The 57,671-nt window shown below is 65.1% G+C and carries 46 protein-coding genes and 1 pseudogene (1 of these 47 running past the window's edge); 27 read left to right on the top strand and 20 right to left on the bottom strand.

Features of this window, described 5'->3' with window-relative positions:
• The 15 genes from DVS29_RS00235 to DVS29_RS00165 all read left to right on the top strand — a co-directional run.
• Positions 1-216: the 3' end of a tripartite tricarboxylate transporter permease gene (locus tag DVS29_RS00235; RefSeq protein WP_118178423.1), read on the top strand. The gene continues 1,827 nt to the left of window position 1, outside the view; the window shows 216 of its 2,043 coding nt (coding positions 1,828-2,043); the start codon falls outside the window, past its left edge; it ends in the stop codon at positions 214-216.
• A gap of 43 nt (positions 217-259) precedes the next feature.
• Positions 260-790: a carboxymuconolactone decarboxylase family protein gene (locus DVS29_RS00230; protein WP_118178422.1), complete on the top strand. Its 531-nt coding sequence runs from the start codon at positions 260-262 to the stop codon at positions 788-790.
• A 62-nt stretch (positions 791-852) separates the two neighbouring features.
• Positions 853-1,860, top strand: a complete 1,008-nt coding sequence (locus tag DVS29_RS00225) for a LysR substrate-binding domain-containing protein (protein ID WP_118178421.1) — start codon at positions 853-855, stop codon at positions 1,858-1,860.
• Between the two features lie 290 nt (positions 1,861-2,150).
• On the top strand, positions 2,151-3,122 hold the full coding sequence (locus DVS29_RS00220) for an ABC transporter substrate-binding protein (RefSeq protein ID WP_118178420.1): 972 nt from the start codon (positions 2,151-2,153) through the stop codon (positions 3,120-3,122).
• Positions 3,123-3,179: 57 nt separating this feature from the next.
• Positions 3,180-4,205 (top strand): amidohydrolase family protein, encoded by a 1,026-nt coding sequence (locus tag DVS29_RS00215; RefSeq protein ID WP_118178419.1) that lies wholly within the window; start codon positions 3,180-3,182, stop codon positions 4,203-4,205.
• Positions 4,206-4,231: 26 nt separating this feature from the next.
• The gene (locus DVS29_RS00210; protein WP_118178418.1) at positions 4,232-5,080 is read left to right on the top strand and encodes an amidohydrolase family protein; all 849 of its coding nucleotides are present in this window, start codon (positions 4,232-4,234) and stop codon (positions 5,078-5,080) included.
• Positions 5,081-5,147: 67 nt separating this feature from the next.
• On the top strand, positions 5,148-6,005 hold the full coding sequence (locus DVS29_RS00205) for an HpcH/HpaI aldolase family protein (RefSeq protein WP_118178417.1): 858 nt from the start codon (positions 5,148-5,150) through the stop codon (positions 6,003-6,005).
• Positions 6,005-7,555 (top strand): acetolactate synthase large subunit, encoded by a 1,551-nt coding sequence (locus DVS29_RS00200; RefSeq protein ID WP_118178416.1) that lies wholly within the window; start codon positions 6,005-6,007, stop codon positions 7,553-7,555. The genes DVS29_RS00205 and DVS29_RS00200 overlap by 1 nt, the downstream gene beginning before the upstream one ends.
• A gap of 66 nt (positions 7,556-7,621) precedes the next feature.
• The gene (locus DVS29_RS00195) at positions 7,622-8,515 is read left to right on the top strand and encodes a type 2 periplasmic-binding domain-containing protein (RefSeq protein ID WP_118178415.1); all 894 of its coding nucleotides are present in this window, start codon (positions 7,622-7,624) and stop codon (positions 8,513-8,515) included.
• Between the two features lie 67 nt (positions 8,516-8,582).
• A complete protein-coding gene (locus tag DVS29_RS00190; RefSeq protein WP_240655401.1) occupies positions 8,583-9,938 on the top strand; it encodes an MFS transporter in 1,356 nt (451 codons plus the stop codon).
• Positions 9,939-10,033: 95 nt separating this feature from the next.
• Positions 10,034-11,320, top strand: coding sequence for an MFS transporter (locus DVS29_RS00185; protein ID WP_118178414.1), 1,287 nt, complete (start codon positions 10,034-10,036; stop codon positions 11,318-11,320).
• 125 nt (positions 11,321-11,445) lie between these two features.
• Positions 11,446-11,682 (top strand): hypothetical protein, encoded by a 237-nt coding sequence (locus DVS29_RS00180; protein WP_118178413.1) that lies wholly within the window; start codon positions 11,446-11,448, stop codon positions 11,680-11,682.
• Between the two features lie 70 nt (positions 11,683-11,752).
• The gene (locus DVS29_RS00175) at positions 11,753-13,366 is read left to right on the top strand and encodes an aldehyde dehydrogenase (NADP(+)) (RefSeq protein ID WP_118178412.1); all 1,614 of its coding nucleotides are present in this window, start codon (positions 11,753-11,755) and stop codon (positions 13,364-13,366) included.
• Positions 13,366-14,577 (top strand): DegT/DnrJ/EryC1/StrS family aminotransferase, encoded by a 1,212-nt coding sequence (locus DVS29_RS00170; protein WP_118178708.1) that lies wholly within the window; start codon positions 13,366-13,368, stop codon positions 14,575-14,577. Before DVS29_RS00175 ends, DVS29_RS00170 begins: the two co-directional genes overlap by 1 nt.
• A 20-nt stretch (positions 14,578-14,597) precedes the next feature.
• On the top strand, positions 14,598-14,981 hold the full coding sequence (locus tag DVS29_RS00165) for a nuclear transport factor 2 family protein (protein ID WP_118178411.1): 384 nt from the start codon (positions 14,598-14,600) through the stop codon (positions 14,979-14,981).
• A gap of 34 nt (positions 14,982-15,015) precedes the next feature.
• Here the strand turns inward: DVS29_RS00165 and DVS29_RS00160 are convergent, their stop codons facing one another.
• A complete protein-coding gene (locus DVS29_RS00160; protein ID WP_164707803.1) occupies positions 15,016-16,518 on the bottom strand; it encodes a glycosyltransferase family 39 protein in 1,503 nt (500 codons plus the stop codon).
• 645 nt (positions 16,519-17,163) lie between these two features.
• Here DVS29_RS00160 and DVS29_RS00155 point away from each other — a divergent pair.
• From DVS29_RS00155 to DVS29_RS00145, 3 genes are all read left to right on the top strand, one after another.
• The gene (locus DVS29_RS00155; RefSeq protein WP_164707802.1) at positions 17,164-18,450 is read left to right on the top strand and encodes an acyltransferase family protein; all 1,287 of its coding nucleotides are present in this window, start codon (positions 17,164-17,166) and stop codon (positions 18,448-18,450) included.
• Positions 18,451-18,469: 19 nt separating this feature from the next.
• Positions 18,470-18,703: a hypothetical protein gene (locus tag DVS29_RS00150; protein ID WP_118178408.1), complete on the top strand. Its 234-nt coding sequence runs from the start codon at positions 18,470-18,472 to the stop codon at positions 18,701-18,703.
• Between the two features lie 163 nt (positions 18,704-18,866).
• Positions 18,867-19,364 carry a Fur family transcriptional regulator gene (locus DVS29_RS00145; RefSeq protein WP_118178407.1) on the top strand — a complete coding sequence of 166 codons (498 nt, stop codon included), beginning with the start codon at positions 18,867-18,869 and terminating at the stop codon, positions 19,362-19,364.
• A gap of 45 nt (positions 19,365-19,409) precedes the next feature.
• Here the strand turns inward: DVS29_RS00145 and DVS29_RS00140 are convergent, their stop codons facing one another.
• From DVS29_RS00140 to DVS29_RS00130, 3 genes are read right to left on the bottom strand one after another with little or no spacing between them, the layout of a single operon-like run.
• A complete protein-coding gene (locus DVS29_RS00140) occupies positions 19,410-20,147 on the bottom strand; it encodes a PepSY-associated TM helix domain-containing protein (RefSeq protein ID WP_240655414.1) in 738 nt (245 codons plus the stop codon).
• Positions 20,148-20,149: 2 nt separating this feature from the next.
• A complete protein-coding gene (locus DVS29_RS00135; protein ID WP_118178406.1) occupies positions 20,150-20,833 on the bottom strand; it encodes a Fe2+-dependent dioxygenase in 684 nt (227 codons plus the stop codon).
• A 25-nt stretch (positions 20,834-20,858) separates the two neighbouring features.
• Complete coding sequence (locus tag DVS29_RS00130; protein WP_118178405.1) at positions 20,859-23,078, bottom strand: TonB-dependent receptor; 2,220 nt, start codon at positions 23,076-23,078, stop codon at positions 20,859-20,861.
• A gap of 322 nt (positions 23,079-23,400) precedes the next feature.
• Between DVS29_RS00130 and DVS29_RS00125 the strand changes: the two genes are divergently transcribed.
• Positions 23,401-23,847, top strand: a complete 447-nt coding sequence (locus DVS29_RS00125) for a PRC-barrel domain-containing protein (protein WP_420816051.1) — start codon at positions 23,401-23,403, stop codon at positions 23,845-23,847.
• 45 nt (positions 23,848-23,892) lie between these two features.
• Here DVS29_RS00125 and DVS29_RS00120 read toward each other — a convergent pair whose 3' ends face one another.
• On the bottom strand, positions 23,893-26,508 hold the full coding sequence (locus tag DVS29_RS00120) for a hybrid sensor histidine kinase/response regulator (protein ID WP_118178404.1): 2,616 nt from the start codon (positions 26,506-26,508) through the stop codon (positions 23,893-23,895).
• 353 nt (positions 26,509-26,861) lie between these two features.
• Here DVS29_RS00120 and DVS29_RS00115 point away from each other — a divergent pair, with 353 nt between their 5' ends.
• The 3 genes from DVS29_RS00115 (at position 26,862) to DVS29_RS00105 (ending at position 30,040) form a co-directional block, all read left to right on the top strand.
• Complete coding sequence (locus DVS29_RS00115) at positions 26,862-28,517, top strand: tetratricopeptide repeat protein (RefSeq protein ID WP_118178403.1); 1,656 nt, start codon at positions 26,862-26,864, stop codon at positions 28,515-28,517.
• Positions 28,518-28,608: 91 nt separating this feature from the next.
• The gene (locus DVS29_RS00110) at positions 28,609-28,959 is read left to right on the top strand and encodes a DOPA 4,5-dioxygenase family protein (protein WP_118178402.1); all 351 of its coding nucleotides are present in this window, start codon (positions 28,609-28,611) and stop codon (positions 28,957-28,959) included.
• A 259-nt stretch (positions 28,960-29,218) separates the two neighbouring features.
• The gene (locus DVS29_RS00105) at positions 29,219-30,040 is read left to right on the top strand and encodes a COG4705 family protein (protein WP_118178401.1); all 822 of its coding nucleotides are present in this window, start codon (positions 29,219-29,221) and stop codon (positions 30,038-30,040) included.
• A gap of 27 nt (positions 30,041-30,067) precedes the next feature.
• Here the strand turns inward: DVS29_RS00105 and DVS29_RS00100 are convergent, their stop codons facing one another.
• The 7 genes from DVS29_RS00100 to bcsD all read right to left on the bottom strand — a co-directional run bounded on the left by DVS29_RS00100 (position 30,068) and on the right by bcsD (position 42,471).
• A complete protein-coding gene (locus DVS29_RS00100) occupies positions 30,068-34,450 on the bottom strand; it encodes a cellulose synthase subunit BcsC-related outer membrane protein (RefSeq protein WP_118178400.1) in 4,383 nt (1,460 codons plus the stop codon).
• Entirely contained in the window at positions 34,441-35,631 is a 1,191-nt protein-coding gene (bcsZ, locus tag DVS29_RS00095) for a cellulose synthase complex periplasmic endoglucanase BcsZ (protein WP_118178705.1), read from the bottom strand. Before bcsZ ends, DVS29_RS00100 begins: the two co-directional genes overlap by 10 nt.
• 52 nt (positions 35,632-35,683) lie before the next feature.
• Positions 35,684-38,224, bottom strand: a complete 2,541-nt coding sequence (gene bcsB, locus DVS29_RS00090) for a cellulose biosynthesis cyclic di-GMP-binding regulatory protein BcsB (protein ID WP_118178399.1) — start codon at positions 38,222-38,224, stop codon at positions 35,684-35,686.
• Positions 38,225-38,250: 26 nt separating this feature from the next.
• Positions 38,251-40,440 carry a UDP-forming cellulose synthase catalytic subunit gene (gene bcsA / locus DVS29_RS00085; protein ID WP_118178398.1) on the bottom strand — a complete coding sequence of 730 codons (2,190 nt, stop codon included), beginning with the start codon at positions 40,438-40,440 and terminating at the stop codon, positions 38,251-38,253.
• On the bottom strand, positions 40,437-41,234 hold the full coding sequence (gene bcsQ / locus DVS29_RS00080; protein WP_118178397.1) for a cellulose biosynthesis protein BcsQ: 798 nt from the start codon (positions 41,232-41,234) through the stop codon (positions 40,437-40,439). Before bcsQ ends, bcsA begins: the two co-directional genes overlap by 4 nt.
• Positions 41,231-41,926 (bottom strand): cellulose biosynthesis protein BcsP, encoded by a 696-nt coding sequence (gene bcsP / locus DVS29_RS00075; RefSeq protein WP_124800571.1) that lies wholly within the window; start codon positions 41,924-41,926, stop codon positions 41,231-41,233. The genes bcsQ and bcsP overlap by 4 nt, the downstream gene beginning before the upstream one ends.
• A 77-nt stretch (positions 41,927-42,003) precedes the next feature.
• Positions 42,004-42,471 carry a cellulose biosynthesis protein BcsD gene (bcsD, locus tag DVS29_RS00070; RefSeq protein WP_118178395.1) on the bottom strand — a complete coding sequence of 156 codons (468 nt, stop codon included), beginning with the start codon at positions 42,469-42,471 and terminating at the stop codon, positions 42,004-42,006.
• 535 nt (positions 42,472-43,006) lie between these two features.
• Between bcsD and DVS29_RS00065 the strand changes: the two genes are divergently transcribed.
• Complete coding sequence (locus DVS29_RS00065; protein ID WP_118178394.1) at positions 43,007-43,477, top strand: DUF2844 domain-containing protein; 471 nt, start codon at positions 43,007-43,009, stop codon at positions 43,475-43,477.
• A 30-nt stretch (positions 43,478-43,507) separates the two neighbouring features.
• On the opposite strand, the gene DVS29_RS00060 is transcribed toward DVS29_RS00065, so the two are convergent.
• Positions 43,508-43,708 carry a hypothetical protein gene (locus DVS29_RS00060; protein ID WP_118178393.1) on the bottom strand — a complete coding sequence of 67 codons (201 nt, stop codon included), beginning with the start codon at positions 43,706-43,708 and terminating at the stop codon, positions 43,508-43,510.
• 295 nt (positions 43,709-44,003) lie between these two features.
• On the opposite strand from DVS29_RS00060, the gene DVS29_RS00055 reads away from it, so the two are divergent.
• Complete coding sequence (locus tag DVS29_RS00055) at positions 44,004-45,398, top strand: hypothetical protein (RefSeq protein ID WP_118178392.1); 1,395 nt, start codon at positions 44,004-44,006, stop codon at positions 45,396-45,398.
• Between the two features lie 183 nt (positions 45,399-45,581).
• Here DVS29_RS00055 and DVS29_RS00050 read toward each other — a convergent pair whose 3' ends face one another.
• Positions 45,582-46,763 carry a flagellin gene (locus tag DVS29_RS00050; protein ID WP_118178391.1) on the bottom strand — a complete coding sequence of 394 codons (1,182 nt, stop codon included), beginning with the start codon at positions 46,761-46,763 and terminating at the stop codon, positions 45,582-45,584.
• 558 nt (positions 46,764-47,321) lie between these two features.
• Between DVS29_RS00050 and DVS29_RS00045 the strand changes: the two genes are divergently transcribed.
• On the top strand, positions 47,322-48,845 hold the full coding sequence (locus DVS29_RS00045; RefSeq protein ID WP_164707801.1) for a methyl-accepting chemotaxis protein: 1,524 nt from the start codon (positions 47,322-47,324) through the stop codon (positions 48,843-48,845).
• Between the two features lie 92 nt (positions 48,846-48,937).
• Here the strand turns inward: DVS29_RS00045 and DVS29_RS00040 are convergent, their stop codons facing one another.
• The 6 genes from DVS29_RS00040 to DVS29_RS00015 all read right to left on the bottom strand — a co-directional run bounded on the left by DVS29_RS00040 (position 48,938) and on the right by DVS29_RS00015 (position 54,711).
• Entirely contained in the window at positions 48,938-49,645 is a 708-nt protein-coding gene (locus tag DVS29_RS00040; RefSeq protein WP_118178389.1) for a substrate-binding domain-containing protein, read from the bottom strand.
• A 43-nt stretch (positions 49,646-49,688) separates the two neighbouring features.
• Complete coding sequence (gene ligK, locus DVS29_RS00035; protein WP_118178388.1) at positions 49,689-50,372, bottom strand: 4-carboxy-4-hydroxy-2-oxoadipate aldolase/oxaloacetate decarboxylase; 684 nt, start codon at positions 50,370-50,372, stop codon at positions 49,689-49,691.
• Between the two features lie 2 nt (positions 50,373-50,374).
• Positions 50,375-51,400 carry an amidohydrolase family protein gene (locus DVS29_RS00030; RefSeq protein WP_118178387.1) on the bottom strand — a complete coding sequence of 342 codons (1,026 nt, stop codon included), beginning with the start codon at positions 51,398-51,400 and terminating at the stop codon, positions 50,375-50,377.
• 96 nt (positions 51,401-51,496) lie between these two features.
• On the bottom strand, positions 51,497-52,846 hold the full coding sequence (locus tag DVS29_RS00025) for an MFS transporter (protein WP_118178386.1): 1,350 nt from the start codon (positions 52,844-52,846) through the stop codon (positions 51,497-51,499).
• 143 nt (positions 52,847-52,989) lie between these two features.
• Positions 52,990-54,111 carry a porin gene (locus DVS29_RS00020; RefSeq protein ID WP_164707800.1) on the bottom strand — a complete coding sequence of 374 codons (1,122 nt, stop codon included), beginning with the start codon at positions 54,109-54,111 and terminating at the stop codon, positions 52,990-52,992.
• 54 nt (positions 54,112-54,165) lie between these two features.
• Positions 54,166-54,711 carry a hypothetical protein gene (locus tag DVS29_RS00015; RefSeq protein WP_118178384.1) on the bottom strand — a complete coding sequence of 182 codons (546 nt, stop codon included), beginning with the start codon at positions 54,709-54,711 and terminating at the stop codon, positions 54,166-54,168.
• Positions 54,712-55,702: 991 nt separating this feature from the next.
• Between DVS29_RS00015 and DVS29_RS00010 the strand changes: the two are divergent.
• Together DVS29_RS00010 and DVS29_RS00005 are read left to right on the top strand one after the other, a co-directional pair.
• Positions 55,703-57,057, top strand: a pseudogene (locus tag DVS29_RS00010) (S10 family serine carboxypeptidase-like protein).
• A 104-nt stretch (positions 57,058-57,161) separates the two neighbouring features.
• Positions 57,162-57,566 (top strand): 2-oxoglutarate dehydrogenase, encoded by a 405-nt coding sequence (locus DVS29_RS00005; RefSeq protein ID WP_118178383.1) that lies wholly within the window; start codon positions 57,162-57,164, stop codon positions 57,564-57,566.
• Positions 57,567-57,671 lie beyond the last annotated feature (105 nt).

Here is a 57,671-nt window from a genome sequence, read left to right as displayed (position 1 = left end):
GTTTCGATGGGCGTGATCGGCATGATCCCGACCGTGCCGCTCATCATCGTCGCGTTCATGCGGGTTGAGGGGCGCGAGTCCTGGCGGCTCAGCCTGATCCTCGCGTTCTGCGTGACGGCGTTCATCTTCGTGGTCTTCAATCAGATCATCCACATTCCCTGGCCGAGCAGCCTGATGGACCAATGGTTCCCCGCGCTCGCAGCGGCAGGCGCGTAGCGATCGCGCTGCTTCAGCCTCTTTTTTACTGGAAGGACAGAACATGAAGGACAACCGACTCGCGAAGATCGACCCGGACCAGGCCAGCGAAGCGCAGCAAAAAGTGATCGCGCAGCTGGGCGAAGGGCGCGGACGCATCCCCACGCCGTTCAACATCTGGCTGCACAACCCGCAGCTGGCTGCAGGGATGGAGATCATCGGCACGCACGTCGACCACTCGCCGGTGCTGAGCGAAGCGGAAAGCGAAGTGGCGATTCTGTCGACCGCGGTGTTCTGGAACGCGCCGTACGTGATCGCGAATCATCGCCGGCATGCGTTGAAGTCCGGCGTACCCGAGGCCGTCGTGACCGCGATTCTGGAGAAGCGCCGGCCGGAAGCGGGCGACGATCGCTTCGGTCTGGTGTGCGATGCGGTGAACGACATTCTCGCGGGCGGCGCGATCGACGACGCGCGTTTCGCGCGTTACGACGCCGGTCTCGGCCGCGCGGTAATTGCCGAACTGCTCGTCACGGTGGGCTATTTCACGTCGATTTCGCTTGGCATGACGCTGCACGCGATGCAGCCGAAGGACTGACGCGCTTGCCGCCACGCGGCGACATTCCTTAACGAGACGGTGAATCGAAAGAAGGACAGGACATGTCAGCGCTCGACTGGTACCTGCAGATCAACCTGAAGGCGCGCCACCTGCGCCTGCTCGTCACGATCGATACGTACCGCAATCTGACCCAGGTCGCCGACGTCACGCACGTGACGGTGCCTGCCGTGTCCAAGTCGCTCGCCGAACTCGAGCGGGGGATCGGCCTTACGCTGTTTTCGCGCACGGCGCAGGGCCTCGTGCCCACGCAATACGGCGATTGCCTGATCCGACACGCGCGGTCGATGCTGACCATCCTGCATCAGGCGCGCGACGAACTGAAGGCGCTGAGTTCGGGCACCGAGGGCAAGGTTCGCATCGGCATGCTGCCGGCGTCCGCCTCGGTGCTGCTGCCGCAGGCGCTGAGCCTCCTGAAGCAGCGCTCGCCGGGCACCAACGCGGTGGTGGTCGAGGGCACCACGTCTTCGCTGCTGCCGGAGCTGTGGCAGGGCCATCTCGACCTCGTGGTGGGCCGTCTGCCGCCGCCGGATACGCTCGGCAGCTTCGAGGAAAAGGAACTGCTCGAAGAGCCGGTGACGCTCGTCACCGGCCGTCATCATCCGCTTGCGCGCAGGAAGACGCTTGCGTGGTCGGATCTGCGCCCGTTTCCGTGGATCCTGCCGCCGCCCGGCTCGATCCTGCGCGATCCGCTCGAGCGTGTGCTCGAAGCGCACGAAGTCCCGCTCACCAACAATTACATCGAGACGCTGTCGGTGCACGTTGCGCGCGCGCAGCTGCAGATTTCCGATTTCATCGCGGTGATGTCCGGCACGCCGGCGCACGACGCCGCGCAGCCGCTGCACATCCTGTCGCTGAGCCTGCCTCGCCTGCTCCGTCCTGCCGGTGTGCTGTGGAACCGCAACCGCGGCCTGACGCCGAGCGCGCAGCTGATGGTGTCGTGTCTCGAAGAAGCCGCTCAGCGTCTGTTGACGGAGATCGGCATGACATCGCGCCCGGTGTCGTCGGTCAGCCGGGCCGCCAGAGCCGCTTCGTCCGCCGACGGACGCTAGGTCGCAGTCCCCCTTAACCATTTCGGGTTAAACGCCACCGCCGGAAGCCCGCCATAGCGGGCCGTGGCGGGCTGTGAAGGCTTGTGGAAAGCACACCGACAGCCCTTTGCCTGCCTGGGGCTTTACCGTTTCGTTAAGGCATCCGCTGCTTATTTCAATAGACGTGAACGGAGCGCGGAAACATCATGTCATCAACGAAATCGCCTGAGCGGCTCTGCAATTCGCGGTAACCGGGCTTCAAACCGACCACGGACGCAGGCCGATCAGATTGTCCAGTCAAGGAGACTAAGTTGACCAAGAAAGTTCATCTCACGCTCGCCATTGCCGAGCATCCGCATACCTCCGCAATCCGCGACGGCTCCATTCCGATCGAAGGCGTGGACGCCGAGTTCATCACCGTGCAGCCGCAGATCGGCGCATTTCGCCGCATGGTTCGCGACGTCGAATTCGACGTGTGCGAACTGGCGCCGACCACCTACATCATCGCCCGTGCATATGGCGCGCCGTTCGTTGCGCTGCCGATCTTCGTCGTGCGTCGTTTCCACCATTCGGGTCTGCTGGTGCGTCCGGATGCAGGCATCAAGACGCCGAAAGATCTGGAAGGCAAGAAGGTCGGCGTGCGTGCGTATTCGGTGACGACGGGCGCATGGACGCGTCAGGTGCTGATGGACGAGTTCGGTCTCGATCCGTCGAAGGTGACGTGGGTCGTAGATGACGAAGAGCACGTCACGCAACTGAAGCTGCCGCCGAACGTGGTGCACGTGGCCGAAGGCACGTCGCTCGCGGAGATGATGGAGAAGGGCGAGCTGGTGGCGGGCATGCACGGCAACGCGGGCATCGGCCGCACGGGCAGCCCGACGGGCGGCTGGAAGGAAGTGGAAGCCGACTATCCGGACCTGTTCCCGAACGCAGCGGAACTCGAAGCCGAGTACTACGCGCGCACCGGCGTGTATCCGATGCACGGCACGATCGTCGTGAAGGACTCGGTGCTGGCCGAGCATCCTTGGGTCGCGAAGTCGATCTACGACGCGTTCGACAAGGCGAAGCAGGACTGGCTCGCGAAGCTCAACGCAGGTGAACTGAACGACAAGAAGAACAGGAAGTACGTCGAGCTGCAGAAGATCGTGGGTAACGACCCGCTGCCGTATGGCATCGAGGAAAACCGCAAGACCATCGAAGCGCTCGAAGCCACGGCGTTCAAACAGGGCCTCACGCCGCGCCGCATGTCGATGGACGAGCTGTTCGTCGATCCCCGCGCCTGAAACCGCGCTGAAACCGAGTCTGAACCCCGCGTTCGCAACTGTACGGAAGCAAAGAACATGATCATCGATTGCCACGGTCACTTCACGACCGTCCCTGCATCGTTTCGCGACTGGCGCGCTAAACAGATCGCGGCCGCCAACGATCCGGCCAACGCACCGGCGCTCTCCGGCGCGCACGTGTCCGACGACGAGATCCGCGAGGGTGTCGGTAACGGTCAGCTGCGTCTGCAACAGGAACGCGGCGGCGACCTCACGCTCTTCTCGCCGATCGCCGGCCTGATGAGCCACCATCTCGGCAACGAGCGCACGAGCCTCGAGTGGGCCGAGGTGTCGAACGATCTCGTGCGCCGTGTGTGCGACATCTACCCGGACAACTTCGTGCCGGTGTGCCAGCTGCCGCAATCGCCTCTCGCGCCGCCGAAGAACTCCGTTGCCGAACTGCGCCGCTGCGTCGAGCAGATGGGCTTCGTCGGCTGCAACCTGAATCCGGACCCGAGCGGCGGCTACTGGACCGGCAAGCCGATCACCGACCGCGAGTGGTATCCGCTGTACGAAGCGCTGGTCGATCTGGACGTGCCGGCGATGATTCACGTCGCGGCATCGTGCAACCCGTGCCACCACGGCACCGGCGCGCACTACCTGAACGCCGATACGTCGGTGTTCATGCAGCTGCTGCAAAGCGACGTGTTCAAGGACTTCCCGACGCTGCGCCTCGTGATTCCGCACGGCGGCGGCGCGGTGCCGTATCACTGGGGCCGTTATCGCGGCATGTCGCTGGAAATCGCGAAGCGTCCGCTCGAAGGTCTCCTGAACAACATCTTCTTCGACACCTGCGTGTATCACCATCCGGGCGTCGAACTGCTGACGAAGGTCGTGCCGACGAGCAACGTGCTGTTCGGCTCGGAGATGATCGGCGCCGTGCGCGGTCGCGATCCGGATACCGGCGAGTACTTCGACGACACGAAGCGCTACATCGATGCGTGCGAGGCGCTGTCCGACGCCGACCGTCACGCGATCTTCGAAGGCAACGCGCGGCGCGTGTATCCGCGTCTGGACCGCCTGCTGAAGGAAAAAGGACTGTAACGGAGACGTCTGCCGGAGGGACATATATGAAGAACATCATCGACATTCATCCGCACATCATCTCGGACGACGAGAAGCGCTATCCGCCCGCGCCGCTGTTCGGCAAGCGTTCGGACTGGTCGCAGGAACGGCCGAACACCGTCGAGGCGCTGATCGCCGCGATGGACGAAGCCGGCGTGGCCAAAGCCGCCGTCGTGCATTCGTCGACCACCTACGGTTTCGACAACAGCTACGTCGTGGATAGCTGCAACCGCTACAAGGACCGGCTCGTCGCCGTCGGCTCGGTGGACATGCTGGCCGACGACGTGCCCGCCGTGATCAAGACGTGGGCCGACAAGGGGCTGGCCGGTCTGCGCATCTTCACCGGCGGCTCGACGAAGGACTTCGACCCGAGCGAGCTCGACAACCCGAAGTCGTTCAAGGCCTGGGAAATGCTCGTCGAGCTGAAGCTGCCGATGTGCATCCAGACCGGTCCGATCGGCTTGCCGCAGGTGCGCATGCTGGCCGAGCAATACCCGGGCGTGAACATCATTCTCGACCACCTCGGCCGGCCGGACGTGCTGGATGGGCCGCCGTACGCGAATGCCGCGAGCCTCTTCGCGCTCGCCGATCTGTCGAACGTGTACATGAAACTCACGCCGCGCATTTTCGGCGACGTGAAGAAAGAGAAGGCCAGCGCCGACACGTTCTTCCCGCGCGTGGTGGAAGCGTTTGGCGCGCAGCGCCTGGCATGGGGCTCGAATTTCCCGACCTCGACCGGCACGCTGACGGACATCCTCGCGACGGCTGAGAAGGGCCTGGCCTGCCTCAGCGACGAAGACCGCGCGTGGATCTTCGGCAGGACCGCGCAGCAGCTGTACCCGACCCTGAGCTGACGCGCGAAGCGCGTCGATCATGCGCGCCGCGAGCCAGCGGCGCACAGCGAGATTGAGAGAGACCCTTATGTCTAGCACCCGCCTGAACAGCGTCATCCGCGCTTTCGAATCGGGCAAGGCCGCGCACGCTGCCTTCGCCAAGCTCGACAAGCAGACCGCGATCGAAATGAGCGACTCGCCGTACGACGGCCTCGTGTTCGAGATGGAACACAACCCGTACGACGTGAGCGCGCTCGGCGATGCGCTGCAATACATGCTGAGCCGCAAGCAGATCGTCGAATCCGGCTCGATCGCGCCCAAGGTGACGCCGATCGCGCGCATCCCGGCCAACGGTGTCGAGATGAACCAGAGCTTCGCGAAGCAGGTGCTGGATCGCGGCGCGTATGGCGTGATCTGGCCGCACGTCGCGACTGTCGAGCAGGCGTACAACGCCGTTGCATCGTGCCGTTACGCGCGTCCGAAAAACGCGCCGCTGTACGAGCCCAAGGGCGTGCGCGGCGATGGTCCCGCGAATGCGGCGCGCTACTGGGGCCTCTCGATGGCCGAGTACTACACGAAGGCCGACGTGTGGCCGCTCGCGCCGGAAGGCGAAATTCTGGTGGGCTTGATGTGCGAGAGCACCCAGGCGATCGAGAACCTCGACGATATGCTCGCGAACGTGCCGGGCATCGGCTTCATCCTGATCGGCGAAGGCGACCTGAGCCAGGAACTGGGCTTCCCGCGTCAGTACGAGCATCCGGAAGTGCTCGACGCGATGCGCCAGATCGTCGAGACGTGCAAGAAGCACAACGTCGTGGTCGGTCATCCGCACGTCACGGCAAAGAACCATCGCCGTCTGCAGGACGAGGGCTATCGCTTCCTGATGTCCGCGCCGCAGCGCACCTACGGCGTGGTCGGTCTCGCGCGCGACATGGCTGGTTACTGATGAACGGCGCCGATAGTCTCGTCGCGACCCTGGTCGATCAGGGCGTCGACATCTGCTTCGCGAACCCCGGCACGTCGGAGATGCACTTTCTCGCGGCGCTCGGCAACAATGCGCGGATGCGCAGCGTGCTGTGCCTGTTCGAAGGCGTGGCGACCGGCGCGGCCGACGGCTGGTACCGGATGAAGGACACGCCGGCCTCGACGCTGCTGCACCTCGGGCCGGGTCTTGCCAACGGTCTCGCGAACATCCACAACGCGAAGCGCGCGTCGTCGGGGATGGTCAACGTGGTCGGCGAGCATTCGGTGTCGCATCTCAAGTACGATCCGCCGCTGACCTCCGATATCGAAGGTCTCGCGCGGCCGCTCAGCCACTGGGTGCGGCGCGCGGAATCGGCGGACACCATCGCGTGGGATACCGCGCAGGCCGTCGCGAAAGCGAGCGAGCATCCGGGGCAGATCGCGACGCTGATCCTGCCTGGCGATACGTCGTGGCAGCAGGCCGGAGAAACGCCGACGCTGCCGCCGCCGGCCGCCGCGACGCTCAAGACGCCGAGTGCCGCGCGCATCGAACACATCGCACGCGTGCTGCGTTCGGGCGAACCGACGCTGATCATCCTCGCGAACAAGTCGACGCGCGGCGCGGCGCTCGTGAAGGCAGGCCGTGTCGCTGCGGCCACGGGCGCAAAACTGGGCTCGCAGTTCTTCACCGCGCGCATCGAACGCGGCGCGGGGCGCGTGCCGATCGCGCGCATTCCGTACGCGGTCGCGCAGGCTACGGCATTCCTCAAGGACTTCAAGCACATCGTGACGGTGGAAACGCGGGAGCCGGTGGCCTTCTTCGCGTATCCGGACAAGCCGAGTCTGCTGAAGGCGGAAGGTACGCTGGTGCATACGCTCGTCGAGCCCGATGAAGACAGCGAACTCGCGTTCGAGATGCTGCTGGAAGCGCTCGGCGATACCCGCACCGCGCCGCTCCTGCAGCCGCGTATCGAAACACCGGTGCCGACGGGCCCACTGAACCCGACGAGCGTCGCGCATGCGCTTGCCGCGGCGTTGCCCGAGCACTGCATCGTCGTGGACGAATCGCTGACGACGGGTCGCGAATCGATGAGCCTGACGATGGGCGCGGCGCCGCACGATCTCATCAACAACATGGGCGGCTCGATCGGTTACGCGACGCCTGTCGCGACCGGCGCGGCGCTGGCGTGCCCCGACCGGCGCGTGTTCTGCATGGTCGGCGACGGCAGCGCGATGTACACGATCCAGTCGCTGTGGACCCAGGCACGCGAAGGCCTGAACGTCACGACGATCATCTTCGCGAACAACAGCTACGCGATTCTCAAGGCCGAGTACGCGAACATGGGCGCGGGCACGCCGGGCGAGCGCGCGTTGTCGATGATCGACATCGACAAGCCGCGCATCGACTGGCTGGCGATGGCGAAGAGCATGGGCGTGCCTGCCGTCGCAGTCGACACGGCGGAGAGCTTCCACAAGGCGATGGTCGATTCGACGCGCGAGCCGGGACCGTGCCTGATCGAGGTCAGGCTGTAATCCTGCTCAAACGTGATTCAAGCGATTCATACGATTCAAACGATACAAGCACAAGGAGTGAGATCCATGACAACGACGCTGACGGGCGTGCCGACGCTGCGCGTCAACCTGGCCGAGTACGCAGTGACGAAGGCGATGCGCGACGGTCGCGTGAAGACGGACCTCGCGACGCTCGATTTCTGCGGACCGACGCCGGCGCACAACGGCTTCAAGGCGATGGTGCGCGAGAACAAGTTCGATGCGGGCGAACTGGCCATCGTCACGTTCCTGCAGGCAAAGGCGTACGGCAAGCCGTACGTGCTGCTGCCGGCGCCGATCTCCGGCCGCTTCCAGCATCACTGCGCGGGCTACAACGTCGACTTCGGGCATCTCGATCCGAAGGACATCGAAGGCAAGAAGGTTGGCGTTCGCACCTACACGCAGACCACCGCGCTGTGGATTCGCGGCATCCTGCGCCACGAATATGGCGTCGATCTCGACAAGGTGACGTGGATGACGCTCGGCGACGGCCACCTCGCCGAATACAGCGATCCGCAGAACTGCCAGCGTCTGCCGGCCGGTTCGTCGATTCCGCAGATGATGCTCGACGGCGAACTCGCGGCGGCGCTGCTCGGCGAAGACATGCCGAAGGACGACCGTGTTCGCACGCTGGTGCCCGATGCGCAGAATGCGGCGAAGGGCTGGTTCGAGCGTACGGGCGTGGTGCCGATCAATCACATGTTCGTCGTGCATGAAGCGCTGTCGAAGCAGCGGCCGGATATCGTGCGCGACCTGTACCGTATGATTGTGGAAAGCCGCGCGAGCGCCGACAAAGTGCCGGCCGTGTTCCCGCCGCTTGGTCTCGAAGCGAACCGCGCGGGCCTGCAACTGGCCGTCGACTGGGCGCTCGACCAGAAGATCATTCCCCGTCGTCTGTCGGTGGATGAACTGTTCGACGACGTGACGGGCAATCTGGGCTGAGCAGTCTGAAGCAGTAACGCGGCGGTGACGTAGCAGTAGCGCGGGGCAAAAAAACATCGGAGACGAAGTGACAGCGACCACGCTACCGAACGCGCGGCGACCCGAGAATCGTTGGGGCATTCTCGGGCTGCTCGCACTCGGTCTGATGATTTCCTTCGTGGACCGCACGAGCATGTCGGCGGCGCTCGCCGACCATCACTTCGTGCGGGTATTCACGCTGACGCACGTCGAGCGCGGCTGGCTCGGCTCCGCGATGTTCTGGTCCTACGGACTGCTGCAGATGCCGATGGGCTGGCTGGTGGACCGCTATGGCGTGAAGTGGCCGTACGCGGTCTGCTTTCTGGCGTGGTGTCTCGCCGCGGCGGCCACGGGCATCGTCACCACATTGGCCGGCCTGATTCTCGTGCGCCTGTTGATCGGCGTCGCTGAATCCGTGGTGGTGCCCGCCACCTATCGTTATCTCGCGAACAATTTCGACGAAACCCGCAAGGGCACCGCGCTCGGCATCTACTCGATCGGCGGCAAGATGGGGCCGGCGCTGGGCGCGCCGCTCGCCGCGTGGCTGATCGTGATGAGTTCGTGGAAGGCGATGTTCGTCGTCACCGGTCTTGTGGGGCTGATCTGGCTGGTGCCCTGGCTGCTGATGCTCGACAACGATTTTCCGTCGAAGGCCCAACTCGCGGTGGCGAAGCGCCGCGCCGCTTCGGTGCCATTGCGCAATCTGCTGGCGAGCCCCGTGGTGTGGGGCGGCCTGATCACCAACTTCTGCTACAGCTATTTCGCGTTCTACTGCATGACGTGGATGCCCGCGTATCTGGTGGAGCAGCGCGGCCTCTCGCTCGAGCAGTCGGGGCTTTATACGTTCTTCAGTTTTGCCGGCATCGCGATCGTCGCGGCGTTGGCCGGCTGGGCCGCGGACCGTCTGATCGCGGCGGGCCGCGATGCCGTCGCGGTGCGCAAATCGTTCATCGTGGCAGGCTTCATCGGCGGTACGACGGTGCTGCTGGGTGCGTATGCGCACTCGCCGCAGATGGCGCTGTTCTGGAATGTGGTGTCGCTTTCGCTGCTGGGCCTGGTTACAGCGAACAACCTGGCGCTCGTCAAGCTCACGCTGATTCCAAAGCAGGCGGTGGGTCTGAATACCGGCTTGCAGCAGGTGGCGACGAGTCTCGCGGGCGGCGTCTCGGCGAGCCTGTCGGGCTGGCTGCTGCATGTGTCGGGCAGCTACACGCTGCCGATGCTGGCGATCTTCGTGTTCCTGATGCTGGGGGCCGCAAGCACCGTGGTGTTGCTGCGCTGGGAGTGGGCGCCGAAAGTCATCGAGTCCACGCTCGACGAGCAGCAGGATGACCACCGCGCCGCGGACCTGTCGCTCGACGCGGCGAGCGCGCGAAGCCCGGAAGCCCCGTCGCGTCATGCCTAACCTGACGGTTAAGCCCCCCGCGTTTTAATTCAATCGACGGCGCGCGCGAACATGGCGATGATCGCGCTTTGGACCGGTTCTTGATGCGTGCTGAGATGAGCGTCGACAATACAGAAAGTGGGTGGCGCTCGCCGCACAACGTGAATGACGCGGCAACGCCCCCGCTCGAAACGGGCGCAGGCATCGTGTCGCTGCTTCGTCATCCGGCGCTCACGCGCTTCCTGACCGCGCGCGTCGCGTCCATCACCGCGCAGCAGATGCTGATGCTGGCAATCAGCTGGCACATGTACGACCTGACGTCGAGCGCGTGGTATCTCGGTCTCGTCGGGCTCTGCCAGTTTCTCCCCGGATTGGCGACGACCTTCGTCGCCGGTCATTGCGCCGACCGTATGCATCGCGGTCGGATCGTCGCGGTGTGTCTCGCGGCGCAGGCGGCCGTGGCCGCGTTGCTCGCGGCCTCCATCATCGCTCACGTCGTGACGCGCGATCTGCTGCTCGGGCTCTCGCTCGTGCTCGGCGCGATCCGGCCGTTCCAGATGGCGGGGCAGCAGGCGCTGTTGCCGATGCTCGTGCCGCAGCGGCTGCTCGCGCGGTCGATGGCGCTCAGCACGTCGGTGCAGCAGGTGTGCGTGATCGCGGGGCCGGCGCTGGGCGGCCTGCTGTTCGCGATCGGCGTAAAGGCGCTTTACTGCACCTGTGCCGTGCTGTTCTGCGTGGGCGCGGCGTTGTATGCGCTGATCCGCTACGACTACGTGCCGCGGCCGCGCGAGCCCGTCACGGTCGAAACGCTGCTCGCGGGATTGCGCTTCGTGTGGAGCAACCCGCTGCTGCTCGGCGGCATCTCGCTCGATCTGTTCGCGGTGCTGTTCGGCGGCGCGACGGCATTGCTGCCGGTGTACGCGAAACACATCCTGCACGTGGGCCCGGAAGGGCTCGGCCTGCTGCGTTCCGCGCCGGCCGTGGGCGCGTTGTGCGTGGGCCTGATGCTGTCGCGGCACGCGATCGTCAGCGGCGTCGGCAAGAAGCTGCTGATCGCCGTGGCCATCTATGGCATCTCGATCGTCGCGTTCGGGCTGTCGCGATGGTTCCCGCTCTCGCTGTTGCTGCTCGCCGTCTCCGGTGCCGCCGACACGATCAGCGTGGTCGTGCGGCAAACGCTGATCCAGCTCGAAACGCCGGACCATATGCGCGGACGCGTCGCCGCGGTGAATACGCTCTTCATCGGCGCAAGCAATCAGCTGGGCGAATTCGAATCCGGCGCAACGGCGTCGATGTTCGGCGTCGTAGGGTCCGTCGTGGCGGGCGGATGCGCGACGATCCTCGTGAGCATTGCATGGAGCCGGATGTTCAAGCCGCTCGCGAGACGCGATGCGTTGCACTGACGGTTAAGCCTTAACGTTTCGGTTAAGGCTGCCGCTTCTAAGTTCAATAGACCGCGATCACGAACGACGCGATCATGGTGTCGCCGCCTCAACCAGCCAATTCGGTTAGAGGCACGGAGACGCGCATGAGCAGCCACTGTAGATCGCTTCGGGTCCTCGTCAACGAGTGGCTCGGCAACGCACAACATTTCAGGGTCACCCGGCCCGACCGGTCGAAAACGATGCCGTGGCGCGCCGTGCGCGTCGAAGTGAGCCGCTCGTCCGGACCGCTTGCGCTGGTCTTCTTCCGGCATCGCGACGGCTCGTGGTGCCTCTATCCGCCAGCGGCCGTGCAACCGGCCATGAACCTGCTTCGAAACTAACCTGCCAGGCTCGCCCCATTGCACGAACGGGGCGCAGCTTCCTGCATGGCACTCTCTCCAGGAAATCCACATGACCCTTACCGGCGAAATGCTGATCGGCTTCTCCGCGGTGCGCGGCACCGAGGGCGAGCAGCGCGCATTCTGCCCCGCGTACAACGCGGAAATCGGCGAGCCGACATTCGGACTGGGCGGCCGCGCGGAAGTCGATCGCGCGGCCCAGCTGGCGTCCGCTGCATTCGATACGTACCGTAACGTGCCGCTCGCTCAACGCGCGGCGCTGCTCGACGCGATCGCGGATCGCATCCTGGATATCGGCAGCGAACTCATCGTGCGCGCGCATGCGGAAACTGGCTTGCCCGTGGCGCGGCTGGAAGGCGAGCGCGCACGCACCGTTGGTCAGCTGCGCCTGTTTGCGCGCGTGGTACGCGACGGACATTTCCTCGGCGCAACGATCGATCGCGCGCAGCCCGAGCGCAAACCGATGCCTCGCGCGGACCTGCGTCTCGCGAAGGTGCCGCTCGGGCCGGTCGCGGTATTCGGTGCGAGCAATTTCCCGCTGGCATTCTCGGTAGCGGGTGGCGATACGGCGTCGGCGCTTGCCGCGGGCGCGCCGGTGATCGTGAAGGCGCATAGCGCGCATCTCGGCACGGCGGAACTCGTCGGTCGTGCCATTCAGCAGGCGGTCAAGGATCAGGGCTTGCCGGAAGGTGTGTTCTCGCTGCTGTTCGGTTCCGGCCGCACGCTCGGCGAAGCGCTGGTCGCGCATCCGCTGATCAAGGCGGTCGGCTTCACCGGCTCGCGTCAGGGCGGCATTGCGCTGATGCGCATCGCGAACGCTCGCCCCGAACCGATTCCCGTCTACGCGGAGATGAGCAGCATCAATCCGGTGTTCGTGCTGCCTCACGCGCTCGCGAATCGCGCCGAAATGATCGGCAAGGCGTTCGCCGATTCGCTGACGATGGGCGCGGGTCAGTTCTGCACGAACCCGGGTCTCGTGATTGCGGTGGACGGCCCGGACCTCGATCGCTTCGTGAAGGCCACCTCGGATGCGCTGGCCGTCAAGCCGGCGCAAACGATGCTGACGCCGGGCATTTTCGACGCGTATCGTGAGGGCACGAAAAACGTCGAGGCCGTGGCGGGCGTGACGAAGGTCGCGCAGGGCGAGCCGGCAGGTGAGGATGCGAACGCTGCGCAGGCCGCGCTTTACGTGACGGATGCGCAGCGTCTGCTGGCGTCGCCCGAACTCGAAGCGGAGATGTTCGGCCCGGCGTCGGTGGTGATTCGTGCGCGCGATGTCGACGAAATGCTGAAGGTGGCGGAGCACGTGGAAGGGCAGTTGACCGTGACGTTGCAGATCGATGCGCACGATCATGCCGACGCGCGGCGCCTGTTGCCCGTGCTCGAACGCAAGGCCGGCCGCATTCTCGTGAACGGCTTTCCGACCGGCGTGGAGGTGTGCCATGCGATGGTTCACGGCGGGCCGTATCCGTCCACCTCGAATGCGATGTTCACGTCCGTGGGCGCGACGGCGATCGACCGCTTCCTGCGTCCGGTCTGCTATCAGGATCTGCCGGATGCGTTGCTGCCGGATGCGCTGAAGGAAGCGAATCCGTTGGGGCTGTGGCGCCTCGTCGACGGTGAGCAGAGCGCACCCGATCGTCACGCCGCGACGACATCGGAATGATGAATCCGCTTTCGCTACCGTTCTTGCCGCTGGTACGCCCGGAGATCGACGAAGCGACGATCGCGGGCGTCGCCGATGTGCTGCGCTCAGGCTGGATCACGACGGGACCGCAGAACCAGGCGTTCGAAGCGGCGCTTTCATCGTTTTGCGGCGGCCGTCCGGTGCGCACTTTCAACTCCGGCACCGCGACGCTCGAAATCGGTTTGCGTATCGCGGGCGTCGGTCCTGGCGATGAAGTGATCACCACGCCCGCCACGTGGGTCGCGACGAGTCACGTGATTCTCGAAGCCGGCGCGACGCCGGTGTTCGCCGACATCGATCCCATCACGCGCAACATCGACCTCGATCTGCTCGAGAAGGCCATCACGCCGCGCACGAAAGCGCTGATGCCGGTGTTTCTGGCGGGGGCGCCGGTCGATATGGATCGTCTGTACGCGATTGCAAAGGCGCACCATCTGCGGGTAATCGAAGATGCCGCGCAGGCTTTTGGCGCGACGTGGCACGGCAAACGGATCGGCGCGATCGGCGACCTCGTGTCGTTCAGCTTCCATCCGAACAAGAACGTGACGTCGATCGAAGGCGGCGCGCTCGTGCTCAACAACGAAGACGAAGCGAAGCTCGCGCAGAAGTACCGGTTGCTCGGCGTGACGCGTAGCGGCCACGACGGCATGGACTGCGATCTGCAAGGCGGCAAGTTCAACCTGACCGATGTTGCGGCGCGCGTCGGGCTAGGCCAGCTGCCGCATCTCGATCGCTTCACGCAGCAACGCAGGAAACTCGCGCGCGCTTATTTCGACGGCTTCGAGGGCGGCGCGGCGGTCAAGCTCGGCGTCGGCTTGCCGATGCGCGACTTCGAGCACACGAACTGGCATCTGTTCCAGATCACGCTGCCGCTCGAACGTCTGTCGATCAGCCGCGGCGATTTCATGGAACAACTGAAGCAGCGCGGTATCGGTTCGGGCGTGCATTACCCGCCGGTTCATCTGTTCAAGCTGTATCGCGCGCTGGGCTTCAAGGAGGGCATGTTCCCGCACGCGGAGCGCTTCGGCGCGAGCACGGTCACGCTGCCGCTCTTCACACAAATGACGGAAGAAGACGTTGCCCGCGTGTGCCGTGCGGTCGACGAGATCTGCACGCTGTTCGAAATCTGGCAGACGTGTGGCCGCGACGTCCCGTCGTCAGATTCGCCGCGTAGAATGGCGCGTGCCTGAATCCGATCCGGAGGGACGTCATGCGTGAAGACACCATTCGTGAAGCGCTGAATGCGCACTGGCAGGCGTCGGCGGCTGGCGACCTCGACGCGGAGCACGACATCTACGCCGACGACGCCGTCTGCGACTATCCGCAATCAGGTGAACGAATCGTCGGGCGCGCGAACCTGCAGGCGCTGCGAGGTCATCATCCGGGGAAGCCGTCGGGTTTCGACGTCAGACGGATGCAGGGGGAGGGCAATCTCTGGGTCACGGAGTACACGATCCTCTACGAGGGGCGCGCGGCGCATACCGTGAGCATCATGAAGTTCCATGATGGCAAGGTCGTTCACGAAACCCAGTACTTCGCGGATCCGTTCGAAGCACCGGGCTGGCGGAGTCAATGGGTCCAGCGGATGTCATGACCGCGCGCGGATCGCGAAGAAGCCGGACGGTTGTTCATCGCGGCTTCACGTTCCACCCGTAGATCGCGATGCAGGGCGGCGGCTCATGGCCGTCCCGCGCGGGCTCGTTGCACCGCGACAGATAGGTGCGCTGCGGCGGTGGCACCTGGCCGAGCAACTGCGGCATCAACGGCGCATCGGGCGAACTTGCGACCACCCACACGTCGCGTCCAGCCGCGATGTCGTCGCGCACGCCGTCGAGCGGAACGTGCGGAATGCCGAGGCGCGCCACCTGCCATTCCTCGATGCCCGTGATCGTCCGGTCGCGCCACTTGGAGACGTGCGGCACGTTGGGCGCGTAGAAGTCGAGCACGAGCGGCGATGCGTACGGCGCCAGCACGATGCTGTCCGCGCGCATCAGGTCGTCGTGCGCCTGTCCGAACACTTCGCGGTAAGGCGGCTTCGCGCCGTCCGCCTCGGCTAGCTGATAGTAGAGCCCGGCCGCGAACGTCACACAGACCACGATTCTCACGACGTGCGCAAGCCGCGAACGCTGCGTGACGGCCCACGCGATCAGCACGGAGAGCGGCGCGGTCATCCAGCACAGGATGCGCGGCAGCAGGATCGGCTGCTTGAGGCTCGCGATGCAGACCAGCACGACGAACACCGCCGGAATCGCCACCGTCACGAGCAGCAGCACACGCGGCGCGCGAACCGCCGCGATCGCGGCGACGAGCGCGATCAGCGTCAGCATCGTCAGTTCGATGCCGGGCCAGCGCAGCGGCGTGATGATGCCCGCGACGAGACCCGATAGCGCGACCGCGATGTCGCGCGGCGAGAACGGCGGAATCCACGACAGCCCCGTGCCGTGCTGTCCGATGCTCGCCATGATGAACAGCAGCGGAACCGCGATCACGCCCACCACGACGTTCGCCGCCAGCCAGCCGCGCAAGGTGGCCGGCGTGCCGGCCTTTCGTGCGATCAGCAGCACGGCGATCACGACGACGTTGCACGCGGCGATCAGGAACATCATCGTCGAATGGCTGTACATCGCGACGATCGCACTGGCCGCATACAGCGCGAGATGGCTCGCGCGGCCACGGCGCAGATAGCGCGCAATGCCGAGCAGCATCAACGACGTCCAGACGACCGTCAGCATGTACACGCGCGCTTCCTGCGAGAAGTAGATCGCCATCGGCGACAGCGCGAACAGCAGTGCGGCGACGATCGCGACCTTGCGCGTCGCGACTTCTCTGGCCAGCAGGAACACGAGCGGCAGCGCGACGAGCGAGGCACAGACCGACAGCGCGCGCATCGGTACCGCGCCGTGTCCGAACACGCGCATCCACGCTTCGAGCATGAAGTAGTACAGCGGCGGAGTCGGCTCGATCGTGAGGCCGGTGGTCAGAAGAAAATGCGGACCGAACAGTTCGTAGTAGTAGTGCGTGAAGATTTCGTCGTTCCACAGCGACAGGTAGTCGAGATGGAAGATCCGCAACGCCGCCGCAAGGATCGCAATGACGACAATCGAAATCGCCGTCGATGTCCGTAACGGCATTGTGTGTCGAGTCGCATCTCGCGAAGTTTTGGCGTGATTCGCAAAGAGCGGTGTGACCGAAGATTTTGATGAGCCCATAACGCGTTCCCCATCGTGAGCGTGAATCGGTGGTCCGGTTGAATAAGAAAACTTCTCAGTTGGTATCGTTGTCTGACGAAACTTACTGTCGATTAACTGTCTGCCGACAACCTGAAATAGCCCGAATGGCAAGTATTAATCATGTTGTCATGTATGCGAATGCGAAAACTTCTCAAACACGATTGCATAATATGAGGGTCGGCTTGCAAACCCTTGACAGCATTGGTTGCTGGCACATCGAAATGACAGCCGATGCAGTTCCGTTACACCGATCATGCGTTTTATCGAGGGGTTTAGATCGGTACGGTAACGAACAGAGGTAACTCTTTGGCGGAGACAAATTCATTTCGACGCGTTTCAGGCAGGTTAAATACCGGCTTCCGGAATCCGCCATAACAATATTTCCGTCATAACAGAGCGGAGGTAAATTCAACCGGATTGCCGAATCCGTCGATTAACTTAGGAAACCTACGTTTTGCGAAGTGACCGTGGAGCAGCTTCGCAAACTGTTGTATGGTTTCGCCTTTGTCGGGCGACCGGAACGGGCAATCGTACGAGGAGTCAACGTTGAGCAGCGAGCAAACGCAGACGCAGGCTGGCGGGCGCGCATCGGGTCGACTCGAGGTACTGGATTCGGTTCGGGGTCTCGCTGCGTTCGTCGTCGTGATTCATCACTGTCTGCTGACGTTTCCTTCGTTCGCGAACTACTTCTTTTCCGGCTGGAGCACGAAGCCGTCGAACCTGTTCGAGTGGCTGATGTTCGATACGCCGGCGCGTCTCCTGTGGGCCGGCTACGAAGCCGTGACGCTGTTCTACGTGCTGAGCGGACTGGTGCTCGCGTTGCCGTGGATCGAAGGGCGGGCGCCGCGCTATGCGAGCTTCGCGATCCGGCGTATCTGCCGCATCTTTCTGCCGTATCTCGTGGCGATGGCGGCGGCCTCCGCGCTGGCCAGCCTGTGCATGCTGCACATGAATGCGCCGGGCTATAGCGCGTGGGTTCGCGAATGGAACTGGTCGCATCCGGTGACGGGCGCGGTGCTGTGGGACGCGGCGTCGATGGGCGGCCGCTACAACTTCATCAACGGCGCGGCGCACTCGCTGATCTGGGAAATGCGGGTTTCGCTGCTGTTTCCGCTACTCGTCGTGCCGATCGTGCGCTGGCGGCTGGCCGGCGCGGTGGTCGTCGCGCTTTCGGCGATCGCGATCTTCCTGGTCACGCGCTGGCTGGGAGCGGACCTGCCGCGCGTCGACGCGAATGCCGGCGTGGGCTGGCTGCCGGGTATCGGCTTCACCGCTTATTACGCGCTGTTTTTCGTGCTCGGCATCCTGATTGCGTGCTCGCTCGGCACCGTGCGGCGCGCGATGGCGAAGCTGCCGGGTGTCGCGCGCATGGCGCTGCTCTGCGCGGGCATCGGCATCATCGTCACGCACTGGACGCACATGCAGTTGCTGCAGGCGGGTGCAGTGGGTATCGGTTCGGCCTGCGTGCTGATCGCTGCGCTGTCGCCGGGCGGCATCGAGCGGGTGCTATTGCTTCCGCCGCTACGCTGGCTCGGCAAGATTTCTTACGCACTCTATCTCGTCCATCTGCCGCTGCTGCTGACCTGCGTCGCGCTGTTGCACGGCATGCTGCCGCACTGGGCGATTCTCGCGATCGTCCCGCCGCTGGCGCTCGGTGTCGCCACGCTGTTCAACAGCTGGGTGATCGAGCCGTGCATCGAGACCGGCCGCATTCTCGCGGGCGGCAAGCGGCGAGCGCCGGTGCGCCGCGTCGAGCGGGAACGCGGCGAAAAAGCGCTGCCGGCTGCGTCGTTGTTGCCGTCGTCGGGCGGTTCCGACAAGTTCGAGCTCTGAGCACGATGGGAGCGCTGCCATGTTCAATGCATCGTCGTTCGTCGAGCGCGACATCGTTCATCTCGAACATGTCGTGCCTTACGTGCTGACCGTACGCGGCGTGTCCCTCGACTACTGGCGCACCCGTCTCAACGACCTCCTCGAGCAGCCGCTCGACCATCCGCACCGCGAACGTGCGCAGCATCTGCTCGAACTCCTCGCGGGTCTCGAGTCCCGCCCGAAATGTCGGTCGCGCGTAAGGCAGCGCGCGTGACGGCATGCATCCAGATGATCGATAAGCGCGTGCGTCGCCGCTGTTTCGTGCGGGCTTAAGCTTTCCTTAAGCAACCCGTCGTCATAGTGGGGTGTTCGGGGAAGCGTCTGCTGGCGGCCTTTCAAATCGATTCATCCGCTTTTCATTCGCGCTGCAATCTGCCATGTCCACTCACGAAGACCTCCAGGGTGTCGGTCTGCGGCCTACGCTGCCACGCGTCGAGGTGCTCGACTTTTTTCGCGCGCGCGCGCATTCGCACTTCAGCGCGGAAGAGGTCTATCAGCTGGTGAATAGCGACGCGGGGCTGATGAGTCTCGCCACGGTCTATCGCGCGTTGCGTCAGCTGGTCGACACCGGTCTGCTCGCTAGTCTGACGATAGGTGACGGCCGCGCGGTCTATGAGCTGAACGACGGCAAGCTGCACGACCACATGGTGTGCACCGAATGCGGCGAGATCCAGGAGTTCTTCGATCCGGTGATCGAAGCGCGGCAAAACGCGATTGCCGGCCAGAAAGACTTCCTCGTGTCGAGCCGTCAGCTGGTCATGTACGGCGTGTGCTCAGCATGCCGGCAAAGCGGCCGGCATCTGTCGGCGGGCGCAAAGGAAGCCATGCTGCGCCACAGTGCGCTCGCATCGTCGACCGAAAACGACGACGAATAACGACAACGAATAACGCCGCGCACGCGGCCCGTCATTCACAAGCCGTCAAGCCATCGCGGTACACACCATCGCCACGATCGAGCCGATCACGAGCACGGCGCCGATCGTCTTGCGCTTGTTCAGTTCGGTCCACAGGATCACGCCGGTCAGCGACAGCAGAATGAGGCTGCCCGCCAGCGTGTCGATCAGCAGCACACAGCCGATGCTCAGCCCCACGCCCTTGTGCAGATTCGTCAGCATCGCGAGAAACGAGTTGTCGTTGCGCTTTACCGTGACGAACTGATTGCCGACCCAGTATTCGACCGACGTATTCTGCTTCGGCGACGCGAACGCGATCTGCCAGTGCTCCGGCTGCACCACGTGCCGATCGCCCCACGCGACCGGATGCGCCGGTTCTTTCTGCATGCGTCCGGGTTTGCCCGCAACGTGCAGCGTCTTTTGCAGCCAGTGCGCGAGCCCGCGCGGCGTGTCGGGCGCGGGTTGCGGCAGCGGCACCTGCATCGCCGAAACCTGCGGCTCGCCGGTGGAGATGCGCAGCGGACCGCCGCGGTGGTTCAGCAGAAAGCCGGTCGTGCCGAACAGCAGCCCCATCGCGGCGCCCCACAGTCCCAGCCAGCCATGCACCTTGCGCAGCCAGCGCACGAACGTCACGCGGCGCGACGGCTTGCGCGCGCCGGTACCGCGCAGATTGCCCGCACGCACGGCTTCACCGCCGACGACCGGCTCCACGCTCACGGTGTCGGACAGAACAGCCGTGCCGTTCATCGTGTGGTTCGTCGGCATGCTCACGTTTCGCTCCAGAGCCGCAGCAGGTTGTGGTAACAGCCGACGAGGCTGCGGCGCGCCTGGTCGTCTGCATGGGTGGCGTTGAGGCGCTGGATCGCGGTGTCCATGTCGAACAGCAGCGCGCGCTGCGTGTCGCTGCGCACGAGGCTCTGCACCCAGAAGAAGCTCGCGACGCGCGCGCCGCGCGTGACGGGTGTGACCTGATGCAGGCTTGTCGCGGGGTACACGATCAGGTGTCCCGCGGGCAGCTTCACCTGCTGCACGCCGTAGGTGTCTTCGATCACGAGCTCGCCGCCGTCGTACTCGTCGGGTTCGCTGAGGAAGAGCGTTGCCGACACATCCGTGCGCAGCTTCACGCCGTTCGGCAGCACCCGCACCGCGCCGTCCACGTGCGAGCCGAACGTCATGCCGCCTTCGTAGCGGTTGAAGAGCGGCGGATACACCTGATTCGGCAGCACCGCGCTGATGAAGAGCGGATGGCGTTCGATCGCGCCGACGATCACGTCGCCGAGTTCGCGCGCGATCGGCGAGTGCTCGGCGATCTGCTGGTTGCGCTTGACGGGGGCGCCCTGCCAGCCGGCGGTCGCGCGACCGTCGACCCACGCGTCGCCGGCGTTGTCGAGCCGCGCGCGGATCAGGCGCACCTGCTCCGCGGTGAGGATGTCGGGAATGGGCAGGATCATCGGCGTGTCGAATTCAAACGAAGGTTCAAAAGCGGTAATTCCCGGTCGCGAGCAGCGTGCGGCCGATGCCCGGCACCGAGCGGCCGCCGTCCGACGGAATCAGCGCGTCGTAGTAGCGCTTGTTCGTGAGGTTCAGCAGGTTCAGCTGCACGTCCCATTTCTTCTGCGTGTAGCCCGCCATCGCATCCCAGCGCGTATAGCCGCCCACCCGCACGAGGTTCGTGTTCGCCGCATAGCGCGCCGACATGTACGTCGGACCGCCGCCGATCTGCCAGTGCGGCGTGAACGAATAGGTGCTCCACAGCGTGAGCGTGTTGCGCGGCGTGTTGGCGGGCACGTTGCCCTGGGTGCCGTCGCGCGCCTTCACGATGCGCGCGTCCATGTACGTGTAGCCGCCGAAGATCTGCCACTTGTCGGTGATGTGTCCGGTCGCGCTGGCCTGGAAGCCGTTCACGCGAATGTCGCCGTCGAGCGTGTATTCGGTCGACGACACCTGCGTGCGCGCGTTGCGCATCTCTTCCTGGAACAGCGCGGACGTGATCGACAGATTGCCGCCGAGCAGATCCCACTTGCCGCCCACTTCGAACGAACGCGTCGTTTCCGGCGCGAGATTCTGCGTGAAGTTGGTGACCGTGAGCGCTTCGAGCGAAGGATCGAACGACGTGCCGTATGACGCGTAGTACGACTGCCAGTCGCTCGGCTGATAGATCACGCCGCCGCGCACGCTCGTGTAGCTGTTGGTCTGCGCGGCATACGACGGCAGACTGATCGTGTTCGAGATGTGCGCCTGATAACGGTCCCAGCGCAGCCCGCCCACCACCTTCCAGTGCTCGCCGAGCGACACGGTGTCGTTCGCGTACGCGGCGAACGAGTTCGCGGACGACGACGCATAGTTGCCGGTCGTCGTCGTCACGCCGGTCGGGTTCGACAGATAGGCCGGGTCGATCAGCGAGACGATCGGCAGGTTGTTGCGCGTGTACGCCTGGTTCGAATACGTCTCGTGGCCGAGCTCGATGCCGGCGATCACGTCGTGTCTGATCGGGCCGGTCGTGAATTTGTACTCGGCCATCGTGTCGTTGTAGATCGCGTGGTTCTCGATCACCCGGTCGTGGCTTTGCAGCTTCACGAACAGATCGTCCATCGGGATCGTCGTGTGATTGCCGTTCGCGAGCGCCGTGCTGGTTGCCAGCGGCCCCGTCAGGATCGCCTGCGGCGCGGTTTCCCGCGCATCGGTCATCGAGTGCGAGATCTGCGTCTGGTTGCTGATCGTGAACGCGTCGTTGAAGCGATGCTTGATGCCCGCGGTGAACGTCTGGATGTCCTGGATCGTGCGGTCGGTCGTGATGCCGTAGTAGGTGTTGCGCGACACCGGCGCGGGCGCGCCGTTGAGCGGCGGCACGCCGTAGTCGGGCTGATCGTAGTTGTGCTGGATCAGCGCGGACAGCGTGATCTCGGTCGGCGTGCCGATGCCGAAGCGCGCTTCGGGCGCGATGCCGTAGTCCTTGTTGTGCATCTCGTCGCGCGTCGAACCGAGCGACTGGCCGAACGCGTTCAGGCGGATCGCCGACGTATCGCTGAGCGGATGGTTGACGTCGACCGACGTGCGGTAGCGGTCGTTGGTGCCGACCATCGTCGACACTTCCGCCGACGGCGTGAGGTTCGCCTTCTTGCTGACCTGGTTGATGACGCCGCCCGTCGAGCCGCGGCCGAACAGCATCGAAGACGGACCGTACAGCACTTCCACGTCTTCGAGATCGAAGGTGTCGCGGTAGTACTGGTTGCGGTCGCGGAAGCCGTCCAGGTAGATGTCGTTCTGCGCGGTGAAGCCGCGCAGGTTCACGTTGTTGCCGATCTGGCCGCCTTCCGCGGCGCCGATGGTGACGCCCGGCGCATTGCGCAGCGCGTCCTGGAACGACGTGGCGGCCTGCGAGTTCAAGAGCGCCTTGTTGATCACCGTCACGGTCTGCGGGATGTCGCGCAGCGCGGTGGGCGTCTTCGCGCCGACGCTCGAGCGTTCCGCCTGGAAGTCCTGCCGATCGCTCGCGCCGGACACGACGACGGCGGGCAACGCGGTGTCGCTGGCTGTCTTCGCGGTGCTGGCGTCGCTCGCGGCGGCCGGCGCCGCGGCGGTTTGCGCCGCGGATGCCGCTACGCCTGGCGATGCAGCCTGCGCGAACGCGGTCGATGCAATGGGCGCGATGCATAGCAACGCGATCGCTGTCGCCAGCGGCGTCTTCTCGAACATGGATTCCCCGTCAGATGTGGATTCGCGCCAGGCGCCTGAACGGGCTGGCTGCGTTAGCTGCCTGCATGAGGCGGGCAGCATGAAGCTGGCTGGCGGGGCACGACCTTCGCGCGATCGGGAAGGTGGCGAGGCTGGCTGTAGATGGACGACCGAATTACCGTATCTGCGTGTTAAATTTCTTGCAGATGAGAATCAGTATCATTACACAATCTTGCAGACCTTTCAAGCGCGCTGCATTAAATTTCAGTGACAGAAAGGCTCAGGCATGCCGCATGCTCGCAAAGTCCTGCCAAAAAACAGGTCCACGACCAGGGAGGACACGATGACAATCAAAACGAAAACGGTCATATGCGCGGCGGCGCTGGCGCTCGTCTGCGGTTCGCAGGTTGCGGTCGCGCAGGTGGCGGGGCTGCAGCCGCTCGGCGGCACGACCGAGCAGAACGATTCGCTGCTGCATGGGTGGAGCGTGCGCAAGGCGCTCGTCGACGAGCCCGTCTACAACGATCTGAACGAGAAGATCGGCCAGGTGTACGACATCATCATCGCGCCGGATCACAAGGCTACGTGGGCGGTGCTGTCGGTGGGCGGATTCCTCGGCATGGGCAAGCACTACGTCGCGGTGCCGGTCGAACGCATGGATATCCGCAACGGTAACCTGTACCTCGGCGGCGCCACCAAGGCCGCGCTCAAGTCGGTGCCGGAATTCGAGTACAACAAGCTCGAAAAGGCGACCAAGCCGAAGGCGGGCACGGCCACGACGACACAGTGACGTGACTCGCGTAATGGCATGACACCGGGGCGGCGAGCGACAAAACTAGGCCGCCGCCTCGGACAACAGCGACAGCAGATGGCCGATGTCGACCGGCTTCACGAGGTGATGGTCGAAGCCGGCCGCCTGCGCCCGCAGGTGGTCTTCCGCCTGGCCATAACCGGTCACAGCGATCAGTAGCGGTTTCTGTTCGCCCTTGCGGCGCAGACGTCCCGCGAGTTCGTAGCCGTCGATGTCGGGCAGGCCGATGTCGAGCAGCGCAACGTCGACCGCGCGGTCCTGCGCCTTCTCCAGCGCCTCGTTTGCGCCGTACGCGACGTCCACGCGGTAGCCTTCGCTCTCGCACAGCAACGCGAGCGAATCCGCGGCGTCGCGATTGTCGTCGACGATCAGCACGGAGAGCGGCGCAAGACGCGCCGGTTCGTTGCTTTGCGCATCGATGGGCCGGGTGCCGGCCGGAATCTCCGCTGGATGCGCCTGCGGCAGCGTGATCGCGACGGTCGCGCCGCGGCCGGGCCCCGGGCTCGAGATGTCGATCTCGCCGCCATGCATCTGCACGAGCTTCTTCACGAGCGACAACCCAATGCCGAGCCCGCCGTGCGAGCGGTCGAGCGTGCGCTCGCCCTGCGAGAACAGATCGAAGATGTGCGGCAGCAGGTCCGACGAGATGCCGCTGCCGTTGTCTTCGATCGTGATGGTGGCAGTGCGGTCGTCGGCGAGCGCGGTCACGCAGATGTTGCCGCCCACATGCGTGTACTTGCACGCATTGTTCAGCACATTCACGAGGATCTGCGACAGCCGCAGCGGATCGGCGTGCAGCCACACCGGTTCGGGCGGCAGGCGCACGGTGAGATGCTGCGCGCGCAGGCTCGCCATCGACGACACCGTTTCGAGCGCCGCATACACCGCGGTACCGAGCAGCACCGGCTCGCGGCGCAGCACGATGCGCCCGTGCGTGATGCGCGACACCTCGAGCAGATCGTCGACGAGCTGCGCCATGTGATCGACCTGCCGCTGCAGCATGCCGACCAGCGTCCCCGTGTCCACGCCCGCCGCATCCTGGCGCTGCAGCAGCGCGATCGCGGTGCGCATCGGCGCGAGCGGGTTGCGCAGTTCGTGCGCGAGCATCGCGAGAAACTCGTCCTTGCGGCGGTCGGATTCGCGCAGCGCGAGTTCGAGCGTCTTGCGCACGGTGATGTCGACGGCGCTCGCGATCAGTCGCCACGGCTTGCCTGACGAAGCGCGCTGCAGCACCGCCTGGCTCTGCAACCAGCGCTCGTTGCCGTTCGTCATGATGCGAAATTCGAGCGGGCCGTCGAATTCGCCCGTTGCCGCGGCATCGCGCAGCGCCGCCTCAACCATCGTGCGGTCGTCGGCATGCACCTGCGCAAGCGCATCCGGCAGCGTGAGCGCGATCGGCGCACCGTTCGGCGAGCTGGCGTTGTCCCAGCGGATGGTCCAGTCGTCGATCGCCAGATAGCCGATCGTCATCCGTGCCGCGCGCATCGCCACTTCGAGCCGCAGGTTGCGCTCTTCGAGCGCGGCCGCGGCGCTGCGTTCGTCGGTGACGTCGGCGGCCATGCAGAACCATTCGCGCAGCGAGCCGTCCGCATCGCGCAGCGGCGCCGCGCGCGCGACCATGTTGCGCCATTCGCCGTCGTGACGCCGCAGCCGGAACACGATCGACGCCGGCGTCGCCACGCGAACGATGTCCAGCCAGCGCCCGCGCACTGCTTCGCGGTCGTCGGGGTGCACGCATTGCAGCCAGTCCCAGCCGGCGATGCCGTTCTTCTGACCGGTGAACTGCTCCCAGTGGCTGCCGAGCGGCAGGCCATGGCCGTTCGCATCGGTGGTCCACGTCAGCTCGGAACTCACTTCGACGAGCGTGCGGTAACGCTGCTCGCTGCGCTCGCGCTGCTGTTCGGCTTCGTGCTGCGCGGTTATGTCATACGTGACGCCGAACACGCGCTCGATCTGCTCGCTGCCGCCACGCTCGGTTTCGCCGCGCATCCGCAGCCAGCAGCGGCGGCCGTCGTAACGCGAGATCGGGTAGTCGAGCTCGAACGGCGCGTGATCGTTGAGGCGTTCGGTCAGTTCGCGCGTGAACCACGCGCGATGCGAGTCCGGCACCTTCGAGAACAGCAGTTGCAGCGGCACTTCGAGCCGTGCCGGATTGAGGCCGTAGATGCGCGCGAGCTGCGGGCTGATGCGCGCGGTCTGGCTGCCCATGTCCCATTCCCACGCGCCGACGCGGGCCGCGTCGAGCGCATAGCGCAGGCGGCGTTCGCCGATCTCGTAGCGTTCGCCGGCGCGCACGAATTCGTCGACGTCCATCGCGATCCCGCACGCGCCACAGAGCGCGCTGGCGTCGTCGAACAGCGGGGCGATGCGCAGCTTGTGCCAGCGATACACACCGTCGTGCCGCCGCAGCCGCGCGTTCACCTCGGCGCTCTGGCCGGCCGCGAGCGCGTGGGTCCACGCGTCGAGCACGCCGCGCACGTCGCTGTCGAGTACGAAGCGGTCCCAGTGCAGCGCGCTGTCGGGCCCGAACGGATTGCCGAGATAGTTGCGTGACGCGGGATTTGTATACGTGACGATCCCTTTCGTGTCGGCCTGCCACACGAGGGCGGGGATGCAGTCGGGCAGATGGTTCGCGTTCATGCCGGGTCAGAACTCAGGTGAGAACCGCGGGTGCTGCCGTGAAAGTCGCAATTGAGGGATAGCAGCAACCGGCGGACCTTGCAAATCATAGGTTGCGAATCGCCGCGAGCCATGTGCGCTGGACCGCGACCGAAACGCCGAAGCGGCCGCGGCACGTGCTTCACCGAACGATACCGTAAGAATTTCGTCAGGAGATTGCGAGGTGCTTTGCGCAAAGTGCGCGTCGAACCCCGTGTTGTTCGTTGGATCAGGGAGGACCGCGCGCCCGTACGATGATGCTGTCCCGAACTCGCGACCGCGCACTGCGCGTCGCAACGCCGTCCCTTCTGTCTTCCACGCCCCGATCCATCGACATGTGTCCTGCTTCGTCACTCGCCGAATCCCGCGCGGAACGCGTCCGGACGGCGGCGTCGCTGTGCGCGGGCGGCCGTTTCGTCGACGCGTTGTCGATGCTGAACCCGCTGTTGAGGCCGGACGCCGGTTGCGCGCCCGCCGACCTCGGCCGCGCGCTCGACTGCGCGGCGGTGTGCTCGCTCGCGCTCGGACACACGGCGGAGGCCGAGGTGTTGTGGCGGCAATCGATCAAGCTCGTACCCGCTTTCGCCGATGCGTACAACAACCTCGGCATCGTGCTGAAGACGCTCGGCCGTCTGCTCGAAGCGGAGGCGGTGTTTGCGCAGGGCGTGGCGGCGTGCCCCGAGCATGCCGAACTCGCCAACAACCTGGGCACCGCGCATCACGCGCGCGGCTGTCATGCGGACGCGGTGCTCGCGTTTTCGCGCGCGGTGACGATCCGGCCGGACTACGCGGAAGCGCACTACAACCTCGGCATCGCGCTGCACGAGCTGCGCGAACTCGATGCCGCTGTCGCCGCGTATCGCGACGCGTTGCGGGTTCGTCCGGACTATGCGGAGGCACACCTGAATCTCGGCAACGTGCTGCGCGAGCTGACCCGTTTCGCCGACGCCGATTGCGCGTATCGCAGCGCGCTCGCGCTGCGCCCCGACTATCACGCCGCGCGCTACGCGCATGCGATGCTGCTGCTCAGCATCGGACGCTTCGACGAAGGCTGGCGTCTGCACGAAGCGCGTTACGACCGGCCGAGTCATAGCCGTTCGCCCGCGATCCTGCGTTGCGCGCAATGGCGCGGCGAGCCGCTCGCCGGCAAGTCGATTCTCGTGTGGCAGGAAGACGGCCTCGGCGACATGATCCAGTTCGGCCGCTACTTCGCGACGCTGAAGGCGCTAGGCGCCGCCTACGTTGCATTCGCGTGCGACCCAGCGCTGCACCGGCTGTTCGCCACCGTCAACGACATCGATTCGCTGCTCACTCCCGACATCGCGCTGGCGGCATCGGCCGGATTCGATGGCTGGACGAGTCTGCTCAGCGTGCCGTTGCATGCGGGGCTCGCGAACGCCGCGTTGCCTGCGCCGCTCGCGCTGCGCGCGGAAGACGCGCTGGTCGGCTACTGGCGCGAGCACCTCGCCGTGCTGCCGCCGGGGCCGCGCATCGGCGTGGTCTGGAAGGGCAATCCATTGCATCAGAACGATGCGCACCGTTCGCTGCCGTCGCTCGGCATGCTGGCGCCGCTGTTGCGCGCGCAGGGCATGTCGTTCGTGAGCCTGCAGAAGGGCGCGGGCGAAGACGAAGCGCTGACGCCGCCGGCGGGTGTCGCGCTGCTGCATCTGGGTTCGTCGCTGCGCGATTTCGCCGATACGGCCGCGGTCGTATCGCAGCTCGATCTGGTGATCTGCGTGGATACGTCGATCGCGCATCTTGCCGCATCGCTCGGCAAGCGGTGCTGGGTGATGCTGCCGGACCGGCAGGTGGACTGGCGCTGGGGCTACGAAGGCAATGGCAGCGCGTGGTATCCGGACACCGTGCGGCTGTTCCGGCGCGCAACCGGCGAGTCATGGCAGGCGACGGCCGAGCGGCTGCGGCAGGCGTGCGTCGAGCAGTTTTCGCTTGCGCAGTGCTACGCCGAGCGGATGCTGGGCGTGGCGGCCTGAAGGCAGGACTGCGGGCAGGACTGCGGGCAGGACTGCGGGCACGGCTGCCGGCCTATAATGGTCCGCACGCCATCCGTTTCATCTCCCTCCGATGACCTACCTCGACCCCACGAAGATCGAAAGCTGGCACGCGCACGTCTACTTCGACGCGACGAGCCGCGATGCCGCGCTCGTGCTTCGTCACGCGATCGACGCGCAGTTCGGCGCGACCGTTCAGCTTGGCCGTTTTCACGAGAAGCCGGTCGGGCCGCATCCGGCGTGGAGCTATCAGATCGCATTCGCGCCTGCCGAGTTGCCGGCGGTGGTGTCATGGCTCTCGTTGAACCATGGTGCGCTCGACGTGTTCCTCCATCCGAACACCGACGATTCGCTACGCGATCACCGCGATTGCGCGATCTGGTTCGGACGCAGTTATCAGCTGAAGCTGGACAACTTCGGTTGAACCCGAACGGGTGGGCCATCCGCTAACGACAGCGTACATCTGTCATTGATAATTCGGAAAACGAAGTATAAAAATTGGCTGCGCTCAGCCAGCCGGTGGTCACCATGACTAGTGGCGTGCACACCCTTTCTGATTTGGAAAGAGAGCATTGCGGCCGCGTTTAAGGCTCTCTTAAGCGGTAGCTGCCGATCATCGCACCTTATGCAGGCGTCAATCCGTTTCGTTATGCGAGATGGACCCATCGTTCAAGGTGTGACGGATGAGTACACAAGACAGTCAACTTTCAACCCGCGATTTGATCAAGGTTCCGGCCGTCACGCTCGGCTTCTGGATCGTAAAGATCGCGGCGACGACGCTTGGCGAGACCGGCGGCGACTGGGTCACGATGTCGCTGAATCTCGGCTATCTGATCGGCTCGCTGATTTTCGCTGCGTTCTTCATCGTCTTCGTGGCGGGGCAGATCCGGGCGCGCGCGTACAACCCGGCGCTGTACTGGGCCACGATCGTCGCGACGACGACGCTCGGCACCACGATGGCCGACTTCGCTGACCGTTCGCTCGGCGTCGGTTATCCGGGCGGCGTGTCGATCGTGCTGACGCTGCTGATCGCGAGCCTGCTGGTCTGGTATTGGGTGGAAGGCACGGTCGCGATCAAGTCGGTCGATCATGCGCGCGCCGAGTGGTTCTACTGGGTCACGATCCTGTTTTCGCAGACGCTCGGCACCGCACTCGGCGACTGGGTGGCCGGCGACGATCGCGGCGGTCTCGGTCTCGGCTACGAATACGGCGCGTTGATTTTCGGCGGCGCGCTGGTCGTGATCGCAGCGGCGTACCTGTGGACCCGGATGTCGCGCACGGCGCTGTTCTGGCTGGCGTTCATCCTGACCCGTCCGCTTGGCGCGACGCTCGGCGATCTGTTCGACAAGCCGGTCGCACAGGGCGGCCTCGCGGTGAGCCGGCTGTATGCGTCGCTGATTCTCGTCGTGTTTATCGTCGTGGGCGTGTGGATCATCTCGCGCCGCCACGGCGCTGCGGTCGAGCGCGAACGCGAGATGGAGTCGATCGAGCGCGAGCGTCAGTAGCGCGGCGCGAGGGCGATGGTCACCACGTCATTCGGACAGCGACACATACGGTGAAGTCATCTCGGCAGGCGGGTACGGTACGAGGCCCGTCTGCTTCGTGAAGCTGTAGCGCAGATAGATCGCCGCGATCCACTCGCGGTATTCGTACGCGTTGCCAAGCGATGCGGTTGCGCCGAACGCCATGTGCGGCGTGACCTGGTACTCGCCGGCGATTTTCAAGGAGTACACGAGACCGGTTTTGCTGAGGGCGGGATACACGGCATTGGCGTCGAACGCGGTGCTGTCCGCCGAGTTCTGCGCAGCGATCGCCTGTCGTGCGGCGTCGGTCGGGAAGTAGTCCGATGCATTTTCCCGATAGTGCTGCATGCCGATCGACCCCTTGAGGTCGTACGAGAATGCGCCCAGGCGGCCGGCCCACTCGACCGGAAGGTTCAGGATCGCATAGAACTGCGGACTAAAATAGCCACCCTGCCCGTACGTGAAGTAAGACAGGTTACGGTCGTAATGCATCGCGGTGGTGTTCAACCCGACCGTCAACGCCTGGTTCGCCGATGCGAACAGCCGCGTATAGATGCCGCCGCCCACCTTCTCGGAGTTGTTGCTCGGCACGCCGTGACCATCGTAGTACTGGTACGCGGCGTTTGCGTACAGGCCACTCGTGCCGTCGTCCCAGCCAATTTTTGCGAGTGCGCCGTTCGATGTCACGCCGCCCCATTCGAGCTTCGCGCCTGAATCCCGCGTTCCTGCGTAAGAGAGCAGGCTGTCCGTGACCGATCGTCGTGCGACCGCGAGCGACCATGACGTGCTGTCAGTGAACTGATTGCGATATTGCGCGCCACCGACAATGGTGGTTTCGCGAAAGCCAACCGGCGTCGAACCGACATCGGCGTTGAGGTGACGACCTTCATAGCCCACCGACAGTCCCGTGCCGAACGCCGTTTGATTGCCATAGGTGGTATTGCCGCTGCGTACGTTCGCGTTGGATGCATCGCTCGACAACCCGGACCCGAATCTGGACAGCACCGACAGCGACTTCTCTGGTACCCCAGCATCCAGCCACACCGGCGTCGCGGTCACGACGATGTGCCCGTTACCCGCCTGGATGCGCCCCTGTACCGGCGCTTCGATCTCGCTCAGCGCCGAGAGCCCGCCTTCGCCGCCACGGTCGCGGAAGATGACGCCGCTCGTCACCGTGCTGGTCTGTTCGTGGTTGATCTCTGCGAGTTCATCGGCGACGCCGCGCGTCTGTGCGTTCGCGACGTTCCCCGCTACGTAGTCGTCATCGTCGCTGCCGCGGCTAACCGGGGGCGGCGCATAGTACGGCTGCGCGTAACCGGCGGGCGGCTTCGGCACGTACGGCTGCGGCTCCACATAATGTGTCGGAGACGGTTGGTAGGATTGCTGAGCATAATTCGATGCAGCAACTCGCGGCGCTGCACGCACAGGCGCCGGCGCCGGCATCGCCACAGCCGCCGCACGGCTTTGCGCCGCGCGTGCTGCGGCGGGCGACATCGGCCACGGCGTCGGCGTGTCGTCGGCGGCGTCGGTCGAACCGTACGGCGAATAGACCGGTTGCGCCGCTGCTGCCGCCTGCGCATCGGCCTGATCGGGGTAGGGCGTGAGCGGACGTGCGGGCGTAAGCGCTGGCGCACCCGACTCGCCGGAGCCGCTGTAGTCCGGGCCGTAGTCGTCGGTGGCCACGCGTGTGTCGTTCGAATTCGACGAGACCGGACCCGGCGCACTCGCGGGCTCGTCCTGCACACGCACCGCCGTCTTGCCCGCAAACGGATTTGCGTTCGTGCGAGGCATGGAGCCGACGCGGCTCATCGCGGCCGCCCAGCTGCCCGCCGGGCCGCCGGCCGTGCTACGCGACGTGCCCGTGCCGCTGGCGTGCGCGTTCGAGGCAGCAAGCGATCGCTGCAGATACTTCGCGGCGTGATACAGGTCGCCTTCGGCGCGATACATGCGGCCGACCGCAGCCAGCGTCGCGGGATCGTCCGGCTGCGCGCGCAATGCGTCGCTCGCGAGTTTGCCTGCGTAATCGAAATTCTTCGCGCCGGTTGCGGCCGAGATGGCCGCGAGTCGCAAGCCTTGATCGTCGGGGCGGCGTTTCAACGCGATCTGGTAGCTCGCGAGCGCATGACGGTCATCGCCGGCGCTCGAGTAGAGGCGCGCGAGCATCGCCTGCAGGTCGGGGTCGTCGGGCAGTGCGGCGAGCCACGGCGAGATCATGTCGTACGCGCCGGCCAGGTCTCCACGCAGACGCGCCGTATCGGCCTCGCGGATCACGATCGAACGGTTCAGATCGGCGAACGTTTCGTGCTGCCGCGACGTGAGCTGCATGCCCGCGATGTGCCGCATCGCCGCGCCGAGCTCCGCGTCCTGATGAGCGGACAGCAGGATGCCCGCGTACTGCAGCGCCACGTCCGCGTCGTTCGGTGCGGCGCCCGCCGCGGTGCGCGCCATCGTCAGCGCCGCTCCGGTATCGCCCGCGTCGAGATGCGCGGCCGCGAGCGCGCCGATCAGGCTCGGGTCGTTGCCGGCCACGGGCGTCGCGTCGTTCAGCAGCGCGAGCGCCTGCGCGGCCTGGCCGTTGTTCGTCAGCTGTTCCGCGAGATCGATCTGATGATGAACCCACAAACGATGCTGCAGCGTGGCCATCGCGGCCGTGCGTTGCGCGGCCGGAATGCGTTCGAGCTGCGCGAGTCCCGTCGACCAGTCGCTCGTTTCCGCGCAGAGCAGCGCGCTTGCATAGAGCGCGTCGGTCATGTCGGGATGCAGCGCGAGCAGGCCGTCCATCATGCTGCGCGCGGTGCCGACCGCGCCCTCGCGCACGTAGATGCGCGCGAGATCGAGCCGCAGCCACGCGTCGTTGGGATCGTTCAGCAGCGCGTCTTCGAACAGGCTGCGCGCGGCGCCGAGATCGCCGCGCGCTTCGGCGGCGCGCGCCTGCGCGGCCTGCGCTTCGCCGCGCAGCTTGTCGATGCCGCCGGCCTTCGCGCGCTGCTCGCTGTTCAGCTGCGTGGCGAACGCGAGCGCCTCGTCGCCGCGACCCTGTGCGGCGAGTGCGCCGACGAGTCCGCGGATCGCATCGGGGTTGTCGGCCTGGCGGCGCAACGCCATCCGGTACGCCTGCTCCGCGCCGGACGGATCGCGATTCGCGAGCAGCATCTCGCCGAGCATCACCTGCGCGGTGACGTCCGACGGATTCAGCGCGATCGCGCGTTCGAACAGCGCCTTGGCCTTCGCGAATTCGCCGTTGCTGCGCGCGCCGATCGCCTCGCTCGTCAAGGTCCAGTAGCGCGCGCTGTCGAGCGACTCGCGCCAACGTTCCGCATGCCCGGCGCGCGACGCGCGCTCGAGATCGTCGCGCGCTTCGGCGAAGCGCTCCTGCTTCAGCGCGACGATGCCGATACCGCCTAGCGCGTCCGCATCGTTCGGGTCGACGGCGAGCACCGACTGGAATTTCGCGCTCGCGCCGGCGAGGTCGTTGTGGTCGAGCGCGGCGAAGCCTTCCGCCACCGTTCGACCGCGCGCATCGGTGATGGCGTTCTGTTGCGCGCGCAGACGTGTGTCGCGATCCTGCTGCACCATCGATTCGAAGCGCGCGCGCACCGCGGCGTCGTCGCTGGCGGTTTGCAGATACGCGTCGAACAGCGGCGCGTCCGACGCGCGCGCATCGAGCCACAGCAGCGCCTGACGCCAGGCCTTGCGCGCTGCGCCGCCCACCACGCTGTCACCCGCGAGCTTCGCGAGCCGCGCGATGCCGTCACGCCGTGTCGCATCGCGATAGGTCAGGTGCTGCGCGTACGCGAGCGCATAGCGCGGATCGTCCGGGTTGTCGCGCGCGAGCTGTTCGAGGCCCGCGCGCGCCTCGTCCCAGCCTTTCGGCGTGGCGGCCAGCGCCTGGTAGTATTCGAGCCGCAGTTGCGGCGTGGCGGGCGCGCCGCCGATCGCCTCGCGATACTGCTGCACCGCGCTCGCGCTTTGTCCGCTTGCCGCTAGACGGCGCGCGTCGTCGACAGTCTGATCGCGCAGGCTCGATTCGCCGAGGCGCCGTCCCAGTTCGTCGATCGACGGATAGTTCGGCGCAGCCGCGCGCAGCCGCGCGAGATACTGCTGCGCGCCGCCGCCATCGCGACGGTCCGCGAGCACCATGCCCATGCCGAACAGCGCATCGGGTTGATTGGGATCGATGCGCAGCACCTTCTGCCATGCCTGCTCAGCGAGGTCGCCGCGTTGATGCGCCTGCCAGTACCGGCCCTGGTCGATCAGCACGGTCAGCGGATCTTTCTGCTGGGTCTGCGCGTGCGCGAGGTCAGGCAGCGCGCAGATCGCGGCGCACAGCGTGGCCGCGCCGAGCGCTTTCGCCAGCAGCGTTCGCGTCAGGCCAGGTGTGCTCATTCGCATGCGGTTCTCCAGCGCGGCACGAGATGGCCGGCGTCATCGAAGCGATACCGGCCATCGATGAAGCCGCTACCGAACAGGCCGAGCACGCGGTCGTAGTAGACCGGATCGCGGCCGGGGACGTTGCCGTCGAGCGCTGCGAGATGCTGGCGCGCGAGGCCGAGGCCATGCGCGTCGTCCAGCGCCTTGAAATACGGCGCGAGGGCGCCCCAGTAGCTGAGCGGCCCCTCGCCGCTGCCCGTGCCCGTCATCGCGGCCACCTTCTCCGGCGGCACGCCCGTCTGCTGCACGCGCTCGCGCATGCCGCCGAGCGCGGCGAGCCAGGGTTTCGCGAGCGGATCGGCGGCGGGCGTCATGCCGGCCCACAGATACACGCGAATCGCGTCGTAGCTGCCGATGTCGCCGGTATTCGGATCGGCGACGAACCGGCCGTCGCGCCATGCTGCCCAGTCGGGCGCGAAGCCGAGCGGCGCGGTGCCTTTGACGAGCCGGTACGCGTTGTCTGCAATGCGGCTCCACGGACCGCCGGGCAGCGCGGACGCGAGGCCGCGCAACACCGGCAGCGGCAGATAGCTCGGGTTCACGCGCGTCACGCCGTTGGTCTGGAAGCCGTGCGAACCGGGCAGGAGCATCGAGCCGAGTCCGGCGAGGTCGACCACTTCGTCGTGGGCGATGCGTGCGGCAAGCGCTTCGCCGAGCTTCGTGTAGTCGGGCTCGTGCCACAGGCGCCCGGCCTGCAGCAGGTCGTAGGCGATCCACACGTCGGAGTCGGCGGCGGAGTTCGGGTCCAGCACGCCTTGCGAGCCGTCGTTCTTGCGGCCCCATTGCCAGGACGGCAGCCGTGCGTTCTGCGGATCGAACTGGCCCGCGGCGAGGTTGTTGCGGGTCCAGTCGAGCAGCCGGTCGAAGGTCGCGCGATCGTTTGCGACGAGCGCGAAAAACATTCCGTATGACTGAGCTTCGGATGTGGTCTGCTGGGTCGGCGTCGAGAAATCGACGATACGGCCATCGGGCTGCACAAAACGGCCGATGAAGAGGCGGTATGCGTTCCACTCGCCGCATGGCGAGCTGGCGGTCGCGCTGGATGCTGGCTTCGTCATCGCTGCGCCGCCGCTCGCAGATGATGCCGCATAGCAGCCGGACTGCGCAGCAACCAACCCCGCGATGACCACCGCAAGTGCCATGAGCACGCCGCGCGTCTCCATGCGCCGCAATCGTCGCGACAGACCGGACATATCACTCCTTGAGCCGGCGCGCGGCGACGGCGCGCAGCGTCCGGTAGAACAGACCCGCGACGATCAGCGCGGAGAGCAGACCGCCGAACATCAGCAGCAGCGGATGCAACGACAGCGCCCAGCGCAGATAGTCGATGAGCGGCAGCGAGCCCACGTAATACGTGTTGCCGTTCGACGTGACGATCACGCTGCGGCCATGGATCACCGCCATGCCGCCCTGGATCTGCGGCAGCAGATCCGTGTCGAGCAGCGCCGCCGTGAGGTCCGCGTCGGACTGACCGGCGGCGCTGATCAGCGCGACCGCGCTGCGGCTTCTGGTCAGCGGCGATTCGAAGCCGGCCAGCAACGCGTCGCCGCTCGAACTCACGAGCGTCAGATCGGCGTGCACCGGCGAGCGCTCGGGGCCATGCTCGCCGTGCCACCAGTTTTCGAGCCTGAATGTGACGTCGGACAGTTGGAAGCTGCGCTCGTCGCCGTCGGCGGAAAACGGCATCGATGCGGCCCAGCGCTGCAGCAGCGGCTGGCGGCCGGGCGCGCCGAGAATCAGCAGGTCTTTGTCGGCGAAATGCGGTGCGTCGTCCGCGTAGCCGACCGTCACGCCTGTCGCCGGATAGCCGGTCGATGCGCCCATGCGGCCCATTTCGAGCAGATACAGACTGAAGTCGCCGGTGTTTGCGTCGTCGGGCAGGATTACTGCGGTCTGCGAAAGATCGGCCATCCGCGTGAACGGGAAGCCGCTGTTCGCGAATGCGGCGAGATCGGGCAGCGCCATGTAGTGCGGGAACGACGACAGATCGATCGTCGTGTTCGGATCGATCGTACCGGCCACATTCTGCAGCAGGCGTCCGTGGCATTCGCCGGTATCGGGAATGTCGTAGAAGAAGTGCAGCCGCAACTGCGCGCGCGACGACAGCAGCTGCTGCGGCACGTGAATCGTGCGGTGCGCCTCGGCGGTGTTGTCGGGCAGGATGCGCGTGAGATAGCGCGCGGGATTGAACGCAGACGGCGACACGGCCGGAATTGGCAGCGCCTGCACGAAGTTGTCGTTGAGGCTGATATTCAACGACGAACGATCAGCCTTTGGCCGCACGGTGTAGCGGTAGCGCAGATCGATCGGCGCACCTTGCGTGCGCCACATGAAGAGATCAGGCGGGAAGCGCAGGTTCACGCGCACTGCGTCGGCGTCGTAGCCGCTCACCGTGAGATCGCGTTCGTCCGCGAGTTCGCCGAAGCGCACCGGGCGATTCGACGGCAGCCAGTTCGGCGCATCGTATGGCGCGCGCGGACCGAGTTCGACGAGCCGCGTGATCGTCGCGGACTGGCCCGTTAGCGCGTTCTGACCGATACCCAGCGCTTTCGCGGCGGTTTTCAGTTCGTCGGTCGTGCGGCCCATCACGAGCAGCAGCTTGCCTTGCGCGGGCGCGGCGCGATCGAGCACTGCGAGCGTCGGGCCGTCGATCTCCGGAATCGGCACGCCCACCGGGCGCGAATCGGGCGTCGCGAACACCACCGCGTTGCCCGACAGCGGCGGCGCGTCGGCCTGCGCCGGAAACAGCGCGCCGCGATAGCCCGCAAGCGCGCCGAACCACGACGCGACGATGCCGGCCGCTTCGAGCGTGGCCGGATCGGGCTTGTGCGGCAGCACGAACGGCAGCTCGAGGCGCCGCACGTCGCGGCGATCGAAGAACGGTTGCGGCAGCGCGGCGAGATCGGGCTTCGTGCGGATGAACGCGTAGGTGAGCTCGATCGAACTCGCGTTGCTGACGGTGGCCCACAGCGTCGAGTTGGCGGGGTCCTCGCAGCGTGTCGTGTAGTGGCCGATCAGCTGCAGGTTCAGGTGATTGAACTCGGTGATGAAGCGCGGATCGATCGGCACGTCGCGCGCGACCAGCATGCCCGCCTGCTCGTGCGGCACCGGCAGCGTCGCGGCCACTTCGCCGTTCACGAGCAGCTTCAGCTGCGAGATGGCCGGCAGCAGCGCCGGCGAATAGCTGTAGATCAGATGCAGCACCGCGCCCGTCACCACCTCGTCGCTGCGCACCGAGAACGCGATGCCGTTCTGGCCTTCGGTGCCGCGCAACTGCAGCGGGTCGCGCGCGCCGAAGTCGGCGAAGGTCAGCGCCTGGCGGCGGCCGCCAGGCAGCAGCGTGCCCGGGTCTGCGGTGGTCGGCGTGCGCGCGCCCGTGGCCTTCACCGATGAAGCGGATGCGGGGGCCGCGGCGGCGAGCGGCGTCGGTGCGGTGGCCGAGGGATCGTACGGCGCGGCGGGGCCGGGCAGCGGCAATGTGTTGTCGTTTGCGGGCGCTTGCGCCGAAGGCGTGGCGTAGAGCGTCTCGTTGCTCGCCGTGCGTTGTGCCGCTGCGGGAGGCGCTGCTTTCGCGAACGCAGCGTTCAGCGGTACGAGCGCCATGAACGCGATCTGCAACGCGAGCCATGCGGTCAGCGCTCGGCCACGCGAGCTTCGCGCGGCAATCGCAGCCAAAATCGCGCGATGCGCGTAGCGGAGGGGGCGGCCATGCGCCGTCGCGATCGCTTGTCCCATGACTCGGTCTCAGGTCCTCGTGGTGATCAGTCGTTGCGCCGGCGGTAGCGGCGAAGGTCTTCGTAGAGATGCACGAACAGACCGCCGATGCCGCGCATGCCGACCAGTAGCACATGCGACAGCCCGCGCAGCGGCGTATCCGCCTGACGGCCTTCGGCCCAGCTGGTCCACGCATCGGCGCGCGCGAACGTGGTCTGGATGATGTCGTACTCTTCCTCGCGGCTCGCGGTCATGAAGCGCAAGCCCACACGTCCCGGCGTGCTGAATCCCACCGTCGCGGGGAACGTGAACTCTTCGTCGCCGCGAAACAGCGACACCGTTACGCGTTCGTGCGTGGGAATCTGCAGCTTGTCCGGCAACGCGACGCCGACGCCGCCTTCCGAGTAGTCGATCGTTTCGCACGCGAGCGTGCGGCCGGTGGAAAACTTCAGCATCACCGGGATCTTCATCGCGACGCGATGCACGTTGCGGATCTGCCGCCGCTCGCTCGCCGCAGCCACGCTCGCGCCGAGAATCAGCATGTTGTAGACGGTCCAGCCGAGATTGAGGATCGTGGTGTGCACCTCGCCCACCGCATGCCGGTGCAGCACGATGTGAGCGATACCCGCTACGAAGCCCAGCAGGTTTAGCAGCAGCAGGATCAGATACGGCCGCGAGATCGCCCAGTCGAAGTAATTGCGGTCGATCTGTCCGCCCTTCGCCGTCACGTTGAAGCGGCCGAGCTTCGGGTTGATCAGCGCGAGCAGCGTCGGCGGCGTGATGTACGACGCGAGCACCGATTCATAGACCTCTGCCCAGAACGAATGACGGAAGCGCCGCTGCATCCGCGAGTTGGTGACGCTCGCGTGCATCATGTGCGGCAGCGCGTAGATCGCGATCGTGCTCGCTGCCGCTTCGATCACGTGCGCGCCGAAGAACAGGAACGACAGCGGCGCCGTGAGGAACACGAGACGCGGCACGCCGTAGAAGAAGTGCATCATCCCGTTCACGTAGCACAGCCGCTGGCTCAGCTTGAGCCCCTTGCCCATCAGCGGGTTGTCGATGCGGAAGATCTGCGTCATGCCGCGCGCCCAGCGGATGCGCTGGTTCACGTGACCCGACAGGCTTTCGGTGGCGAGCCCCGCGGCCTGCGGCAGCGCCAGATACGCGGTCGTGTAGCCGCGCCGATGCAGCTTGAGCGCGGTGTGCGCGTCCTCGGTCACGGTTTCGATCGCCACGCCGCCGATCTCTTCGAGCGTCGAGCGGCGCAGGATCGCGCACGAGCCGCAGAAGAACGTCGCGTTCCACAGGTCGTTGCCGTCCTGCACGAGCCCGTAGAACAGCTCGCCTTCGTTCGGCACCTTGCGGAAGGTGCCGAGATTGCGCTCGAACGGATCGGCGGAGAAGAAATGGTGCGGCGTCTGCAGCATCGACAGCAGCGGGTCGCGCAGAAACCAGCCGAGGCAGATCTGCAGGAACGAGCGGGTCGGAATGTGATCGCAGTCGAACACGGCAACATACTCGCCGCTGGTGATCTTCAGCGCCTCGTTGATGTTGCCGGCCTTCGCGTGGCGGTTGTGCGCGCGAATCGTCCACTGCACGCCCACTTCCTCGCAGAACACCTTGAATTCGGGGCGGCGGCCGTCGTCGAGCACGTGAATGGCCAGTTTGTCGCGCGGGTAGTCGAGCGCGAGCGCCGCGTAGATGGTCGGCTTCACGACCGACAGCGGCTCGTTGTAGGTGGGGATGAACACGTCGACGGTGGGCCACGCATCGCGCGACGCGGGCATCGGCACAGGCTTGCGTTTGAGCGGCCACGCGGTCTGGAAGAAGCCGAGGAACAGCACGAGCGCCGAATAGACTTCGGCGGAAACCAGCAGCAGACCCCACGCGGCGTCGAGTGGATGCGACCAGTAGGTCGTCGCGGTGAGGCGCCAGTACATGTAGCGGCCCGTCGCGATCATCGACAGCACGATCATCACGAGCGTCGCGTAGCGGCCTTTCATGCGCCGGACCAGCAGCGCGCAGAGAAACGACGCGGTCGCGAACGTCAACTGCTCGCGAAAGCCGAGCGGCACCGTCATCACGAAGTAGAGCACCACGATCGCGAACAGCGTGACGAGCACGGTGAGCACGCGGCTGTTCCAGAGGCCCGCGTCGACGAAGCGTTCCAGGCGCGACGGTGTCTCGTCCTGCGATCGGGCAGAAGAGGGATCGGCGGTGCGCGGTGCGGTCATGCGTGGCTCCGTGACGCGGCCGCGGGGGTGTCGAACGCGTCGAGCCTGGACATGAGCCATGCGCCGCACGCGCGGAAATCGTTGGTGGCCTGGCTGAGCGGATCGTAGTGCAGCACGGTCGTGTCGCACGCGAGCGATTCGGGCACGCCCTGGTCGAGATGGATCACGCCGGGGAAGAGCCGTTCGCCGAGCATCGTGCGCAGCACTTTCAGCACGTCCTTCGCGAGCTGGCGCGACTGGTCGACCTGGTTGACGACGTAGCCGGTGCCGACGAAGCCGGCGCGCGGCGCGGCATACGCATCGATCATCCGCTCCATCAACGGAATGGCTGCGTACGACGCCGCATCCGCGAGCACGACGTTCAGCGCGAAGTGCGCGACCGACAGCGCGCCGCGTGCATACACCGACGAGCCGGGCGGCGTATCGACGATCACGATGTCGTCGCGGTCGAGCCCCAGCGTGGCGAGCGATGCGCCGAGCCAGCGCGGTTCGCGTTCAATCAGCCCTTCGAAGCGGCGGCTGTCGTCTTCGGTCAGCGCGCCGTATGGCAGCACCGTGACACTATCGATGCCGTCGAACATCGCGGCGCGCCACGATGTGCCGGCGAGCGTCGCGCGCGACAGTCCATCGATGCTGTCGAGGCGCGCGCCGAAATGGAGGCGCAGCGCGTTCTGTGGGTCGAGATCGACGACGACGACACGCCGGCCCATCTTCGCCAGCACCGAAGCGAGATTGGCTGCGAGGGTGGTTTTACCCACGCCGCCTTTCGCCGATACCACCGCGATCACTTTCATCGGCGTCGCGGGTCGTCGCGCCGCGGCGTGTCGTCGCTCGAACGCGCGTCGGATGCGGTGACGTTTGCGCGACGACCGACGCTCGCATCGCCGCGTAGCCGCGCGAACACCGACGCGAGCGGTGTCTCCGACGCGGACCCTGAGTTGTTATCGTCATCCAGCGATGGCGGTGTGAACAGCTTGCGCAGCATCGACGCCGGAGCGGGCGCGGGTGATGCTGCCGCGGCCGGCGCAGTGAGCACAGGAGGCACGGAAGGCGACAGCGGTGCTGCGATCGATTCGGTGCTGATCGCTGAGGGCACGACGTCTATCGATACCGGTTCCGCGGGCGATGCAGCGAATCGCGCACCGCCCAGTGCACCCGAAACGGGTTTGACCGGTTCCGGCGAAGGCGGACGCTGACTGAGCAGCGCGAACAGCGGTTGGCGGCTGCTGCGTGTGGCGGGTGGTGGTGTCGATGACGCCGACGACGCGCGCGTTTCGCCGGGACCGTCATGCGCTTGCGCGGCATGCCCCGGGCGGTGTGTTTCGCCGATCGCGGGAATGGACGGCTGCTCGAGATTCATCGAGACGAGCAGCGGCCAGCGCGAGCGCGCCGTGCGCGCATCGCTTTCCCGGCCAATCTCCTGGTAATCCGTCGCGTTACCGCCGAACTGCCGGTAGAGCCCTTCGATGTCACTCGAATTGCTCATGATGCCGCCGCCTTCAGTGTCATGGTGCTTCCCCAACCCCGTGCATCAGTGTGCGTTCGGCCTGTGGCGGCCGTCTCTTATCGATGTCGTTGCCCGAGCCGGTTGCCGACCCGAAAATCGATCACGCCGTCTTCGTCGAACGTGCTCGTCTGTTCGACGCGCAAGCCTTCGCCGCCGAGTTCCGCCAGCCACATCTCATAGACGCCTTCGAGAAAACCTGGCGTCCAGCTGAGCGCGTTCGCACCGAATGCCTTCAGCGGCGAGCAGAAATGAGCGATGCGCAGCGCGTCCGGCGCTTCGACGATCTCGACGTAGCCCCAGTCCGCTTCGAGCCAGCGCTGGTTGATCGCGCGCTCGAGATCGACGACCGACAGACAGACGGGCAACGGATGCGCACCCGCGAAGCGGCTGCCGACGCGATGCATCAGCTCGCGCAGTTCGGCGCCGCCGAGCTGGGTTTCGAACTCGGCCGCCAGCGCGGCCAGAACGCCTCGCCACTGAGGCGACAGGTGGCGATCCAGCAGGAAGTCGATAACGGGAGCCATGTGTTCTGCGACGAATCGGTCCGCGCGAATGCCACCGCGACGCGAGCTGTCGGAGACATCGGCTTCTATGTTTTCAGACGTGGGGGTTCGTACCGGCCATGGCCGGCGAAGCGAGTGTGCATCAAGACGACCCACGAACCGGCGGGAAGTAATGATCGGTCAGGGAATCCTGCAGCCAGCACGCCAGTCGGCCCGACATTAGCATGTCAGAAAAGGAAATAGCAATTCATATGTAATGCTTACGAAGAAAAAGCGGCATTTCTTTAATTTGGAGAAAGGTTAGCCTGAATCGCATTAGGTATTTCCTGACAGCGATGTCGGGAGTGGCGAATCGTGTCGTTCCCAACTATCCCGGCACGGCTTGTTCTGCACCATCCGAATGCATGGTGCCTGTCTCGTGTCCGTCAAATATCCTGACAGCGGGCGAACGGAACAAGGCGATGAAAGATTCGTTATGCTGAATTGATGCGGTGCTCATGTCACCATTCAACCGCTTTCAAAAACGAACGAAACAGACCGATAGCGGGGGAATCACATGCGGAAGCGCGCAATCTTTCTGATGGCGGGCCTGTGCGCGCTCGCCGCGGCAACACCTGCAAGCGCGGAACTGGGCGGCCCGCCGGCATTGCCGGCGAACGACGCGACCCGCGTAACGACCGTCTCGACCTTGTGGACAGCCGCGCGCGTCCCGTACACCGTCTATCAGACGACATTCGCCGATGGCATGATCGTCAAGGAGTACGCGGCGCAAGCTGGAAACGTGTTCGCCGTCGCATGGAACGGCACCGTTAACGCGCCTCTTGGCCTGCTGCTGGGCGCGTATCTGCCTTGCTATCAGCAGGCGATCAACGCGGCGATGGCGGGCGGCGAAAGCGTGACCGCGGGGCTGTACGTGCAGCAGAGCGGGCTCGCGATCTGGGTTGCGGATGCGCCGGGCCACATCACCGGCCGGGTCTATCTGCCGCAGGCGTTGCCCGGCGGCATGGACGCCGCGCTGATCAACTAGCGGAGTGCAAACCGCGGGGCGTTCCAGCGGTTACGTATAGATGTCGATGAGGCGGTCGCGATAGACGATCGCTTCCTCATGCGAGACGGCTTCGTGGATCAACTCGCCGTCATAGAACACGCGACACCCGTCGACGCTGAGCCTGGGCAGCGCGTCGAGAGACGGCCGGCAGCTTCGCAGCTGGTCGGTACAGCTCTGCGCTTCATTGCGTTCATCGAGTATGGAATCCATCAAGGCGATCTGCTCTCTCTTCGAATCATTCCGAATCGCGTTCTAGTGTAGTCAACGAAATCGCGCGTAGCTTATCCGGAAACAATAAGTAAGTGTAAAGCGGCCTTAAGCATGCGTTGGCATTAATAGGTTTCCTGATGAATTTCGTGGAAACCGAAAAATCGCACTGACGTGCTGAATCAAGCGGTTTTTTTAAATCTCAGGATTTCCTGACGTCGAATTCATCCTAAGGCGCGCGGGCTTTTGAGCGTGACCTGATGTGAGTGTGGGTTTTGACGTGATTGGATGACGTCCAATGAATGCGCGATTCTTTCCCGTCACCAGCGTTGCGCTCGATCCGGGCCCGCATCCGTTCGCCGCAACGGAGGCCGAATGCCGGATGAACGGCGACGACTGGGCCTGGCGTTTCCTGAGACTCAACCCGTTCTACCGGCACGATTGCGCGCTCGCAAAGAGCCGGCCGGCGTTGCTCGACGAACTGTGTGCAACCGGTCTGCCCGGATCGCAGGCCGCATTCGACGAGATCAAGGCGTTCGACGTTCGCTACTTTCGGCTCGGCTCCATGGTTGCCGGCAGCGCCGACGATTGGACCGAGGTCGCGCCATGCACGCTGGGCGCGTACCTCGCGGCTCATCCGCACATCGAGCCGACGGAGGTGTCGCTGCGGAATCTGGACTGCGCGCGTCTCTACGGCATTGCCGACTGGTTCGATCCCGCGGTGGAAGCGCTGCCTGCGCTGCCGGAAGGGCGGTCCTGGTTCTTCGGCACGAGCGCACCGATCGTCGAGATGGGCGATCGCTTTTCGATTGCGCCGTTTGCGCGCATGCAGCGCGCACCGTCGGGCCGCGAGGTCTGTGTTGGACACGAAGGCAGCGTGCGGCGAGAGGAACGGCCGCGCCGCGTCGGGCGCGTCGAGCGGATGAACGAGCGGGGCGAATGGATCGTCACGTCGGAAAACCTGATCGATCTGGATGTCACCAGACCGGGATTTGCACAGGTATCCGAAATGTTGTTCGCCGTGAGTCTGGACGGACATCTTCCGCCGCAGATTCGGGCCGTATCGGAAATCGCGCATGCGTACCGGCAGTTGCTGAATACGCAGGTCTCCGCGCGTCGATTACCACGCGCGCGCATCGACTACCGGCCGCTCGTTTTCCGTCCCGATCCAGCGGTGACGGAGCCGTTCGGCGAGATGCGGGCACGCCTCGCGAACCTCGCCGATGCACCGGCGTTGATCCGGCAGAACTGGTATCTCGTGCTGGTAGACGTCGCGCACGCGCTGCCGGCACAGTTCACCGCGATCGAAAAGCGCCTGCGCGAGTGCCAGCAGCGCGAGCGGCACGCCGCTGAACTGGCGAAGCTGGTGCGCAAGCCGTCTCGCCAGAAGCTGCCCGGCGACTTCTGGCTGAAGCGCGCGCTCTGCGCGCTGGAACTGCAACTCAACCTCGCGCCTTACTGTGAAGGCAAGCCGCTGGCGGAAGAACGGGTCGCACGCGCTGTCTATGACGCGACCGACCCGTTGCACCGGATCGTCTGGCGTGGCGAGATCTGGGGCGCTGCGCGGCCGTTTAACGGCCCCGATGCGGCGCTCCTGAACGACGCGTCGCGACTGGGCAGACGCCTGTCCGCGCGCGACTACGCGTTTCTGGTCGGCTCGTGTGCCGAAGAGATCGCACCCACCGCTCCGTAGTATCCGGTAAGGACTCGCCGGCGCGCGTCCGCACGCGTCGTCATATCGATCCGCGCAAACAGAAACGGAGAGTCGCCCTCGCGGGCGCTCTCCGTTGGAGAACACCATGCTTTCGCATGGGTCAAGCGGCTCCACCGGTCGGCTACTGCCTGGTCTGGTCCGTCCGGTAAAGCGTCCTGCCTGTTACTGCAGCAGCTTCAGCACTTGCTGCGGCAGCGAGTTCGCCTGCGCGAGCACCGAGATGCCGGCTTGCTGCAGCACCTGCGCCTTCGAGAGATTCGCCGTTTCCTGCGCGAAGTCCGCGTCCGTGATCTGCGACTTTGCGCTCGACAGGTTCGTCGCCGCGCTCTGCTGCGTGGTCACGACCGAAGCGAAGCGGTTCTGCGCCGCACCGAGCGTTGCCTGCAGGTTGTTCACCGTGGCGAGCGCCGAGTCGATCGATTCCATCGCGGCGTTCGCGCCATCCGTCGTGCTGATGTCGATGTTCGACACGAGCGGCGGTGCGTTGTCGGCTGCGATCTGGCTGAGTTCGTCGTCGACGGTCGCGAGACCTTCCGAGCCGAGGCCCGAGAAGTTGGCCTGCGCCGACAGCGTCGAGAACGCGGGCAGGGTCGCCGAGGTGGTGGCGCCGGCGGCCTGCGTGAACGAAGCCTGGCCGAACATGCCGTTGACCGCGGCCGAGCCGATCGTCTGGTCGTTCTGGTCCGTGAACGTGAAGCCGCCGTTGCCGTCCGCGATCACGTTGACCGACGTGATTTCCGACGTCGATGCCGAAGTGGCTGCGCCACCCGTCGAGCTGTCGATATCGAGGCCGGTGAGCGTGCCGAGCGTCGTGCCGGCAGACGGATGTCCGCCGCCGAGCGAAGCGGCCGACATGTTCGTGCCCAGGTCCAGGCTCATCGTCTGGCCGGTGTTCGCACCGATCTGGAAGTTGATGTTGCCCGCACTGCCGTTCAGGAGGTTCACGCCGTTATACGTCGTCTGCCCCGAGATGCGGTTCACTTCGTCGATCTGCTGCGTCACTTCCTGTTGCAGTGCCGCCTGGTCGCTCGATGAGAGCGTGCCGTTCGACGCTTCCACCGCCAGCGAGCGGATGGTCTGCAGCGACTGCGTGATCTGGCTCAGCGCGCTGCTCGCCGTCTGCACGATCGACGTGCCGTCGTTCGCGTTCGACACGCCTTGATTCAAGCCGCTGATCTGCGTTTGCAGGGTCGTCGAGATCGCGAGACCGGCTGCATCGTCCGCTGCGCTGTTGATGCGCTTGCCCGACGAGAGACGCGTGATGGCCTGCGAAAGCGCGTTGCCCGAACCGGTCAGGTTTTCCTGTGCCGTGAGCGAGCTGATATTACTGTTGATGCTGAGCATGTTGACCTCCAGATGGCGTGGGCCGTATGTCCATCGCCGGATGGTGGAGCACAGTGCGACGCACTCTGCCGTCCTGGAGGTGATAACGACAGGTGATCCGGCTCGTTTAGCGGGTCAATCCTTCCAGGTAATTTCTGTTGAGAATTACCGCGTCATGCCTGCGGAGCATGGCTGGGCAACCCGCGCCGCAGCACGCTGCGGATAACGGATCGCCGGCGAAATGGGCGTTCGCCGTGTGTGAGGATTGGAAATGTTTGCGGTTTCTCCGGCGCGCCCGTTCGACACGAAACCGTCGCTATGCGATTTCGCCGCGAATGCGTTGCGAAGTGTTTATCAGTCGATCGCGGGGCAGGATTGGCCCTTCATCCGCATGGCCTGTCAGCCGATAACGCCACCTATAAGGAACACGAAAGCGGCGTCGCATCGCCGCGAAGACATGGAGACAGGGACGGCGCGCATGACGGCGGCGGACTTCGTCCAACCACCTATCAGGGGAGCGCTGTAGTGCAGATCAATTCGCCAGTCACGCAGAACGAGGTCCCGTTTCCGGCGGGAAGCATGCTCGTTTCGACGACCGACACCCGAGGCATCATCACCTATTGCAACGACGCGTTCGTGCAGCTGAGCGGCTTTTCGCGCGAAGAACTGCTGGGGCAGCCGCACAACGTGATCCGGCATCCCGACATGCCGGCCGAAGCATTCCGCGACCTGTGGGATACGCTGAAAAAGAAGCAGCTCTGGGTCGGCGTGCTGAAAAACCGCTGCAAGAGCGGCGATCATTACTGGGTGCAGGCGAGCGTCACGCCGATCGTCGAAGGCAGCGAAGTGGTCGGCTACCGGTCGGTGCGGATGGAAGCGTCACGCGAGCAGATCCGTAATGCCGAAGCGCTCTACGCGATGCTGCGTGACGAACAGAAGCGAGGCCGCGCGGTGCACCGGCTCGAAGCGGGCGCAGTGGTGCGCGACGACCTGACGGGCGCGATCGATCGCCTCGTTCACCCGACGATGAAGCGGCAAACCTACATCCTGACGATCGGTCTCGCGATGCTCGGCATGGTGGTGGGCGGCGCGCTGGACGGTGGCCTCGCCGGCGTCACGTGGCTGCGATTCGCGCTCGGTATCGCGGCGTGTATCGGGCTTGGCGTGGTGGCCGAATACCGGATGCGCTTCATGTTCATCTATCCGCTGCGGCGTCTGCTCGCATTCGTGAGCCGTATGGCGATGGGCGATCTGACGCAGACGCTCAGGAACAGCTGGAAGCCGACCGGTGTGGTCGGCAAGCTGGAACTGACCGTCAACCAGGTGGGCCTGAACACGCGCGCGATCGTCGGCGATGCGCGCGACCAGATGTCGAAAATGAAAGCGGCGACGCAGATCGTGAACGAAGGCAGCCAGAACCTGTCCGCGCGCACGGAATCGCAGGCGGCGAGCCTCGAGCAGTCCGCGGCTTCGATGGAGCAGATCAGCAACAGCGTGCAGCAGACGTCCGACGCCGCGCGCAAGGCGACCGCGCAGGCCGTCGAAGCATCGCAGATCACCGAAGACAGCGGCAACGCGGTGCAGGCGATGACGCGCACGATGCAGACGATCATGGAGTCGTCGCGTCGCATCGGCGAGATCACGCAGGTGATCGACGGCATCTCGTTTCAGACCAACATCCTCGCATTGAACGCCGCGGTGGAAGCGGCGCGGGCGGGCGAGCACGGACGCGGCTTCGCGGTGGTGGCAGGCGAGGTGCGCAGTCTCGCCGGGCGCGCGGCAGTCGCGGCGAAGGAGATCGCGGCACTGATCGTCGATTCCACGCAGAAGGTCGAAGCAGGCAGCAAGCTGACCGAAGCGGCGCGCGACAAGATGCAGCAGGCGGTGCACGCGGCGCGCGGCGTGAGTACGCTGATCGGCGAGATCAACGTGGCTGCCGCCGAGCAAAGCGCGGGCGTCGTGCAGATCCGGCAGGCGCTCGGTCACATCGAGTCGCTGACGCAGCAGAACACGTCGCTCGTCAACCACCTGGCGGCTTCCGCCGATTCGCTCGGCGAACGCGCGCAGGCGGTGACCGAGACCGTCGGCATGTTCAGGATCTAACGCGGGGAGTGAGCTCGCCGGTGTGACTGCCGGCGAGCGATGCTTCGGACAGGACCAGACAAAGCGGCAACGTTGAGTTGCCGCTTTGCGTTTCAGGCGGGCTCCATGCCGTGACGGAGCTTCACGGCCGCGGTATCGGTCGACGCGAGAAAAGCGAGGAACGCGCGCGCGGCGTCGGCATGCTGTGACGTGTGCGTGAGTGCCGCGGAAAACACGGTGAGCAGCTGGATGCCGTCAGGCAATGGACCGACGATGTCGATGCCCGGCATGTTCACGAGTTCGCTCAGCTGCTGGAAACCGAGTTCCACTTCGCCACGCGCGATCAGCGTGGCGACCGGCACGCCGGGCTGCGCCTGCACGATGCGTGGCGCGATCGTTCCGGCGATGCCCCAGCGCTCGAACAGACGCGTCAGATGCGCGCCGCTCGGGCCCGTGGAATAACCGATGCTGCGTGCGGCCAGCACCGCATCGCGCACGCCGTTTTCGCTCGTCGCGTCCGGCCGGGGAGTGCCCGCCTTGATCGCGATCGCGACACCGGAGCGCGCGACGTCGACACGTGTCGACGCGTCGAGATGACCGGCGGCCGCGAGCTTGTCGATCGCATCCGACGCGAGCGCGACGAAGTCGAACGGTTCGCCGTGACTCACGCGCCGCGCGGCGTCGACGCCGCCTACCGATTCGATCGCAACCGGTTGACCCGATTGCGCCTGGAAGTTGCCGGTCAGTTCCGTGAGGACGTGCCGGGTGGCCATCGACGAGATGCCACGGATCGTTGCTGCGTTGTGACGATGCGGTTCCATGCTGTGCTTGAAGTAGTGCGGTCGGGCGGTGGTGCGATCGCGTTCAGTCGATGTAGCGGAGACCCGCGTTCGCGAGCGGCTCGCGCATGCTGTACATGTCGAGACCGAGTACGCCGGAGGCAAGCTTCGCGCGCTTGCCGGCTTCGTTCGCTTCGCGCGCGGCGGCGCTTTCGAGCGTTTTTTGCGCACGCGCGGCGGGCACGACCACCACGCCGTCGTCGTCGGCCACGACGATGTCGCCGGGCGTCACGAGTGCGCCTGCGCAGACCACCGGCACGTTGACCGAGCCAAGCGTCGCCTTGACGGTGCCCTTCGCCGAAATCGCCTTGCTCCACACCGGGAAGCCCATTTCAGTGAGCACGCGCACGTCGCGCACGCCGGCGTCGATGATCAGCCCTTGCGCGCCACGCGCCTTGAAGCTGGTGGCGAGCAGATCGCCGAAGTAGCCGTCGGTGCAGTCGGCGGTGACGGCGGCGACCACGAGGTCGCCGGGGCGAATCTGTTCCGCGGCGACGTGCAGCATCCAGTTGTCGCCGGGTTGCAGCAACACGGTGACGGCGGTGCCGGCGGCCTGCGCGCCGGTGTAGATCGGCCGCACGTAGGGCTTCATCAGGCCGGTGCGTCCCATGGCTTCGTGCACGGTGGCCGCGCCGAATGCGCCGAGCTTTGCCGCGATTTCGCCATCGGCCCGCTGGATGGTGCGATAAACGACTCCGAGTTCATACATGATCAACGTCCTTGTGCTTGCAGTGCTGCATCGAGGCGCGGGTACACGCGCCGTGCGTTGCCTTCGTAAATCCGGTAGCGCGCTTCGGGTTCGATCTGCGCGGCTTCGACGTAGCGTTTCGTGTCGTCGAAGTAGTGGCCCGTCTGCGGATCGATGCCGCGCACCGCGCCGATCATTTCGCTCGCGAACAGGATGTTGTCGAGCGGAATCACGCGCGTGAGCAGGTCGATGCCGGGCTGGTGATACACGCAGGTGTCGAAGAAGATGTTCTTCAGCAGATGCTCTTCGAGCAGCGGGCGCTTCAGCTCCTGCGCGAGACCGCGGAAGCGTCCCCAGTGGTACGGCACCGCGCCGCCGCCGTGCGGAATCACGAAGCGCAGCGTCGGGAAATCGCGGAACAGATCGGACGTGAGGCACTGCATGAACGCCGTGGTGTCAGCGTTCAGATAGTGCGCGCCCGTGGTGTGGAAGCACGCGTTGCAGCTGGTGCTCACGTGAATCATGGCCGGAATGTCGTATTCGACCATCTTCTCGTAGATCGGATACCAGGAGCGGTCGGACAGCGGCGGGCTCGTCCAGTGGCCGCCCGACGGATCCGGATTCAGGTTGATCGCGACGTTGCCGTATTGCTCGACGCATTTGACGAGCTCCGGAATGCACGTCGCGATATCGACGCCCGGGCTTTGCGGCAGCATCGCGGCCGGCACGAAATGCTCGGGGAACAGCTGGCTCACGCGATGACAGAGTTCGTTGCAGATCGCGGCCCATGTGCTGGACACGTCGAAGTTGCCGATATGGTGCGCCATGAAGCTCGCGCGCGGACTGAAGACCGTGAGGTCGAGACCGCGCTCGCGCATCAGGCGCAGCTGGTTGGTTTCGATGGATTCGCGCAGTTCGTCGTCGCTGATGTGCAGCTCCGACGCTTTGGGCATTTCGGATGGGTTCTTGATGCCGGCGATCTGGCGGTTGCGCCAGGCTTCCAGCGCTTTAGGCGCGGTCGTGTAGTGACCGTGGATGTCGATGATCATGCTTGCTCCCGGGGAATCGTCATCATGCCGGCAGGCGCCGGCCAGGCCGCCCGTATCGCGATCGAACCTCGACCGCGATATGGGCTGCGCGTTCCCTCAATGTGCCGTGCTCGGCGTTGCGTTTGCGACTGCAGTGCTCGTGCGTTGCGCGAGCAGGATTGCGATTGCGGCGAGGGTGGCGGGAATGGCCAGCATCGCGAGGATCGAGCCGAAGGTCCAGCCGAGGCCGAGCAGCGCGCCGCCGATGGCCGAACCGAAGATGCTGCCGAAGCGGCCCATGCCGAGCATCCAGCTTACGCCCGTGGCGCGCGCCACCGTCGGATAGCGTCCCGGTGCGAACGCGTTGAGGCCCGTTTGCGCACCGCTCATGCAGAAGCCCGCGAGGAACACGAGCAGCGCGAGCGACGACGACAGCGCGCCGACGGAACCGAGCACGATCACGCACAGGCCGCCGCCGATATACGCGGCGCTGATCACCGGCGCGGGGCGCGCCTTGTCCATCAGCCAGCCTACCACGACGGCGCCGATCGTTCCGCCGATCTGGAACATCGCCGTGACGTTCGCGGCCACCGTGACGGTCAGGCCCGCGTCCTTGATCAGCGTGGGCAGCCAGCCGGTCAGCAGATAGATCACGAGCAGACCCATGAAGTAGGTGACCCAGAGCAGCACCGTCATGAAGCCGTAGCCGTGCGAGAACAGGATGCCGATCGGCTTGCGCGTCGGCAGTTGCGGCTCGGTGGACACGAAGCGTTCGTCGCCGGTGAAGTTCGCGTCGCACACGCGGTTGAGCACCTTCGCGATGCGCTGCGAGGGTTCGCCGCGCACGGCGAAGAGCCGCGCGGATTCGGGCAGCAGCCACAGATACAGCGGAATCAGCACGAGCGGCATCGTGCCGCCGAACAGCAGCACCGAACGCCAGCCGAACTGCGGAATCAACCAGCCCGCGACAAAACCGATCAACGCCGAGCCCAGATTGAAGCCGGTGAACATGATCGTGATCAGTAAGGCGCGCTTGCGTTGCGGCGAGTATTCGGACAGTAGCGTCGTGCTGTTCGGCATCGCGGCGCCGAGACCGATGCCGGTCAGGAGGCGCAGCAACGCCATCGATTGCGGCGTGTTCGTGAAGGCCGTCGCGATCGTGAAGACGCCGAACACGAACACGGAGGCGATCAGCACCGCCTTGCGGCCGAACCGGTCGGACGACGGACCCGCGAGCAGTGCGCCGATCACGAGACCCACCGGAGCGGAACTCATGACGAGGCCGAACGCGGGGCGCGAGATGCTCCATTCATGCAGGATGGGCGGTGCGACGAAGCCCATGATCGCGACGTCCATACCGTCCGCCGTGACGATCAGAAAGCACAGCGCGACCAGCAACCACTGGTACGCGGAGATCTTCCTTTCGTCGATAAACGTCTTGATGTCTACTGTTTGTCCAGATGTCATTCGCTATCTCCTTGCACTTCGTACAACCTGTTATGTGGCCACGCCGCTCGCATCCTCGGGGAGGCGGATCGTGCTCCAGAACTGCAAACGCAACGCGGCCCGTCCATGCTGCGGCGGGCGGCGTTGCGGTCCATGTGGCGACGTCAGAACAGATGCCGGAATCCGATCTGCGCGCCAAACTCGCTTTGTCCCGCGCCGGGCGTCAGATACGTGCCGGACGTGATGCTCGCGCCGACCAGCTTGAACGCCGCGCCGTGGTAATTCTTCAGATCCGCGACCGTCGCGTAGATGCGCGTGGCCTTCGACAGGTCGTAGTTCACGATCGCGCCGAATTCACCCGCGTCGTTGCCGAGCGCCGAGCTGTCCTTCGTGTAGGCATAACCCGCGCCGACGCTCAGGAACGGGTTGAAGCGGAAGTCCGCCGACAGCGAGAACGTGCTGTGCCAGTTGCCGGCCGTGTTGCCGACGACGCCGACGCTCGGGTCGTACTTGCCGGCAGGGTTGCTCAATGCGTTGCCGGTGGTGGACGAGATCACGTCGTTGGCCCTGAAGTAGCCGAAGTAAACCTTGCCGAGACCGTAGTCGACGTTGGCGCCGGCCATGACTTCCTGCACGCGGTTCGTTGCCGTCGCGTTCGCGGCGTTCAGGTACGCGAACGCCATGTACACCGGGCCCTGCTTGCTCTGCACCGCGGCCTGGTACACCGCATTGCCCGCGAGCGTGCCCGCCTTCCCGCCGACGGAGTAGTGCAGCTCGGCCTGCGTGCCCGCGAACTTCGGCGACTGGTAGCTGATGTCGTTGTCGACCCGCGCCTGCCAGTTCGCGAAGCCGTTGTAGCCGGATGCGTAGGTCGCCGCACTGAACGCGTCGAGATTGCCGCTCCACGCGAACATCGGCGTGTTCTGCCGCCCGAAGCGCAATTCGCCGTACGGGCCGCTGACACCCACCCAGGCCTGGCGATCGAAGAAGCGATAGGAGTTCTGCACGCTGCCCGTACCCGGATCGAAACCGTTCTCCAGCTGAAAGTTCGCGTGGTAACCGCCACCCAGGTCTTCCGTGCCGCGAAGGCCCCAGCGGCTCGTCATTTCGCCGTTGTTGCCGAGCGTGACGAGCGACGTGTTCTTGCCGCTGACCTTGGCATTCTGATAGCCGCCGAACATGTCGAGCACGCCGTACAGCGTGACGGACGACTGCGCGTGCGCCGCGGTCGAAAGGCCCGCGCCAAGTACGGATGCTGTTAGTAATCCTATAGTTCGCTTCTTCACCACGGTCCCCTTGGTCTGATCGGCTGATTTATTGAATGATGCGAATCGTATGGCTCAACGCTGCGGGTTCGACGCGAGCAGACGCTTGATGGTCAGCGCGAGCGGAACGGTAAAGCAGAAGTGCGACATGAAACCGCCGATGATCACGGCCGGATCGTAGTAGTTCGGGTGATTGTCCCCTGCGATCGAAATGGCCACGTGCATCACGATCCACGCGAAGATCGCGTAGAACAGCGCGACGAACGTGGCTTCGTAGCCGCGGCGACGGAAGTACGGCCAGATCGCGGCGAAGAGAATGCCCCACGCGGACGCGAAGAAGAAGTGAATAACCGTGCCGAGCACGTATGCCCAGATGCCGATCGCTTCCTGAAACGCTTTGCCGAACACGAGACCCGTCGCGTTGCGCGGAATGCCGGCCAGCGGCATCAGATGTTGCGCGCCGACCCAGATCAGCGCCTCGTAGATCCAGATGATGACCGCACCGGTCAGGCCGCCGATGATGCCGGCGCGAATGATGGCGCGCGTGCCGGGCTTGTCGGCCGCGCCCGCTACCTGTCCGTGATCGATTTCGTGTCCCCTGGCAGTCGCATTCCCACCCATGTCCGTCTCCTCATATAAGAATCTGTTCAACCGGCTTCGGTTGACTCGAACGATACGCAGGGCATGCGTAAATTGAAATGGGCGGGTTAACCAGAGAATAAGAGGGGCGGGCGTGCGGAAAATGCCTGGGCGGTGGTGGTCCCGTGTCGGGCGATATCGCGGCGCGGCCCGTCTGGCAAGGCGCGACGAGCGTCGGGTGGGCTACGCGTGCGCGACCGACCGCTCGCGCCGGCGCATTCGCTGATAACTTTATTCGATAGCCGATTAAGAACTTTGCAATGCGGGGAAGCCACAGCTGGGGAATCGTGCGACGCGGGTGGCAGCAAAGGTGGAGGAAATGAGTGGGCGACGCAGGCCGTTCCTGGAGCGGAACAGAAAATCCGGTTCGAAGTACAGGCAGAAAATCTGCTGGATGTTAACCGGATATTGATTCGGATAACGTATCGATATTCAAGACCTCACGATCATGCGGTCGGTGTCGAGATATCGATCCGAATGACTTCGACTGCGGGGATGTTCATCACGAAGTTTTGGTGCGGCGCACACGAAGCTGGCACGCGAAGCGATGTGCAGGCACGCGAACGTGTTTTCGGGCACTTGCCGACATGCGCCGAACCAGCCGGCATACCGCTGCCATGGTGCGTTTCGGGCACGTCGATCCAACGGGCATCGCTACGAATTCTGTGGCTTGACAAAGCCTGGGGGGAATCCTATTTTTCCTCTGCCGCCACGCATTACCAAATCTTTCCTCGGCGGCGATCGAATGACAACCGTACAACTTACCGGCGCTCATCATGCGGTGGTATTTAGTACTGTTTATCAAAAACGATCAGGCAGAACAGCTTGAGTCAGGCTGCTGCAAGAGAACCAGTCAAACGTCGAATGTCAGCCGCTGTGTGCCGACGAGTTCCGCACGTGCTGTCTGATTTCCCCGTGCCCTCGGCGAACGCGGCCCTCGTGTTGCGGTATCTCACCAATCACAGGGACTGAAATGAAACCAGACCGTAGTTCATGCGGTATCCGCCGGCAGCGTCGCGGCAGGCTGGCCGGACCGTGCGCGTTGATCGCCGGCATGCTGGTGGTCGCCGGATGCGGCGGCGGCGATGGCGGTTCCGCGTCCACGGCAACCAGCGCGATGAGTCAGGCGAACGTAAGCAGGCAGGCCAACGCGCAGCCGCAGACGGCCAACCAGCCGTACGTCGACCTCGTCGCCTATTCGCCGAACGCCACCGATGGCCTCGCGGCATCGCAGGTCAACGAGAATGCCGCGGTGATGCACTACCAGTGGACATCGGGCAGAACGACAGTCAACTACACCACGACTACGGGACACCTCACGGCACAGGATGCGAGCGGCAATCCTGAGGCCACAATGTCGTACGTCGCCTACACGGCGCCGAGCACGAACGGTCAGCCGCGGCCGGTGACGTTCATCTACAACGGCGGCCCGGGTTCGTCGTCGATCTGGCTGCGGCTCGGTTCGTTTGCGCCGACGCGTGTCGCGACGCCCGACCCGCTGCTCACGAACTGGCCGAACTACCCGATCGTCAATAACGACCAGAGCCTGATCGACACCACGGATCTCGTCTATATCGATCCGCCCGGCACCGGCCTTTCGGAAGCGATCCTGCCGAACACGAACCAGACGTTCTGGGGCTGCGATCCGGACGTCAACGTGATGCGCGACTTCGTCGAGCGTTATCTGACGGTCAACAATCGCAGCAGCTCGCCGATCTACCTGTACGGCGAATCGTACGGCACGCCGCGCACCGACATGCTCGCGCTCGCGCTGGAATCCGCCGGCGTGCACTTGACCGGCATCGTGCTGCAGTCGTCGATCCTGAACTACTTCGCCGACGCGATCGAGGCCACGGCGATCACCGATTCGACCGCTGGGTTTGCAGCTCGATACGGATACGCTGGCGGGCTACTTCCCGGGCTACGCCGAGGTCATCGAGGTGTGGAATTTCACGCACGACGGTCAGCCGCTGCCGGATACGTTGCCTGACCTGGTCGGCGCGCTCACGCTCAATCCGCAACTGAAGGGTGCTGTCGGAAAACGGCTTCCACGATCTTGCCACGCCGTTCTTCAACACCGAAAAACAGCTTGCGCGGCTGCAAACGGTGCCCGGCCTGAATCCGAACCTGCAGGTGAACTTCTTCCAGGGCGGCCACATGATCTATCTGGACGATGTGGCGCGGCCGCAGATGAAGGCCGATCTGGTCGACTACTACGCTGGCCAGCCGGTGCCGTTCGCGCTGTCGCTGTGGACGTTGCCGCCGCCGTGGCGGGATGAAAGCCCCGCGGGCACGCCGACCTCCACGCAGGTCGCGGCGACGCAGTAAGCTCGAGAGAAACCGGGCTTCGTCTGGTGTCGTATCGAACCGACGGGCCCGACGGGTCCCCGTGAAGCGGGGGCCACCTGCTCAACTCATTATGGCGAGTGATCATGTCTCCAATCGATATGCTGCGGCGCATCGTCCTGCCGCTGTTCGTTCTCAGTGCGATCGGCTCGATCGGTGCCGCGCATGCCGCGACGACCCAGTCGGTCGCGCCCGTCACGCTGCCGAAGGGCGGCCACGGCGTGGATGGCCCGTTCTTCCCGAGCAACCGGCCCGCGCCTGAAACACCGTCCACCGGCACGCAGCTTCAGCAGCAGGCGCAACAACGGATCGAAGCGCGCATGGGCGGCAATTCCGTGCTGAGCAATGGTGCGACGATTACGAAGGCGCAGGCGCAGACCAATGGCCTTGGCTTCATCGCGAAGCACTTCGACCAGATCGACAGCGCGCATACCGGGCGCGTGTCGATGAGCGACGTGCGGCAGTATCTGCAACAGCAGCAGCGCCAATGACACGCCGCGGCTAGTCCGTTGAACCAATGAAATTGCACTGATCTAAAGGTGCATGGGAAAAATGAATCTGAGTGAAGCCGAGCGCGAAGAATTGTTGTCGATGCA

Origin of the sequence: Paraburkholderia phosphatilytica (assembly GCF_003443895.1) — a bacterium.
GTDB classification, from domain to species: domain Bacteria; phylum Pseudomonadota; class Gammaproteobacteria; order Burkholderiales; family Burkholderiaceae; genus Paraburkholderia; species Paraburkholderia phosphatilytica.
Note: the sequence above shows the minus strand (reverse complement) of the source record. Positions and strands in the feature narration are given on the sequence as shown.

What these genes read in the sequence shown, in the direction of transcription:
- DVS29_RS00230 (WP_118178422.1), top strand. Translation starts at nt 260, where the DNA reads ATGAAGGACAACCGACTCGCGAAGATCGACCCGGACCAGGCCAGCGAA.
- DVS29_RS00225 (WP_118178421.1), top strand. Translation starts at nt 853, where the DNA reads ATGTCAGCGCTCGACTGGTACCTGCAGATCAACCTGAAGGCGCGCCAC.
- DVS29_RS00215 (WP_118178419.1), top strand. Translation starts at nt 3,180, where the DNA reads ATGATCATCGATTGCCACGGTCACTTCACGACCGTCCCTGCATCGTTT.
- DVS29_RS00210 (WP_118178418.1), top strand. Translation starts at nt 4,232, where the DNA reads ATGAAGAACATCATCGACATTCATCCGCACATCATCTCGGACGACGAG.
- DVS29_RS00205 (WP_118178417.1), top strand. Translation starts at nt 5,148, where the DNA reads ATGTCTAGCACCCGCCTGAACAGCGTCATCCGCGCTTTCGAATCGGGC.
- DVS29_RS00200 (WP_118178416.1), top strand. Translation starts at nt 6,005, where the DNA reads ATGAACGGCGCCGATAGTCTCGTCGCGACCCTGGTCGATCAGGGCGTC.
- DVS29_RS00195 (WP_118178415.1), top strand. Translation starts at nt 7,622, where the DNA reads ATGACAACGACGCTGACGGGCGTGCCGACGCTGCGCGTCAACCTGGCC.
- DVS29_RS00185 (WP_118178414.1), top strand. Translation starts at nt 10,034, where the DNA reads ATGAGCGTCGACAATACAGAAAGTGGGTGGCGCTCGCCGCACAACGTG.
- DVS29_RS00180 (WP_118178413.1), top strand. Translation starts at nt 11,446, where the DNA reads ATGAGCAGCCACTGTAGATCGCTTCGGGTCCTCGTCAACGAGTGGCTC.
- DVS29_RS00175 (WP_118178412.1), top strand. Translation starts at nt 11,753, where the DNA reads ATGACCCTTACCGGCGAAATGCTGATCGGCTTCTCCGCGGTGCGCGGC.
- DVS29_RS00170 (WP_118178708.1), top strand. Translation starts at nt 13,366, where the DNA reads ATGAATCCGCTTTCGCTACCGTTCTTGCCGCTGGTACGCCCGGAGATC.
- DVS29_RS00165 (WP_118178411.1), top strand. Translation starts at nt 14,598, where the DNA reads ATGCGTGAAGACACCATTCGTGAAGCGCTGAATGCGCACTGGCAGGCG.
- DVS29_RS00160 (WP_164707803.1), bottom strand. Translation starts at nt 16,518, where the DNA reads ATGCCGTTACGGACATCGACGGCGATTTCGATTGTCGTCATTGCGATC.
- DVS29_RS00150 (WP_118178408.1), top strand. Translation starts at nt 18,470, where the DNA reads ATGTTCAATGCATCGTCGTTCGTCGAGCGCGACATCGTTCATCTCGAA.
- DVS29_RS00145 (WP_118178407.1), top strand. Translation starts at nt 18,867, where the DNA reads ATGTCCACTCACGAAGACCTCCAGGGTGTCGGTCTGCGGCCTACGCTG.
- DVS29_RS00140 (WP_240655414.1), bottom strand. Translation starts at nt 20,147, where the DNA reads ATGCCGACGAACCACACGATGAACGGCACGGCTGTTCTGTCCGACACC.
- DVS29_RS00135 (WP_118178406.1), bottom strand. Translation starts at nt 20,833, where the DNA reads ATGATCCTGCCCATTCCCGACATCCTCACCGCGGAGCAGGTGCGCCTG.
- DVS29_RS00130 (WP_118178405.1), bottom strand. Translation starts at nt 23,078, where the DNA reads ATGTTCGAGAAGACGCCGCTGGCGACAGCGATCGCGTTGCTATGCATC.
- DVS29_RS00125 (WP_420816051.1), top strand. Translation starts at nt 23,401, where the DNA reads ATGACAATCAAAACGAAAACGGTCATATGCGCGGCGGCGCTGGCGCTC.
- DVS29_RS00120 (WP_118178404.1), bottom strand. Translation starts at nt 26,508, where the DNA reads ATGAACGCGAACCATCTGCCCGACTGCATCCCCGCCCTCGTGTGGCAG.
- DVS29_RS00115 (WP_118178403.1), top strand. Translation starts at nt 26,862, where the DNA reads ATGTGTCCTGCTTCGTCACTCGCCGAATCCCGCGCGGAACGCGTCCGG.
- DVS29_RS00110 (WP_118178402.1), top strand. Translation starts at nt 28,609, where the DNA reads ATGACCTACCTCGACCCCACGAAGATCGAAAGCTGGCACGCGCACGTC.
- DVS29_RS00105 (WP_118178401.1), top strand. Translation starts at nt 29,219, where the DNA reads ATGAGTACACAAGACAGTCAACTTTCAACCCGCGATTTGATCAAGGTT.
- DVS29_RS00100 (WP_118178400.1), bottom strand. Translation starts at nt 34,450, where the DNA reads ATGCGAATGAGCACACCTGGCCTGACGCGAACGCTGCTGGCGAAAGCG.
- bcsZ (WP_118178705.1), bottom strand. Translation starts at nt 35,631, where the DNA reads ATGGCACTTGCGGTGGTCATCGCGGGGTTGGTTGCTGCGCAGTCCGGC.
- bcsB (WP_118178399.1), bottom strand. Translation starts at nt 38,224, where the DNA reads ATGGGACAAGCGATCGCGACGGCGCATGGCCGCCCCCTCCGCTACGCG.
- bcsA (WP_118178398.1), bottom strand. Translation starts at nt 40,440, where the DNA reads ATGACCGCACCGCGCACCGCCGATCCCTCTTCTGCCCGATCGCAGGAC.
- bcsQ (WP_118178397.1), bottom strand. Translation starts at nt 41,234, where the DNA reads ATGAAAGTGATCGCGGTGGTATCGGCGAAAGGCGGCGTGGGTAAAACC.
- bcsP (WP_124800571.1), bottom strand. Translation starts at nt 41,926, where the DNA reads ATGAGCAATTCGAGTGACATCGAAGGGCTCTACCGGCAGTTCGGCGGT.
- bcsD (WP_118178395.1), bottom strand. Translation starts at nt 42,471, where the DNA reads ATGGCTCCCGTTATCGACTTCCTGCTGGATCGCCACCTGTCGCCTCAG.
- DVS29_RS00065 (WP_118178394.1), top strand. Translation starts at nt 43,007, where the DNA reads ATGCGGAAGCGCGCAATCTTTCTGATGGCGGGCCTGTGCGCGCTCGCC.
- DVS29_RS00060 (WP_118178393.1), bottom strand. Translation starts at nt 43,708, where the DNA reads ATGGATTCCATACTCGATGAACGCAATGAAGCGCAGAGCTGTACCGAC.
- DVS29_RS00055 (WP_118178392.1), top strand. Translation starts at nt 44,004, where the DNA reads ATGAATGCGCGATTCTTTCCCGTCACCAGCGTTGCGCTCGATCCGGGC.
- DVS29_RS00050 (WP_118178391.1), bottom strand. Translation starts at nt 46,763, where the DNA reads ATGCTCAGCATCAACAGTAATATCAGCTCGCTCACGGCACAGGAAAAC.
- DVS29_RS00045 (WP_164707801.1), top strand. Translation starts at nt 47,322, where the DNA reads ATGCTCGTTTCGACGACCGACACCCGAGGCATCATCACCTATTGCAAC.
- DVS29_RS00040 (WP_118178389.1), bottom strand. Translation starts at nt 49,645, where the DNA reads ATGGAACCGCATCGTCACAACGCAGCAACGATCCGTGGCATCTCGTCG.
- ligK (WP_118178388.1), bottom strand. Translation starts at nt 50,372, where the DNA reads ATGTATGAACTCGGAGTCGTTTATCGCACCATCCAGCGGGCCGATGGC.
- DVS29_RS00030 (WP_118178387.1), bottom strand. Translation starts at nt 51,400, where the DNA reads ATGATCATCGACATCCACGGTCACTACACGACCGCGCCTAAAGCGCTG.
- DVS29_RS00025 (WP_118178386.1), bottom strand. Translation starts at nt 52,846, where the DNA reads ATGACATCTGGACAAACAGTAGACATCAAGACGTTTATCGACGAAAGG.
- DVS29_RS00015 (WP_118178384.1), bottom strand. Translation starts at nt 54,711, where the DNA reads ATGGGTGGGAATGCGACTGCCAGGGGACACGAAATCGATCACGGACAG.
- DVS29_RS00005 (WP_118178383.1), top strand. Translation starts at nt 57,162, where the DNA reads ATGTCTCCAATCGATATGCTGCGGCGCATCGTCCTGCCGCTGTTCGTT.